Raw genomic sequence first — 42416 nt, 5'->3', positions numbered from 1 at the left:
AAACTCCGAATACCGAGAAGTGCGAGCATGGGAGACACACGGCGGGTGCTAACGTCCGTCGTGGAAAGGGAAACAACCCAGACCGCCAGCTAAGGTCCCAAAATCATGGCTCAGTGGGAAACGATGTGGGAAGGCAGAGACAGCCAGGAGGTTGGCTTAGAAGCAGCCATCCTTTAAAGAAAGCGTAATAGCTCACTGGTCGAGTCGGCCTGCGCGGAAGATTTAACGGGGCTAAAGCCATGTACCGAAGCTGCGGACCTGCTTTGCAGGTGGTAGAGGAGCGTTCTGTAAGCCTGTGAAGGTGTGCCGAGAGGCATGCTGGAGGTATCAGAAGTGCGAATGCTGACATGAGTAACGATAAGATGGGTGAAAAACCCATCCGCCGAAAGCCCAAGGTTTCCTGCGCAACGCTAATCGGCGCAGGGTTAGTCGGCCCCTAAGGCGAGGCAGAAATGCGTAGTCGATGGGAAACAGGTTAATATTCCTGTACCGACTGTTAATGCGATGGGGGGACGGAGAAGGCTAAGTGATCCGGCAGTTGGTGCCCGGTTCAAGTATGTAGGGAGTGTCCTTAGGCAAATCCGGGGACACAATCCTGAGGTACGATGACGAGCCTCCACGGAGGCGAAGTCACTGATGCCCTGCTTCCAGGAAAAGCCTCTAAGCTTCAGTTAACAGTTGACCGTACTCCAAACCGACACAGGTGGGCAGGGTGAGAATCCCAAGGCGCTTGAGAGAACTCGGGTGAAGGAACTAGGCAAAATGGTACCGTAACTTCGGGAGAAGGTACGCCTCGGCTGGTGATGGGACTTGCTCCCTGAGCTGGCTGAGGTCGCAGAGACCAGGCCGCTGCGACTGTTTATTAAAAACACAGCACTCTGCAAACTCGTAAGAGGACGTATAGGGTGTGACGCCTGCCCGGTGCCGGAAGGTTAATTGATGGGGTTAGCTTCGGCGAAGCTCTTGATCGAAGCCCCGGTAAACGGCGGCCGTAACTATAACGGTCCTAAGGTAGCGAAATTCCTTGTCGGGTAAGTTCCGACCTGCACGAATGGCGTAACGATGGCGGCGCTGTCTCCACCCGAGACTCAGTGAAATTGAAATCGCAGTGAAGATGCTGTGTACCCGCGGCTAGACGGAAAGACCCCGTGAACCTTTACTACAGCTTCACACTGAACTTTGAACTTGTTTGTGTAGGATAGGTGGGAGGCTTTGAAGCCGGGACGCCAGTCTCGGTGGAGCCGACCTTGAAATACCACCCTGGCAAGTTTGGAGTTCTAACCCAGGCCTGTAATCCAGGTCGGGGACCGTGTGTGGTGGGTAGTTTGACTGGGGCGGTCTCCTCCCAAAGAGTAACGGAGGAGTGCGAAGGTACCCTCAGCGCGGTCGGAAATCGCGCGACGAGTGCAAAGGCATAAGGGTGCTTAACTGCGAGACAGACACGTCGAGCAGGTGCGAAAGCAGGTCTTAGTGATCCGGTGGTTCTGTATGGAAGGGCCATCGCTCAACGGATAAAAGGTACTCCGGGGATAACAGGCTGATACTGCCCAAGAGTCCATATCGACGGCAGTGTTTGGCACCTCGATGTCGGCTCATCACATCCTGGGGCTGAAGCAGGTCCCAAGGGTATGGCTGTTCGCCATTTAAAGTGGTACGCGAGCTGGGTTTAGAACGTCGTGAGACAGTTCGGTCCCTATCTGCCGTGGGCGTCGGAGATTTGACAGGATCTGTCCTTAGTACGAGAGGACCGGGATGGACGCACCTCTGGTGTTCCGGTTGTCACGCCAGTGGCACTGCCGGGTAGCTAAGTGCGGAAGGGATAACCGCTGAAAGCATCTAAGCGGGAAACCCACCTGAAGATGAGATCTCCCTGGACCCTTGAGGTCCCTGTAGGGCCGTTGAAGACTACAACGTTGATAGGCTGGGTGTGGAAGCGCGGTAACGCGTGTAGCTAACCAGTACTAATTGCCCGTGCGGCTTGACCATATAACACCCAAAGTGTTGGTGGTCTCGTCTGACACATCACGAAGTACACAAGCCTAGAATGCATTCCGAATTCAGATGATGCGGCAGCAGCCGTGTAATCTGGCCAGTTTGTCTGGCGGCAATAGCGAGTAGGAACCACCCGATCCCATCCCGAACTCGGAAGTGAAACTGCTCTGCGCCGATGGTAGTGTGGGGTCTCCCCATGTGAGAGTAGGTCACCGCCAGGCATTAATCCGAAGGCCCGGTCCCCTTTTGGGGGGCCGGGTTTTTTTATGCGCGAAATTCTGCAGGCAGACTTTAGAACAGTGGGTTGCGCAGTTGAGGATGCAAGCGGATGCGGTTGGACGACGTCCGCAGATAGAGGAGGGATGCATGGCGCGAAAACGGACCGATGGGGGGCTGGTATTGGTAGGGCTGGTCCTACTGGGAATTGGCCTCTACGCGATCTTCGGTGGCGAAGTGGCATTCACGCCGATTGCGCCGCGGGAAGGCGCTGGTTTTGGCGGTTTCTGGGCGGTGTTGATTGGGGTCGCGTTCGTACTGGGTGGGCTTTATTTCCTGCGCGAGTCCAGACGGTAACGGCGCCGCAAGGAGGGGACGTACATCCGTTCAAATGGCGGCGGTGGTGCGCCAAGAAAACCCGTCGTCCTGAGTCGCGATATCGATGTCGTCCCTTTGGCACCCGAGGCCTGCCGCGAGTGCATCGCAGGCGAGTGACTCACGATTGTTGTCGCTCGACAGGTGCATGCCGATCACGTGCCTCAGTCGAGAGCGGTCCATGCGCTGAAGAAGCTCGGTGGCCGCGTGGTTCGGGAGATGGCCGTAGCCTCCGCCGATTCGTCGCTTCAGGGACGGCGGATAACGCCCGGCCTGAAGGAGTTCAGGGTCGTGGTTGCATTCGAGCAACAGTGCGTGGGCGCCGTCCGCCATGTCGACCATGTGGGGTGAAATATGTCCGGCATCGGTCATCAGGACCAGGCGGTGGTCGCCATTGGAAATGGCGAACTGCGTGGGCTCGCGACAGTCGTGGGGGACGGTAAATGGGTGCACCCACGCCGCCTCGATCTCCACAGGGGTATCCGCTTGGACCTCCTGGATGCTGGCGAAGCGGTCGTCGCGGGCCGCGAGGCGCGTCCCGGGGCTGGTATACACCGTCAGACCATAGCGCCGCGAAAGGGGCGCCGCGGCTCCGATGTGGTCGGTGTGCTCGTGGGTAACGAGCACGGCGGTGAGATCGTTCGGGCTGAGGTCGATGCGAGCGAGGCGCCGCTCCAGTTCCTGGACCGAGAAGCCGCAGTCCACCAACAGCCGAGTTTCCCCGATCTCGACGACCAGGGCATTGCCCGAGCTGCCGCTGCCGAGGGAGCAGAAGCGGATCATCTCGCCTGTCGCGCTACCGTACGCTTAGCGCAGAATCTGTTGTTCAATGCGCTCCAGGACGAACTCGGCGTCGCGACGGCTGAGTGATTCGCCGTCAATATCGCGGGCTTCTATGCGCAGGTCGCCGTCACCGGTCTCGCTTAGGCGGATCTGGTAGCGTTCGTTCTCGCGACGATCACCACCGCGGCCGAAGATTCGGCTGAAGAAGCCGCCGCGTTCGCCTTCGCCGACCATGTCGGGTCGGTAGGTAACTTCGAACGTACGCGTATTGCGATCCTGTTCATCGACCAGGAGTCCGGCGCGGTCGAGGTAGGTGCCCATTTGTGACCACAGGCGGTCCATTTCGCCAGCGGTCACCAGTACCGGTTGGCCTTCGTGTTCGGTTTGATGCAGCTCGGTGGGGCGGTCCGCGATCGTTTCGGCGACCCGAGTCCCGCCTTCAGGGATCTCGCCGGTCGTCAGGAACACCCGCAAACGGTTCAGCATCTCGGCTTCGAGCTCGGGGTCCGCAGGGCGCACGGCCCAGCGCCAGGTTTCGCCCTCGGGCTCTTCCGATGCGCCCCGGTGAGCGATGTAGATCGCCGACCGACCGTTGTCGCGTTCCAGGCGCAGGCGATACTTGTCCCGCGTGTTGGCGTCGTAGACGTTGCCGAGCGCCCGCGCGAAGATATTCTGGCTCCCACGGAGCGGGATGCCCGCGCGGTCTTCGGCCCACTCGGTCTCCATGATGCCGACCTGTGGTTCGTTGCGCTCCAGGCGGAGGTTCTGGCTGTCCCAGAATGCGGTCAGCTGGTCCCACAGTTCTTCCGGAGGCGTTTCAACGCTGAGCCAGCGGACGCTCCCTTCGCGCCGCATCTCGACCTCGGTGGATTCCGGGAGAACGCGTGCATCACTGCGCACGGCGGGCGCGGTATCCGTTGGCTGGCGCTGTTGCTGCCGCGCCGCGGAATCCTGCTGCATCTCGCGGGCGCTCACGCGCTCGCCCGGCGCATCCGGGATGCGATAAGCACGTTCGCTGTCGGGGGCAATGAGGTCCGGCGGGACCTCAAGATTCTCCATCTGCCGGCTCATTTCATATTCGGGGCCGCTCTGGCGGTCGCCCGAAGTAGAGCACCCGGCGATTGCCAGGCCCGTGGCCAGGGCAAGGGCGGCGTGCGTCGCGCGGCGATGAAGCTTGGCAGACTGTTTCATGTCAGGGATCAGACCTCTATGCCAGCCTGGCGCATGGCGTCCAGGACCGGCGCATGGAAGGGTTCGGACAACGGTGTCAGCGGCAGGCGAATACCTGCCTCCATGAGCCCCATGCGATGCAGGGCCCATTTGACGGGGATCGGGTTCGCCTCAAGGAACAGGGACGAGTGCAGGCCGTCCAGATGGCGATTGATCTCGCGCGCCTCGTCAGCGCGCCCTTCGCGTACGGCACGACACATGGCGGCCATCATCCGCGGCGCGACGTTGGCCGTCACGGAGATGATCCCGTGGCCGCCGGCGAGCAGGAAAGCCAGCCCGTTGCCGTCATCCCCGCTGTAGAGATCCATGCGATTGCCGACCCGGGCGACCAGCTCGGCGGTACGCTCGTTGTTGGCGGTGGCCTCCTTGATTCCGATGATGTTCGGGATGTCGGCCAGCCGTTCCACTGTTTCCGGCAGCAGGTCAACCGCCGTGCGGCCGGGTACGTTGTACAGGATCTGCGGGATGTCCACCGCCTCGGCAATGGCCTTGTGGTGCAAATACAGGCCTTCCTGAGTCGGTTTGTTGTAGTAGGGCGATACCAACAAGCAGGCGTCCGCGCCGGCTTCTTTGGCGCAACGGGTCAGCGCGATAGCCTCGCGCGTGGAATTCGCACCGGTACCCGCGATCACCGGCAGGCGCCCGTTGACGGTCTTCACCGTATGGGCGATGGCTTCGCAGTGTTCGTCGAAATCGAGGGTCGCGGATTCGCCGGTGGTGCCGACGGCGACGATGGCATCAGTGCCGGCCTCGATGTGGAATTCCAGGAGCCGATCCAGGGCCGGCCAGTCCAGGCTGCCGTCCGCGTGCATCGGGGTCGCCAGTGCGACCATGCTGCCTTGAAACATCGACTCCTCCAACAACGGGAATGGTGCAGTCTAACGGGCGGGTGACAAGGCATTCAAGATTCCCTTGGCCGGGGTGCTACGGACCTCGCATGAAGGATGTGCCAGGTGGGCCCCTTTGCCTCGCTTTCGCCGTTGGCGCCACCGGGGCAAGGTGGTATGTTGCGAGCCATCATGCCTGTTGCCGCTTTCACGCAGAGAACCCCCGAGTGGTCCCCCGTTCCTGGCCGCGGGTGGAGCCGGCAGGTCCCGCATGGCTGAAGTCGCCGGCGCCGGAGCGCACACCCACCTGATCCTCAACCTGATCGGGCCGGATCAGCCCGGCCTGGTATCCAGCGTGACTCGCGTGATCGTCGATACTGGCTGCAACCTCGAATCCAGCCGCATTACGGTTGTCGGTGGCTACTGTTGCATGGCCCTTAGCACCAGTGGCAACTGGAAGACCCTGGGCACCCTGGAGTCCCGTCTGGAACGCCTCGAGGCCGAGATGGGCCTGGTGGTGGTGGCGCGGCGCGGTCCGCTGGACGAGCGCGCCGCGGCCGCCATGCCCTATGCCGTAGACGCAGTGGCGCTGGATGCGCCCGGGCTGCTGAATGCGCTTGCGGATTTTTTTACCAGCCGCGGCGTGAACCTGCGCGATGTCCAAACCCGCGTCTACATTGCCCAGCAGACCGGTGCCCACATGTTCGCGGCCAACATGATCGTAGATATCCCCGCAGGGCAGCACTTGGCCAGCCTGCGAGGCGAATTCATGGACTTTTGTGACGAACTGAACGTGGACGGCGTGCTGGATCCGATCAAGGCCTGACGAGCCCAGGGCGTACGTCGTTCAAGACACTCGAATGCAACGGAGAAACGCGTGATGAGTATCGCAATCGACCAGCCCGTACCCGAAGACCTGCGTGTACCGGCCACTGGTGACCAGACGCTGGGCCCGGCCGATTTCCGCGGCAAGATCGTGGTCCTGTACTTCTATCCCAAGGACAGCACCCCGGGCTGCACCAATGAAAGTCGTGACTTTGCGGCCAACAAGGCTGCCTTCGACGCCGCCGGTGCCGTGATCCTGGGGATCTCGCGCGACAGCGTGAAAAGCCACGAGAATTTCCGTAGCAAGCAGGAGCTCCCGTTCGACTTGTTGAGCGATGCCGATGAGCAGCTCTGTGAAGCGTTCGACGTGATCAAGATGAAAAACATGTATGGCAAGCAGGTGCGCGGCATCGAGCGCTCCACCTTTCTGATTGATGCCGACGGGGTCCTGCGCCAAGAATGGCGCAAGGTGAAGGTCTCGGGGCATGTCGACGAGGTGCTGGAGGCGGTGCGCGAAATGGCAGGCAGTTAGACCCGCAGTCTTCGATTCATCCCGGCCCAGGAGGCGCCATGAGCGCAGCACCCGCAGACCCGAAACGCCTGTTCGTGCTGGATACCAACGTGCTGATGCACGACCCGACTGCGCTGTTCCGCTTCAAGGAACATGACATCTTCCTGCCCATGGTCGTGCTCGAGGAACTCGACCGTGGCAAGAAAGGGGTCTCCGAGGTGGCCCGTAACGTGCGGCAGGTGTCGCGCTTCATCGACGAGCTGATGAGCGACGCGACCCATGAGCAGATCGCCGCCGGGTTGCCGTTGCAGGCCGAGTCCCTGAGCGAGTCCACCTTTGCCCCCTCTGGGCGGTTGTTCTTTCAGACCCGCAACCTCGCCTCAAGCCTGCCGGATTCGCTGCCGGGCACGACACCTGACAACGACATCCTGGCCACCGCCCAGGCTCTGAAGACCGAATGGCCCGGTATTCCGGTCACCCTGGTCTCCAAAGACATCAACCTGCGCATCAAGGCCGCGGTCATCGGTCTGCATGCGGAGGACTACTACAACGACCAGGTGCTGGACGACGTCAGCCTGCTGTTTTCCGGCATGACCGAGCTGCCCGCGGACTTCTGGGACACCCACGGCCAGACGATGGATTCCTGGCAGGAGTCCGGCCGTACCTACTACCGCGTGACCGGGCCTTTGGTCTCCGAGTGGCAGCCCAACCAGTTCGTCTACCGCGAGGGCGAGAACCCGCTGTCCGCGATCGTGCTGGAGATCGACCAGCCGAACGAGTCGGCGGTCATCGAGCTGGTGGACGACTACATGACCCCGCGCCACAGCGTCTGGGGCATCAACGCCCGAAACCGCGAGCAGAACTACGCCCTGAACCTTCTGATGGACCCGGAGGTGGACTTCGTATCCCTGCTGGGCGCCGCGGGTACCGGCAAGACCCTGTTGGCCCTGGCCGCGGGGTTGGCACAGACGCTGGAGGACAACACCTACAAGGAAATCATCATGACCCGGGTCACGGTCCCGGTGGGCGAAGACATCGGCTTCCTGCCCGGGACCGAGGAAGAGAAGATGACGCCGTGGATGGGCGCGCTGATGGACAACCTGGAGGTGCTGGCCAAGTCCGAGGGCGCGGGCGACTGGGGTCGGGCGGCCACCAACGACGTCCTGACCAGCCGCATCAAGATCCGCTCGCTGAACTTCATGCGTGGGCGTACCTTCCTGAACCGCTACATCATCCTGGACGAGGCACAGAACCTGACCTCCAAGCAGATGAAGACGCTGATCACCCGCGCGGGTCCGGGGACCAAAGTCGTCGCGCTGGGCAATATCGCGCAGATCGATACCCCGTATCTGACCGAGACCTCATCCGGGCTGACCTACGTGGTGGATCGCTTCCGCAACTGGACCCACAGCGGCCATATCACGCTCACGCGCGGCGAGCGTTCGCGCCTGGCGGACTACGCCTCGAATCACCTGTAGACGGCGGGAAGACAAGCCTGGGGGCGGCAACGGAGCGGTAAACGGGCACCATCATTGCGAGGCCCCGCAGGGGCCGCGGCAACCTCCGGAAGCTGGTGCTGAGCCAGCTATGGAAGCAGATGGTTCCGGACGCAGTTCGCCACGTCGCTTCGCTCCTCGCGATGACGATACGAGTCCGTGTCGTTGCAAGGCCGTGACAGGGGCTGCGGCACTCTCTGGTGGCTGGGTGGCTGGCCCGGTGACGGGATCTGCTGGTTTCGGACGGAGGTTGCCGTGGCCCTTGCGGGGCCTCGCAATGACGGTGCATGTTTTGGCGCCAATGGGTCGGCTCAGCCGTCCTCGCTGTAGCGGACGCAGGCGCGTTCGGTCTCCCACAGGGTCAGTGCGTGCATGCGCAGGCCCGGGCGATTCAGGCGTTCGGCCATCTGGCGATAGAACCACTGTGCGATGTTCTCGGCCGTCGGGTTGACCGTGTCGAACGGGGGGACGTCGTTCAGGTAGCGGTGGTCCAGCTGCCCGGCGATCTCGCGGGCGGCGCTCTTGACCACCTTGAAGTCCACTGCCATGCCAGCGTCGTCCAGGGTCTCGGCCTCGACCTCGGCCTCCACCTTCCAGTTGTGACCATGCATATTCGCGCACTGCCCCGGGTAGTCGCGCAGGGTGTGCGCGGAGGCGAAGTCGGTCAGGACGCGAAGGGTGTAACGGGCACTCATGTTCTTTTCCGGGCGAGCGGCCGTTGGCGGCCGGGTTCTATTAGCCCGCGAAGCCTAGCCGGCCGCTGCCGTCCGCGCAATTCTCCTGCCCAAAGGCGTGGCGAATCGCGGTCAGTACGCCCTCGGTATCGAGGCCGCAATCCGCCAGGATCTGTTCGCGCGAGCCGTGTTCGGTGAAGCTGTCCGGGATGCCCAGTACCAGGCAGTGCCGGTTCAGGCCCTCGGCGGAGAGCCACTCCAGGACCGCGCTGCCGGCGCCGCCGGCGCGCGCGTGATCCTCCAGTGTGACGAAGCCCTGGTGGCTGGCGGCCAGTTGACCAAGGAGATCCGTATCCAGCGGCTTGATGAAACGCATGTTGACCACCGTCGCGTCCAGCGCCTCGCCGGCCGCCAGGGCCGTGTCCAGTAGTGCACCAAAGCTGAGGATCGCCAGGCCCTGCCCCTTGCGCACGACCTCGGCGCGTCCGATCGGCAGGGTCTCCAGATTGGTGCTGCCGCCTTCCGGCAGTTCACCGGGCCCGCCGCCACGCGGATAGCGCACCGCCGCCGGGCCGTCGTGGGCGTAACCGGTGGACAGCATCTGGCGGCATTCGCTCTCGTTGGCGGGTGCCATCAGCAGCATATTGGGGACGGCGCGCAGCAAGGCGGTATCGAAGGTGCCGGCGTGGGTGGGGCCGTCGGCACCGACGATCCCGGCGCGATCCACCGCGAACAGCACCGGCAGGTTCTGCAGGGCGACATCGTGGATAACCTGGTCCATTGCCCGTTGCAGGAAGGTGGAGTAGATCGCGACCACCGGCTTTTGCCGCTCGCAGGCCATGCCCGCCGCCAGGGTCACCGCGTGTTGCTCGGCAATGCCGACATCGAAGTAACGCTGCGGGAACTGTTCCGAGAACGCCACCAGTCCCGAGCCCTCACGCATCGCCGGGGTGATCGCCAACAGACGTTCGTCCGCCGCGGCCTGGTCGCACAGCCACTGGCTGAAGATATCGGTGTAGCTGGGGGTCTTGGGGCCCGACGGGGCCAGGCCGTTTTCCGGCTCGAACTTGGACACCCCGTGATAGCGGCAGGGGTCTTCCTCCGCCGGCGCGTAGCCCTGACCCTTGCGCGTGACCACGTGTAGTAGTTGCGGCCCCTGGGTCTCGCGCAGGTTCTTCAGGATGGACACCAGGCCGTTCACGTCGTGGCCGTCCACCGGCCCGAAGTAGCGAAAGCCCAGTTCCTCGAACAGGGTGCCGGGCACGAACATGCCCTTCATGTGTTCCTCGGCACGCTGGGCGAAGGCCTTCATCGGTGGCACGAACTCGAGCATGCGCTTGGAACCTTCGCGCATCGAGCTGTACAGCGGGCCCGACAGCAGCCGGGTGAAATACTGGTTGAGCGCGCCGACATTGGGCGAGATCGACATGTCGTTGTCGTTGAGGATGACCAGCAGGTTGCAGTCGAGATCGCCAATGTGGTTCAGCGCCTCGAAGGCCATGCCTGCGGTCATCGCGCCATCGCCAATCACCGCCACGTGCCGGCGATCGAGACCGGCGTGTTTCGCCGCCAGGGCCATGCCGGCCGCGGCGCTGATCGAGGTGCTGGAGTGCCCGGCGCCAAAGGCGTCGAACTCACTCTCCGCACGTTTGGGGAAGCCGGCCAGGCCACCATACTGGCGCAGGGTGGCCATGCCCGCGCGGCGTCCGGTCAGGATCTTGTGCGCATAGGCCTGATGCCCGACATCCCACACGATACGGTCATCGGGCGTGTTAAAGGCGTAGTGCAGCGCGATCGCGAGTTCGACCGTGCCGAGATTGGCTGCCAGGTGCCCGCCAGTGCGGGAGACGCTCTCGATCAGAAACTGGCGCAACTCGTCGGCGACCCCGGAAAGATCCGAGGCCGGATGTTCCCGCAGGTCAGCGGGCCATTCGATTGCATCCAGCAGAGGGGTAGGCGTCATCAAGGCGACCGTGTTCAGTTCATGCGGTCGACGATGTAGCGCGCGAGGAAGCGAAGCAAGTCCGCCTCCTGTCCGAAGGGTTGCAGTTCGTCCAGGGCCTCGTCGACGAGTGCGACCGCACGCTCGCGCGACGCCTCCAGCCCCTGCAGCGAGGGGAAGGTCGGTTTCTGCAGGCGCGCATCGGCGCCACAGGCCTTGCCCAGGACCTCGGGATCGCCCTCTACGTCGAGGACATCGTCGCGGATCTGGAAGGCCAGACCGATGCACTCGGCGTAGCGTGTCAGCCGCTCCAGCGTATCGGGTTCGGGGCTGCCGGCCCGCGCGCCCAGGCGCACCGAGGCGCGGATCAGGGCGCCGGTCTTCAACCGATGCATGCGCTCCAGTTCCGCCAGATCGATCGGTTGTCCGCAGGCCCCCAGATCGATCGCCTGGCCACCGGCCATGCCGTGCAGCCCAGCCGCCGTGGCCAGCTCGCGAGCCGCGTGCAGGCCGCTCGCGCTGGGCAGGTCGGAGACGCCACCGATGAGGACGTCGAAGGCCAGGGCCTGGAGGGCGTCGCCGGCGAGGATGGCGGTCGCCTCGTCGAAGGCCTTGTGACAGGTCGGGCGGCCGCGGCGCAGGTCGTCATCGTCCATTGCCGGCAGGTCGTCGTGGATCAGCGAGTAGACGTGGATCATCTCTACCGCGGCGGCCATGGCATCCAGCGCGGCTTCCGGGGCGCCGGTGGTGCGCCCGGCGGCGTAGACCAGCACCGGCCGCAGGCGCTTGCCGCCGGAAAGCGTGGCATAGCGCATCGCGTCGATCAGGCGCGCGTCGGGGGCCCCATCGACGGTCAGATGGCGGTCGAGGACGGACTCGATGCGGTGCTGGTAGTCGGTCAGGGCCTGGGTGGGATCGGCGGAGATCAACGGCAACTCGCTAGAACGGGACATCGGGGTCCGTGGTGTCGGACGTGCCCGGCGAGCGGGGAACGTTCGCGGTGGCGTTGTGGTCACTCTCGGCAGAGGCGCCGGGTGAGGTCTCCGCAGTGAGGGCTTCCATCCGGCGCTGGGCATCGTCCAGGGCTTGCTGGCAGCGATTGACCAGTTCCATGCCGCGCTGGAATTCGCCCAGGGACTGCTCCAGGCCCAGTTCGCCGGATTCCATCCGCGCGACCAGGGCCTCCAGGGCCTCCAGGCTGGCTTCGAATTCCGCCGGGCTGTCGGCGCTGGGCGAGTCGGTCATGATGGATTACCGGGTCGAAAAGGTGAGAAAGTATCCGATCCGCCGCGGCGAGGAAAGACGTGTCACCCGGCAGCTCTTGATTATAGGGCCGACACCCCCATGATGGGCAGGGCTTCCGGTTGACACTGAATCGGGCGCGGACTAGAGTTTTTAAACGGTTTAGACCGAGTCTAAACAGCCGTCTGCACAGGCATTCCTGTGGTTGTGTAGCACCCATAAGAGAGAAGGAGAGCACCATGGATCTGAAAGGCAGCAAGACCGAAGAAGCCCTGAAAGAGGCCTTTGCCGGCGAATCGATGGCCAATCGCCGGTACCTGTACTTCGCTTCCAAGGCGGACGTCGAAGGCTACAACGACGTGGCCACCGTGTTCCGTTCCACCGCGGAAGGTGAAACCGGCCACGCCCACGGCCACCTCGAGTACCTCGAGAGCTGCGGCGACCCCGCCACCGGCCTGGAGTTCGGCCCCACCTCCGCCAACCTGAAGACCGCCGTCGCCGGCGAGACCCACGAGTACACCGACATGTACCCGGGCATGGCCAAGACCGCCCGCGACGAAGGCTTCGACGAAGTCGCCGACTGGTTCGAAACCCTGGCCAAGGCGGAGCGTTCCCACGCCAACCGCTTCCAGAAGGCGCTGGACCAGCTGGACGACTGATCGTCTCCTGCCTGGGAAGTATGCGGGGCCGGTACGCCGGCCCCGTTTTCCGGGAGATACGGAACAGCCTGTGGCGCGGCTGACTGCGGGTCGCCTCGCATGCTGTTCCGTGTTTCCCTCGAAGCATCGTACTGATACGGCCACCGGAGGGATGCATGTCTGCGCCGACGCACCAACGTGAAGGAAGTCTCGAAGCCCCGACCCGTCATCCGCTCGACTGGAAGAACCCCGAGTTCTACAACGAGGAATCGCTGTTCGCCGAGCTCGAACGGGTCTACGACATCTGTCACGGCTGTCGGCGTTGCGTCAGTCTCTGCAACTCCTTCCCCACGCTGTTCGACCTGGTCGATGAATCCGAGACCTTCGAGGTCGACGGGGTCGACAAGAAGGACTACTGGAAGGTCGTCGATCACTGCTACCTGTGTGATCTGTGCTACCTGACCAAATGCCCCTACGTGCCGCCGCACGAGTGGAACGTGGACTTCCCACACCTGATGCTGCGCGCCAAGGCTGTGCGCTACCAGAGCGAGGGCGCGAAGGCCTCGCACAAGCTGATGTCCAGCACCGACACGGTCGGAAAGCTGGCGGGTATCCCCGTGGTGGCTGGCGCAGTCAATGCCGCCAACAAGAACGGTGCCGTGCGCAAGATGCTCGACAAGACCATGGGCGTGCACCCGGATGCCCCGGTCCCCGAATATCACTCGAAAAAGGGGCGCTCGCGCCTCGCGAAGGCTGCGAAGGGTGTAAGCAACCCCGAGCCGGCCGGCGCCACCCAGGGCAAGGTCGCCCTCTACGCCACCTGCTACGGCAACTACAACGAGCCGCACCTGGTCGAGGACTTGGTCAAGGTCTTCGAGCACAACGGTATCGAGGTCACCCTGGTCGAGAAGGAACAGTGCTGCGGCATGCCCAAGCTGGAGCTGGGCGACCTGAAGTCGGTGGAGGCGTCGAAGGACGCCAACATCCCGGCGATGAAGCGCATGATCGACCAAGGCTACGACATCGTCGCCCCGGTGCCTTCCTGCGTGCTGATGTTCAAGCAGGAACTGCCGCTGATGTTTCCGGACGACGCCGACGTGATCGCGGTACGCGATCGCATCTTTGACCCGTTCGAATACCTGATGGAGCGGCATAAGGACGGCAAGCTGAACACCGACTTCCCCGAGAAGCTCGGCAAGATCGCCTACCACGCCGCTTGCCACCTGCGGGTGCAGAACATGGGGCTCAAGACCCGTGACCTGTTGAAGCTGGTGCCGGATACCGAGATCGACGTGATCGAGCGCTGCTCCGGGCACGACGGTACCTACGGGGTTAAGAGCGAGTTCTACGAGACCGCCAGCAAGATCTGCCGCCCGGTGGTCAGTCGCGTACAGAAGGCCGAGTCGGACCACTATTCGAGCGATTGCCCGATGGCCGGCCACATGATCGAGAACGGGTTACAGGGCAAGGGCGAGGACAAGGCGCCCGAGCATCCGCTGACCCTGCTGCGCCAGGCCTACGGGCTGTAACGGCACCTCACAAGGAACCACTCGCGCCGTAGACGGCGCGGGCGAACGGAGATAGAACATGGCAAGTGACAGCTACCACGAACCGGTCGAGGAACTGAGCGACGAGTCGCGCGAGATGCATCGCGCGATCGTCTCGCTGATGGAAGAGCTCGAGGCGGTGGACTGGTATCAGCAGCGCATCGACGGCTGCAAGGACGAAGAACTCAAGGCGATCCTCGCGCACAACCGCGACGAAGAGATCGAACATGCCGCGATGGTGCTGGAATGGATCCGGCGCCATAACCCGGTGTTCGACCACGAACTGAAAGATAACCTCTGGTCCGACAAGGACTACACCAAGACGGGGCATCACCAGGATCACTGAGGTGTGTCGGTCCGAACGGGCCAATCCGACGAGATGGAGGTACCGAGATGCAGATGGAGGCAAGTGTGGACAAGCTGAGTCGTGAAGACCTGTTTTCGCTGGAGAAGTATCACGAGATGCGGCCACAGTTCCGCAACGAGGTGATGCAGCACAAGCGCAATCGCGTGGTGCAAGTGGGCCCGGCCGTGACCCTGCACTTCGAGGATCGCAAGACCATGCAGTACCAGATCCAGGAGATGCTGCGGGTCGAGAAGATCTTCGACGCCGAGGGCATCCAGGACGAGCTGGATGCCTACAATCCGCTGATCCCGGATGGTTCCAACTGGAAGGCGACCATGATGGTCGAGTACCCGGATGTGGATGAGCGCAAGGTGCAGTTGTCCAAGCTGATCGGGATCGAGCGCAAGACCTACGTGCAGGTCGATGGCCACGACAAGGTCTACCCGATCGCGAACGAGGACCTGGATCGGGAGACCGATGACAAGACCTCCTCGGTGCACTTCCTGCGCTTCGAGCTGACCCCGGAGATGGTCTCCGCCGCGAAATCCGGTGCGGCCATTGCCATGGGGGTGGAGCACGAGAACTACAACCACCGGCTGGATGCCGTCGCCGAGGGCTCCCGTGAGTCGCTGGCGGCCGACCTCGACGCCGTCAACTGACGCCGCGCGTTCGCGCGCACCGCAAAGGCGCCTCCGGGCGCCTTTTTCGTTTCCAGCGCATGCTGGACTGTGGTTGTGGCTTCGTCTGGCCGCCTGCCTCGTGGTGGCTGGTCCCGGTTCGTCATCCGGTGTTTATGTGCCTTCGGTCCGCATACTGCCGAGCGCTGACTCGCCAGCGCGCCCCGAGGTACTTCTTTGCTCGTGCAAAGAAGTACCCAAGAAACACGCCCGACTGCCGCGACCCCGGCCCGCTGCGCGGGCCGGGGTTTCCCTCGCTCCGAGGCTTTTCGCGGGCGGCGCTGAACTCGCTGCGCCTTCGGCTCCGCTCAGACATCCAGCGCCTTGTCTCCCGTGAAAACCCTCTCCACTCGGCGCGACGACAACGGGGGGTCAAGGTCAAGACAACGGCGGTCCATAGGTTCGTGGTAATGGATGAAGGCTAGGTCTTCGAGCATCTGGGCGCGCTCGGCCTGCGGCCATGGCGTGCCGCGCCCGCTAGCGGGCGCCGGGGGCTTTCCGACGGCAGTGCGCATTGTGGTGTCGTGGGGCTGAGATAACTTCTGTCTTGACCTTCGCCTCCCGTATGGAGCCCCTTGCGGAATCCGGGTGCCCTTCTTTGGGTCCTTTCTTGGGCAAGCAAGAAAGGACCTTGCGGCGCGCTGGCGAGTCAGCGCTCGGCAGTATGCGGACCGAAGGCACATAAACACCCGAGGCCGAACCAGGCCTAGCCACCACGAGGCAGGCGGCGAACCGAAAGCACCGCAAAAAACCCGGATGCCGAACAGGGCGGGGCAAGAGAAGGGCGGTTGGGCTGGGCGCTACAGGGCGTCGAGGACTTCGGAGAGGCGCGAGACCGCGACGACTTCCATGCCCTTGATGGGCTTTCGCGGCGCGTTGGCCGCCGGCGCGATCGCCCGGGTGTAGCCGTGCTTGGCCGCCTCGCGCAGGCGCTCCTCGCCATTCGGCACCGGCCGAATCTCGCCGGCCAGCCCGACCTCGCCAAAGGCGAGCATCTCCTGAGGCAGCGGCCGATCGCGAAAGCTCGACAGTGCGGCCGCGAGCATCGGCAGGTCGGCGGCCGTCTCGGTCACGCGCACGCCGCCGACCACATTGATGAAGACATCCTGGTCGAACAGGGCTACCCCCCCGTGCCGGTGAAGCACGGCGAGCAGCATGGTCAGGCGGTTCTGCTCTAGGCCCACGGTGATGCGCCGCGGTTGCGAGGCATGGCTCTCGGCGACCAGGGCCTGAACCTCGACCAGCAGGGGCCGCGTGCCCTCCCGGGTGACCATGACCACACTGCCGGGCACCGGCCCCTGGTGGCGCGAGAGGAAGATCGCGGAGGGGTTGGAGACCGCCTTCAGGCCGTTCTCCAGCATGGCGAACACGCCCAGTTCGTTGACGGCGCCGAAGCGGTTCTTGACCGCGCGCAGCATGCGGTAGCGCCCGTCTGGATCGCCCTCGAAATACAGCACCGTGTCCACCATGTGTTCCAGCACGCGCGGGCCGGCGAGCTGGCCGTCCTTGGTCACGTGGCCGACCAGGATCACGGTGATGCCGCGTTGCTTGGCCATGCGCACGAGCGCTGCGGCACTCTCGCGCACCTGGCCGACGGAGCCGGGCGCGGACTGCAGGGCGGCGGTGTAGAGGGTCTGAATGGAGTCGATCACCAGGACCCGCGGGCGTTCGCGCTCGCAGGTGGCGATCACGTTCTCCACCTGGGTCTCGGTCAACAGGCGCAGGCCATCGACCTCCAGGCCCAGGCGTTGCGCGCGCATGCCGATCTGTTGGGCCGATTCCTCGCCGGTCACGTAGAGCGTTTCACCCACCGGGAGCATGGCCAGCGTCTGCAGCAGCAGGGTGGATTTTCCGATCCCTGGATCGCCACCCAGCAGGACGACCGAGCCGTGGACTAGGCCCCCGCCCAGCGCCCGGTCCAGTTCGGACAGGCCGGTGCCGGTGCGCGGCACTTCGGTCATCTCGACCTCGCCCAGGCGGGTGATGCCCGCAACCTCGCCCGCGTACCCGCCGCGCGGCCCGGCGCTGGTGGTGGGGGTGGCGGCCTCCAGGGTGTTCCAGGCGCCGCAGTCGCCACATTGGCCGGCCCACTTGGGGCTGATTGCGCCGCAGGACTGGCATACGTACTGGGTCTTGCTCTTCGCCATCAGGGGGCCTTCTGTTCCGGGTTTTCCGGCAGATCGGGGGCGACCACGCGCACGGTGCGGATGGTGTTGTTCTTGATCTGGGCGATGTCCATCACCACGCCGTTGATCTTCACGCTCACGGGTGCCTCGGGGATGCTCTCCAGGTGTTCGACGATCAGGCCGCTCAGGGTCTTGGGGCCGTCCTGTGGCAGGTCCAGCCCAAGGGCGCGGTTCAACTCGCGTAGGTGGATGCCGCCGTCAACCATTGCCGAGCCGTCTTCCTGACGCAGGACGTCGTCGCTCATCGCCGGGGAATCGGTGGTGAACTCGCCGACGATCTCCTCCAGCAGGTCTTCCAGCGTGATCAGGCCCTCGATGTCGCCGTACTCGTCCACCACCAGGCCAATGCGCTTCTTCTGTTGCTGGAAGTTGATCAACTGGCGGTTGAGTGCGGTCCCTTCGGGGATAAAGTAGGGCGGCGTCAGCACCTGGCGCAGGTCGTCGGCGTCGAATTCATCGCGCTCCACCAGTGGCAGGACATCGCGGCGGTGGACGAAGCCGACGATGTGGTCCAGCTCGCCCTCGACGACCGGCAGTCGCGTGAAGCTGCCGTGGATCAACTGGTCCTCGACCTCGTTCCAGGGGTCGTTTAGGTCGATCACCACGATCTCGCTGCGGGGGATCATGATGTCCTCGACCGTGGTGCGTTCGAGATCGAGCAGGTTCAGCAGCATGCGCTGGTGATTAGCCGGGATCAGCGCGCCGGCCTCGGAAACCACGCTGCGCAGTTCGTCGGTGTTCAGTGCGGCGCGCTGGCCAGCATTCATGTGCACGCCGAACAGGCGCAGCACGCCATTGGCCATCACGTTGATCATCCAGACCACGGGCCACATCACCTTGATCAGTCCCGAGTAGACCCAGGCGGCGGGGTAGGCCACCCGCTCGCTGTGCAGGGCGGCGAGGGTTTTGGGTGCCGTCTCGGCGAAGATCAGCAGGGTGAGGGTCAGCACACCTGTGGCGATCGCTACGCCGGTGTCACCGAACAGGCGCCAGCCGATGAAGGTGGCGATCTGTGCGATCAGGATGTTGACGAAGTTGTTGCCCAGCAGGATCAGTCCGATCAGGCGGTCCGGCTTGTCCAGCAAGCGAGCGGCGAGCTGGGCACCGCGGTGACCGGTCTGTGCGCGATGGCGCATGCGGTAGCGGTTCAGCGCCATCAATGCCGTTTCCGAGCCGGAGAAGAACGCCGACAGCAGGAACAGCACCACCAGGGCGCCGAACAGGAAAGACAGCGGGATCTCTTGCAACGAGGTGGCCTGCGGTCAGGGGTGGGCGGGCTGGCGGGGTGGCATGGTCGGGATCATTTCAGGCAAGGCGCGTGGGGGTGTCAAGCCGCCCCACTACGCTCAAACACGCCCGAGGATGATCTCCAGTACCAGCTTGGAGCCGAAATAGGCCAGCACCAGCACCACGAAACCACCGGTAGTCCAGGCCAGGGCGCGTGTTCCACGCCAGCCCAGGCGCCAGCGCCCGACCAGCAGAATCGAGAAGATCAGCCAGGCCAGGATCGACAGCGTGGTCTTGTGGACCAGGTGCTGGGCGAACAGGTTGTCCACGAACACCAGGCCGGACAGCAGGCTGAGTCCGAGGAACAGCCAGCCGATGAAGATCATCCGGAACAGCCAGACCTCCATGGAGAACAGGGGTGGCAGGGCGCGCACGAAACCGGATGCGTGGTGGTTATGCAGCGCACGGTGCTGGGCGGCCATGACCGCGGCCTGGGCGGTGGACAGCGCGAGAAAGGCCCAGCCCAGCGCCGAGAACAGGATGTGCAGATCGATCCCGGCCGAGGTGGTATAGCGCGTATCGCCGTCGCACAGCAGGGCGGTCAGAACGGCCAGGGCCGTCAGTGGCAGGATGACCACCCCGAGGATGGCCAGGGGATGCCGCCAGCTGGTGGCCCAAAGCAGGGCGGCGACTAGCCAAAGCGAGGCCGAAAGGGCATTGCCCAGGCACAGGTTGAGCCCGGCATCGGTCAGGACCATCGGCAGCAGAGCACCCAGGTGGGTGATCAGGGCAAGCCCCCACAGGGCCAGCGCCAAGCGCGGCTGGCCGGGTGTCAGCGGCTGTTGGCGCGCTGTAACGATCAGGTAGCCCGCAGTGGCCAGATACAGGGCGACGGCGAGGAGTCCGGTGGCAATGATCATGACGCCGGATTATCGCTGCAACGCTTGCGGATTGCACATGCGAGCGTTGCTGCGGGGCGATTCCCGGTGTCGGAGGGACGCCTCTGCATTCAGGAAGGTGAGAGCGGTATACTATGCGGTCCCGTGATCGGCCAAGATCCGCCGATCATCGACGATTGCTACGAGGACGCGCGATGTTCGACGGCCTTTCCAGCCGCCTGCAGGAGACGATGAAGCGCCTGAAGGGTCAGGCGCGGCTCACCGAGGACAATATCCAGGACGCCCTGCGCGAGGTGCGCATGGCGCTGCTGGAGGCCGACGTGGCGCTCCCGGTGGTGCGCGAGTTCATCAAGGACGTCAAGGAAAAGGCGCTGGGCAAGGAGGTCATCGGCAGCCTGACGCCGGGCCAGGCCCTGATCAAGGTCGTCCATGACGAGCTGGTCGCGACTATGGGTGGCGAAAACGCCACGCTGAACCTGGCTCATCAGCCACCGGCTGTGGTGCTGGTGGCGGGCTTGCAGGGTGCCGGTAAGACCACCAGCATCGGCAAGCTCGCCCGCCTGTTGCGCGAGCGCGAGAAGAAAAAGGTCGCGGTGGTGAGCTGTGACGTCTATCGTCCCGCCGCGATCCAGCAGCTGGAGACCCTGGCCGGCCAGGTCGAGGTCACGTTCTACCCCAGTGATACCAGCCAGAAGCCCGAGGCGATCGCCAGCGACGCGGTGGCGCGCGCGCGCCGCGAGGGGGTCGAGGTCCTGCTGGTCGACACCGCGGGGCGCCTGCATGTCGACGCGGACATGATGGCCGAGGTCAAGGCGCTGCATCAGGCTATTGACCCGATCGAGACGCTGTTCGTGGTTGACTCCATGACCGGTCAGGATGCGGCGAACACCGCCCGCGCCTTTGGTGAGGCGTTGCCTCTGACCGGCGTGGTGCTCACCAAGGCGGATGGCGATGCCCGCGGTGGTGCGGCGTTGTCGGTGCGCCAGATTACCGGCGTTCCGATCAAGTTCATCGGCATGGGCGAGCGCCCGGATGCGCTGGAGCCGTTCCATCCGGAACGCATTGCCTCGCGCATTCTCGGCAAGGGCGATGTGCTGTCGCTGGTGGAAGAGGCCAGCCGGCAGGTTGACCAGGATCAGGCCGAAAAGCTGACCCGCAAGTTGAAGAAGGGTCGCGGGTTCAACCTGAACGACCTGCGTGACCAGCTAACGCAGATGCAGAAGATGGGGGGCATGAGCTCCATGCTCGAGAAGCTCCCCGGCGGCGGCAAGCTCCCGGATGCGGTGAAGAACCAGGCCAATGACAAGGAGATCGGTCGCATGATGGCGGTGATCTCGTCGATGACGGAGCACGAGCGTCGCCACCCGGATGTGATCAAGGGATCGCGCAAGCGGCGCATCGCCGCGGGTTCCGGTACCCAGATTCAGGATGTGAATCGTCTGCTCAAGCAACACACCCAAATGAGCAAGGCGATGAAGAAGTTCTCCAAGGGAGGTGCGTCGAAGATGATGCGGGCCCTGGGGAGCAAGATGGGCGGCATGGGGGGGATGGGTGGCCCCGGCGGCGGGATGCCATTCCGCTAGGGAGACGCTGATTTGATCGCGCGTCCGCGCTCGAGTCGCTTTTGCGTGGGAACAAGGCGCGGTGACTGCCGTGCAGTCACTCTGTACAAGGGAACCGCAACGCTGTGCGCGCACAAAAGCGGCCGAGCCCCTGCTTTCAATGGCTTGTGGGGTTGGTGCCCCCCTGTTTCCCGATCCTGCGTTGCGCCGCTTGCGGGTAGAACCACTACCCGCCGCTGCACGACGCGCCTTGTCTCGGAACACTTTGTCTCGAAAACTGGGGGGCACCAACGCGGACGCGCGATTAAATCAGCGTCTCCCTAGGCCGCCACATAATCAATGCGCGGGCGAACGTTGGCCGTACACGCGCGGGAGACCTGGCTTCTCCCTTGTGTTGTCGGCCGAATTCGTTATAATCGCGCGTTTTCTCGAGAAAACGGACTCACGGGGTTCAACACTACATGGTTACGATTCGCCTGCTACGCCGCGGCGCCAAGAAGCGCCCGTTCTACTCGATCGTGGTTACCGATTCGCGCAAGCGTCGTGACAGCGGTTACAAAGAGCAGATCGGTTTCTTCAACCCGGTCGCCCGCGGTCAGGAAGAACCGCTGCGCATTGACCTGGAGCGCGTGGATTACTGGCTGGGTCACGGCGCCGGCATGTCCGAGCGCGTGAACCACCTGGTCAAGGGTTACCGCAAGCAGCAGTCTGCGGCGGCCTAAGGTCGTCGGGCGACTGTACTGACACTTGGCTGCGGTCATGAACGAGGCGGGTGAGCGCATCCGTGTCGGGCGTGTCTCCGGGGTCTATGGTGTCAAGGGCTGGGTCCGGATTTTTTCCGAGACCGAGCCGCGCGCGGCGATTGCCGAGTTTCCGCAGCTGTGGATGCACTGCGGGAATGAATGGCGCCTGGTCGATATCGAGGGCGGACGTGCCCACGGGCCGGGTGTGGTGATGAAATTTCGCGAGGCCGTGGACCGCGATGCGGCCTACGGGCTGATCGGGTCCGAGCTCGCGATCGAGCGCGACTGGCTGCCGCCGGCCGGGGACGGTGCCTACTACTGGGCCGACCTGCTGGGGATGGCCGTCGAGACGCACGATGGCACCACGCTGGGTACGATCTCGGGTTTCATCGAGACCGGTGCCAACGACGTACTGGTCGTCAAGGGGGATAGGGAACGCCTGATCCCCTGGGTGCGTGAACAGTACGTGCTGGACGTGGACCTGGAGGCTCGCCGCGTGCGGGTCGACTGGGACCCGGAATTCTGAAGCGGCACGGATGCGTTTCGACGTCATCTCGCTGTTCCCGGAACTGGTTGCGGCGGTTGGCGAATCCGGCGTAACCGGACGGGCCGTGGAACGCGGCCAGCTGGAACTGGAATACTGGAATCCGCGCGCCTGGGGCGCCGGCTTCCACCAGGCTGTGGACGACCGGCCGTATGGCGGGGGTCCGGGCATGGTGATGCAGTACGCGCCGCTGGCGTCCGCTCTGGATGCGGCGCGGGCGGATGCCGAAGCACCGCCGTATGTGATCGCGCTGACCCCTCAGGGCCGGCCGATCCGGCAGGCGATGTTGCAGGAGCTGGCCGGACGGCCGCGTGTGGCGCTGGTCTGTGGCCGCTACGAGGGCATCGACGAGCGTTTCATCGAGGCGCAGGTCGATGCGGAGTGGTCGCTGGGCGACTTCGTATTGTCTGGCGGCGAACTCGCGGCCATGGCGGTGATTGACGGTTGTGCCCGTTTGCTGCCCGGCGTGCTGGGGCATGCGGACTCCGCCGGGCAGGACTCGTTTAGTGCCGGGCTGCTGGATTGCCCGCACTACACGCGCCCGGAGACGGTCGCCGGGCGGTCCGTGCCTCCGGTCTTGTTGGGCGGTGACCATGGCGCGATTCGGCGCTGGCGCCGCCGCGAGGCGCTGGGCCGGACCTGGAAACGGCGGCCGGACCTGCTGGCCCGGCTGGAACTCGGGGCCGAAGATGCGGCCCTGTTGGACGAATACCGTGTGAGTGGCCATGCCGGCGGCTCGCGCACCGAAAGCGATGATTGAGGTCGAGCAATGAATAACGTCATTCAGGAACTGGAAGCCGCACAGATGAAGTCGGATGTGCCCGACTTCGGGCCCGGCGATACCTTGGTGGTTCAGGTCAAGGTCCGCGAAGGGGACCGTGAGCGTCTGCAGGCCTTCGAGGGTGCGGTGATCGGGGTCCGCAACCGCGGCCTCAACTCCGCCTTTACCCTACGCAAAGTCTCCTACGGCAACGGCGTGGAGCGGACCTTCCAGACCCACAGCCCACAGATCGCGGAGATCAAGGTGAAACGTCGCGGTAAGGTGCGTCGCTCCAAGCTGTACTACCTGCGTGATCGTACCGGCAAGGCGGCCCGCATCAAGGAAGATATCAAGGCCGCGAAATAATGCGACAGGGCGGGGCGCGGTCGATGGCCGGGTCCCCGTCGCCCCTCGCATTTCGCTACCTGATGTCGGCTGGATCGACGCCTCAGAGCCAGCGCTGTCTCCTCCCTGGAGTCGCGCTGGCTTTTGTGTGGCTGGAGTCCGCCAGGGGCGAGCTACTGGCTTGTGAATGGCAGGACCCGGACGAGCCTGATGAGCTGACCATGCTGGTGGATATCCCGGGCGCCGACTTGCAGGCCCCCCGGTTTGAGCCGGGTGCTTACTGCCGCGATGCGTCCGCCTGGCGACCGACATCCGCGGTCCCGCCCGGCAGTGCCCATTCCCGGCGGGTCTGGGCGGCGTTGTCGAAGATCCCGGTTGGGGAGGTGCGCACCTACGCCGAGATTGCGGCCCAGGTCGGCTCCGCCCCGCGTGCGGTGGGGCAGGCCTGCCGTGCCAATCCCTGGCCGTTGTTTATTCCCTGCCATCGTGTGGTGTCCTCACGCTTTCGTGCCTCGCGTGATGTGGGAGGTTATGCCGGCGACCAGGTGGGCGAGTTGGCGCAGGTGAAACGCCTGCTGCTCGTGCATGAGGGCGTCCTCAGCCGCGACTGAGCGCAACTTTCTAACGGCTAGTACCAGACCGTTATTTTCCCTCTCCTTGATTCTTTGCGACCGCCGGGCGTGGTCGATCTTGGGGCACCCAATTTTCCAAGTGCCGACATGGCTGGACGTGTCTCTGGGCAATTCCCTCACCGCATCAGCCAGTTGCTCCCGCATTCCGTGCGTTTCGACGCCTGAATGAAACCTGAAAAAAGTTCGTAAAACCGGGAATAGAATTAGGGCCACCTCCGTCTGCCTCTCGGTGTTGATGCCCAAGAACCTTTGAAAAACAGACTGTTAGTAAACGCTAATATAGTCTTTTGTGTTGACAGCACGGACTCGGGTTCAGCACTCTGCTACACAGGTCCGGGCCAGATCAGTCCCGGGCTCAATCGAAAAAAACCCGTGTGATGGAGGTTTCCATGTTCAAGAAAGCATTGCTTGCGTTGCCCGTAGCAATGGCTGTTGGGGCTGCGGCTCAGGCCGGTGAATGGCAGGACCCCAACGATGTCCTGCAGGGACTGCTGGAGGCGCAGCCTGACTCCAGGTACCTGCACCAGAGTGAAATGAACATCATGATGATGCCGGATAACCCCGCCCTCTGGCTGATCGACGAAGGCGAAGAACTGTTCTACGCCGAGCGCGGCCCGAACAACGTCTCGCTGGAAGGCTGCGACTTTGGTAAGGGTCCGGGCGTGCTGGAAGGCGCCTACGTAGAACTGCCGCGCTACTTCGAAGACACCGGGAAGGTGATGGACTTCGAACACCGCCTGGTGCACTGCATGAAGGAACTGCAGGGCTTCACCAGCGATGACTCCGAAGTCGGCCAGCGTCATGGCAGCGGCTCGGACATCATGCGTCTGACCACTTACATTGCGCACCAGTCCTCCGGCATGGCATGGAATCCGCCGCTGGATCACCCGGAAGAGCAGGCCATGCGTGACGCTGGCGAGAAGCTGTTCTTCCGTCGTGGTGGTGCGATGGACTTTAACTGCGCCTCCTGCCATGGCGATACCGGTAAACAGATCCGCGCCTCTGTGCTCCCCGAGATGCGCAATTCGCAGGAATGGACCAAGGCGGTCTCCTGGCCCGCCCACCGCGCTGGACAGGACAACGTGCGTAGCCAGAACCACCGTATTCGCGGTTGCGTATGGCAGATGCGTCACGCCGGTATCCTGCCGGATTCCCCGGTGAACACCGCCCTGATTTCCTACTGGAATGACGCGGCGCGTGGCGAACCGGCCATCCTGCCCGACCTGAAGCGGTAACCTACGGACGCAATAGGAGACACCAAGTATGTTTAAAAAGAATGCTGTTGCGGCCGGTATGGCCGCGTTCGCATCCGTCGCCCTGGCCGCAGGCTGTGCCGTCGCAGACGGAAGCAAAGGTTCGGACGTCGACATTACCGCGATGAGCGCGGAGGAACTTGCCGAGCACCTCATCTTCGAAACGAATAGTTTCCGAGATCAGGAGATGCAGGAAGGCGGCAACTGGTCCGATCGCATGACCCAGGACGAGTTGCAAAAGGCCTGTTCCTTCGACAACACCCGCGAAGACCTCGATGGCGAAACCGCCGGTCAGGTCGTGGCCATGGCGCGTGCGGGCTACGAAGCCCCGGAGAGTATCGAGCTGGGTGACTGGCGCAAGGGTGCCGAGCTGGCGGATTCCGGCTTCGGCTATCGCATGGGCCACAACAACGATGACCACGGTCAGCGCGAGCAGGGTGGCAACTGCTACAACTGCCACGTGTTTGATCCGCGCGTATCCACCCAGGGTACGATCGGGCCGAGCCTGGAAAACTATGGCGCCCAGCGTGGCACCAGCGAAGCCGTTCTGCGGTATGTGCACGAGGTGATTTCCAATCCTCACCAGTACTTCCCGTGCACACAGATGCCGCGGTTCAACTCCGACCGTCACCAGCTCCTGACCGACGAGCAGATCAGCCACATCATGGCTTATCTGCTGGATCCGGAGTCTCCGGTGAACAACCAGTAAGCACTTAGCTGGTTTAGGGGCAGCCTTCCTGGGCTGCCTTTTTTTGAGGCTCCGCAGGATGGCCTGCGGGGCCTCTTTCCACCGACCCTCCCCAGGGTCCCCTGCGATAAGAGTCGTGGGTTGTCCGCCGGGGTCCCGCGCTCCATTGGGCTTGGAGAACCACAGGCCACGGTTGATGAACGTCCGGGCGACATGTTCGGAAAGAAGCGGCAGCAGCCGACGCAAGAGGAGATTTCAGGGATGCTCAACAAGAAGAGACTTGGGGCAGGCTTGGCCATTCTGGCTTCCGCCGTTCTGGTTACGGGTTGCGACGGACTGGGCGATGGATGGGACCGATTGACCGGCTGGATGGGTGATTCCGACCGTGAGGTCGACATAACGGCGATGAGCGCCGAAGAATTAGCAGACCACCTCGTGCTGGAGACGGATAGTTACCGTTTCGAGCAGGAGGCACAGGAAGGAGGGACGGCTCGCGACCGCATGACGCAAGACGGCATTCAGGCCGCTTGCTCGTTCGAGGGCGCGCCGGATTCCGATACCGCGGGCGAGGTAATCGCCATGGCCCGCGAAAGCTATCAGGAACCCCCAGGTGGCCCGCGACTAGGTAACTGGCGCCGCGGCGCCGAGCTGGCACGGTCCGGCTTTGGGTACCGACTCGGCCACAACAACGATGACCACAGTCAGCGCGAGGTGGGCGGCAACTGTTATGCCTGTCACCAGATGGATCCGTCCGAAGAGCTCTACGGCACGCTGGGCCCAAGTCTCGCGGGCTATGGTTCGACGCGAGGTTCGGATAGTGCGGTGGTGAATTACGTACACCAGGTGGTGTCGAACCCTCACCAGTATTTCCCGTGCACGATCATGCCCCGGTTCGGGCGCAATAACTTCCTGGACGAGGAACAGATCGCGCATATCATGGCGTATCTGCTGGACCCGGATTCCCCGGTTAACCAGTAAACCGTTCACACGGTCGAGGGCGGTCCAGATGGGCTACCCTTCTTCAGCCACCACGGGTCCGTTCGTGGTGGCTTTTTGTTTCTGAGGGTTCATGTCCAGATATCAACACGACGTTCACGCCGGCAACTTTGCCGACGTACACAAGCACCTGGTGCTGTGGCAGGTCCTGGACTCGTTGCGGGGTCGCGACAAACCCTTTGTCGCGATCGATTTGCATGCTGGCGCCGGGGGCTACAGCCTGAGCAGTGCGCGGGCCCGGCAGACGGACGAGGCCGCATCGGGGATTGGCCGGCTGTGGTCGTGTGCCGGATCGTTGCCGCCCATCGTTGAGGAGTATTTGTCGGCCCTGCGGGATTTGCAGCCGAATCCGCCGCACCTGGCCGAATACTTCGGTTCACCGTTGTTGATTCAGGCACGTCTGCGGGAGCGAGATCAGCTCATTGCCTGCGAGCAGAATCCGGAAACGCAGGCGCGCCTAAAGGGCCGATTGACCGAGGACGCTCGCTGCCACGTGCACCGGCGCGATGCCCGCGAGGCCGCGACTGCGCTCTTCCCTCCGGAGCCGCGGCGCGGCCTCGTTCTGCTGGATCCACCCTACCAGCGCAAGATGGAATACCGCGAGGTGGTGGCGATGGTCCAGTCCATTCGCCAGCGCTGGAATACCGGAACGATCCTCATCTGGTACCCGGTCGTCGCCGGGCGTCCGGATCACGCGATGCGCGAACAGCTGCGCGCCGAGCTGGACGATCCCTGGTTAATCAGCGAACTGCGTATCGCCCCGGACCCGGAACGCCATCGCGGGCTGGCTGGCTCGGGAATGCTGGTGCTGCGGCCACCGTGGCAATTGGAGACCCTCCTTGCGGAAACGCTGTTGCCGGTCTGGCGGCTGCTCGACCCCGAGGGAGCAGGGGGGCTGTATCAGGCGGGTGCCCTTGAAAATGGAGCGGGCGACCCTACCTTGCGTCGTGTCGAGACCATTTTAGGGAAGAGCAGGCCATGAGCGAGACCCAGACCGACCCGAAAACCGAGACCCGCCGCTTCGAGACCGAGGTCAGCCAGCTCCTGCAGCTGATGATTCACTCGCTGTACTCGAATCGCGAGATCTTTCTGCGCGAGCTGATCTCCAACGGCGCCGATGCCTGCGACAAGCTGCGCTTCGAGGCCCTGGCCCAGCCCGACGCGATTCCGCAGCCGGCCGAGCTGGCGATCGATGTCGAGGTCGACACGGACGCACGCAGCGTAACCGTGCGCGACAACGGGATCGGCATGTCGCGTGACGAAGTCGTTGAACACATCGGCACCATCGCGCGTTCCGGCACCAAGGCATTCCTCGAAAAATTGACGGGCGATCAGAAAAAGGACTCGCAGCTCATCGGCCAGTTCGGGGTTGGCTTCTACTCGTCGTTTATCGTCGCGGACCATGTGCGCCTGGAGACACGTCGCGCCGGTAGCGAAGCCGACGCAGGCACGCGCTGGGAATCGCGCGGTGATGGCGAATACACCATTACGCCGTGCGAGCGTGCCGCGCCCGGTACCGAGATCACCCTGACGTTGAAGGAAGACGCCGACGAGTTCCTGGAGGCGGTCCGTCTGCGCCACATCATCGGTCGCTATTCCGATCATGTGGCCTTCCCCATCCGCATGCGCAAGCAGGACGACGAGGGTAACCCCACGGATGACTGGGAGACGGTGAACCGCGCCAGCGCCCTGTGGACGCGGTCGAAGAGCGAGGTCAGCGACGAGGAATACCGCGAGTTCTACAAGCATGTCGCACACGACTTCGATGACCCGACTGCCTGGACCCACAACCACGTGGAAGGGCGGCAGGAATACACCACACTTTTTTATATCCCGAAGCGCGCGCCGTTCGACCTGTGGGATCGCGATGCCCGCCACGGGGTGAAGCTCTACGTGAAGCGTGTGTTCATCATGGATGATGCGGAGAAGCTCCTGCCCAACTACCTGCGTTTCGTGCGCGGGGTGGTGGACTCGGCCGACCTGCCGCTGAACGTCTCGCGTGAGATCCTGCAGGACAACCGCCTGGTCGACTCGATCCGCTCGGGCTCGGTGAAAAAGATCCTCGGCCTGATGCAGTCGATTGCCGACAATGAGCCGGAGAAATACACCGAAATCTGGCAGAACTTCGGGCGCGTGCTGAAGGAGGGCCCCGGCGAGGACTACGCCAACCAGGAGGCGATCGCCAAGTTGCTGCGCTTCGCCAGCACCCAAAACAGCGATGACACCCAGAATGTCGCCCTGGCGGATTACATCGCGCGCATGAAGGAGGGGCAGGAGGCGATCTATCTGATCACCGCCGACAATGCCTCGGCCGCACGCAACAGCCCGCACCTGGAAGTCTTCCGCAAGCACGGGATCGAGGTTCTGTTGCTATCGGATCGGGTGGACGAGTGGTTGCTCTCCCACCTGCGCGAGTTCGACGGCAAGCCGTTGAAGAACGTCGCCAAGGGTGACCTGGACCTCGACAAGATCATCGGCGAGGACGCCGAGCAGAAGAACGAGACCGGGGAATCGGCTGCTGACGAGGACCTGGCCGATCTGCCCGAGCGCCTGCAGCAGGCCCTGGGCGATCGTGTCGACAGCGTGCGCGCGTCGCGGCGGCTGGTGGAATCCCCGGCCTGCATTGTGCTCGGCGAGCACGAGATGGCGCTGTACCTGCAGGAGTTGCTCAAGCAGGCCGGCCAGGACACCTTCTCAAGCAAGCCCGTCCTGGAGGTCAACCCGGGGCATCCGCTGGTGGAGCGCCTGAAAGCGGCCGAGGGCGATGATTTCAACGACCTTGCCTCGTTGCTGTTCGATCAGTCCCTGCTGGCTGAGGGTGGGCAGCTGGAAGATCCGAGCGGCTTCGTGGCCCGCCTGAACCGGCTTTTGCTGCAAAACGCCGCCTGACAAGCGACATCCCTCCGTCGGTGCGCGGTTGAAACCGCGTGCGCGGCGGGGCAGACCTGACGTGGGGTCACGTTCCGCGTTACCCTTGTATGTTCATGTATTAAGAGGGCGAAGCCCATGCAAGTCGCGCAAAACGCCGTGGTGGCCATCCACTACACCCTGACCAACGACGCTGGCGAGAAGATCGACAGCTCCGAAGGCCGCGAGCCGTTGGCCTACCTGCACGGGAATGGTCAGCTCGTCCCGGGTCTGGAGCGAGAGCTCGAAGGCAAGGCCGCGGGTGACAAGGTCCAGGCCAAGGTTGCCCCGGCAGAAGGCTATGGCGAGAAGATCGATGCCATGGTCCAGGAAATCCCGATGGATGCGTTCCAGGGGGTCGAATCCGTGGAGCCGGGGATGCAGTTCCAGGCGCAGACCGAGAATGGCCCGCTGACTGTCACCGTGACCAAGGTTGAGGGCGACACCGCGACGGTAGATGGCAACCATCCGCTGGCCGGCGAGACCCTGAACTTCGACGTCGAGATCGTCGAAGTCCGCGAGGCCTCCGCCGAAGAGCTGGAGCACGGCCACGCCCATGGCGAAGGCGGTCACCAGCACTAGGACGGGTTGTGGGCGGGCATGCCGCCTGCCACGCCGTTCTTCCAGGCCCCGCTTCTGCGGGGCCTTTTTATTGTCGGAACGAGAGTTCGTATAGGCCTAAGAGTGCTAATGGTGTTGCAAACCATTCTCAATCACCGTATCGTCCTTTCCCAACATACGAGTCAGGTTGAGGAAGGCGATGATCGTCTGCATCTGCAAGTCTGTACGCGAACGGGACATCCGGGAACTGGTCGATTCCAGTCAGGAAGGTCTCCGCATGCGGGATCTACGTGAGCGCTTGGGCGTGAGCTCGGAATGCGGCAAGTGCGCCCGGCGTGCGCATTGCCTGTTGAAGGGGTGCGCGAACGAGGCGGCTCGGCACAATCGAGAGGATGCCCCTGGTGGTCATCTCGCGGTCAGTCTTGACCCTGCGTCACTGCCCGAGTCGGCGGTGGGGTTGTAAGCTAGGGCGCTTGCGCACGGGTTACGTGCGGCGGGTAGGGCCGCTTGCTCCCGGGCGTCAGTTGCCCAATCCATCGAGAAACTCGTAAAGACTATCCAGCTACAGCGCTGCTCTCCACGTGAGCGCGTGGATGTCCGCTCTGGCGCGACACTGGGTGCAATTGTTGAGTGCTTTCGGAGTTAATACATGAATTTCGAAGAATGGGTCCCATCGGAGCGTCTGGCAGGGTTTCTGGACGCCGGCGGGCCTGTCGTACTGATTTTGTTGGGCGCGTCCGTGGTCGCGTTGGCCTTTGTGTTGGTCAAGGTCTGGCAGCTATGGCGATTGCAAGTAACCAACGTGCGCCCGGCCGAGGAAGCGCTGGAGCGCTTTCACCAGGGCGATATCGAAGGCGCGATTCAGTGCGCGGACGCCTCGCCGAATCCGGCCGCGGGAGCCGTGTCCCTAGGCATCCGAGGGCTCCACAACGGGGTGCCAGAGGCCGTCGTGCGCGAGGAAGTCGTGCGTTATGGCAATGGCATGATCCAGTCTCTGCGCCAGGGTTTGCGACCCCTCGAGGTGATCGGCGCACTGGCGCCTCTGCTGGGTCTTCTGGGGACAGTTATGGGCATGATTCGGGCATTTCAGGCATTGGAAGAGGCCGGCAGCCAGGTGGATCCCGCAGTGCTTTCCGGGGGTATATGGGAGGCGTTGCTGACCACGGCGGTTGGACTTGCGGTGGCGATCCCGGTGGTCGCGGCCCTCAACTGGCTGGAGACCCGCGTCGAGCGCGTGGCCCATCGCATGGATGATGCGGTCACCCGGCTGTTCACGGGCGGGCTTTATCCCTCGGTCGGCTCGTCCGCGTCGGCTCGCAAACCCTCGGCCAAGGATGCCGGAGAGGGCAGCCAGCCCCGAACGGCCGATGCTGGACACTAATCGTCCCCGCCGGCGTAACTTGATCAGCCTGACTCCGCTGATCGACGTCGTCTTCATCCTGCTCATCTTCTTCATGCTGGCCTCGAGCTTTCTGGATTGGCGTGCAGTGCAGCTTGAGGCCCCCGCCGAGGCTGGGGGGGCTGGCTCGATGGAGGGCGCGATGCTGGTCGAGATCCGCCCGGAAGGCTTGCGGATGGGTGGCCAGGTGATCGCGGAGGGTGAGCTAGGTGACCAGATTCGAGCGCGCGTGCGGGAAGACGCCGATACGCGTGTGCTGGTAATGCCTGCAGCCGGCGTGAGCATGCAGGACACGGTCAATGTGCTGGAAGGACTCTCCGCCGTTGGTGCGCGCAATCTCTCCGTGATTCGGGATGGGCGCCCATGATCGGACAACGCCGCCACTTTCATGTCGCGCATCGCCCGCGCAACGATGACGAGAGCATCCTGCCGCTGATCAACATCGTCTTCCTGCTGTTGATTTTTTTCATGGTGGCCGGTCAGTTGAGCGCGATCGATCCGTTCGAGGTCGAGCCGGTGGAATCGGCGGTTGATGGTCAGCCTGGGCCGGATCAGTTCATGGTCATTGTCGGTACCGATGGCCGTCTTGCGGTTAATCAGGACGAGACCGACCTCGACGGCATGATGGCCCTGGTGCGCGAACATCTGGAACGTCATGGCGAATCGGCGCGCGTGAGGGTCAAGGCGGATGGGCGTGCGGAGGCGGTTGAGGTGGTGGGCGTACTGGAGCGCCTGCGCGAGGTCGGGGTCGAGCGGATTGACCTGCTGACGGTGCCGGAGGCCTGATGCAGCCCACGTTCCGACATTGGGTGGCCGCCCTCGTGCTGGCCGTCGCGCTGCACATGCTGGTTGCTGCGGCATTGCTGCTGCGCGAGCCACCCGCGGGCGCCGAGGATGCCGGTGTAGGCGGCCTGGAGATCTCCATGGCTGCGGCTGGGGGTGCTCCCGAGGTCATGCCCGCAGAGGCGGCGGAAACCGCTGAAGAAGCCGAACCGGTGGAGCCGGAGGTGCCCGAGGCGGTGGAGGCCGAGCCCGTGGAACCGGAAACGGCCGAGCCGGTAGAGCCGGAACAACAGCCGGTGGAAGAGGCCGAGGTCGTCGAACCCGAACCCGAACCCGAACCCGAACCCGAACCCGAACCCGAACCCGAACCCGAACCCGAACCCGAACCCGAACCCGAGCCCGAGCCCGAGCCCGAGCCCGAGCCCGAGCCCGAGCCTGAGCCTGAGCCTGAGCCTGAACCCGCGTCGGAATCCAGCGAGGATCGTGACCCGACGGATGATGCCTCCGAGACGGCTGAGACCGATGCGCCCGACGAGGAAGCCGGCTCGCCGGGCTCCGGCGCTGCACCCTCGGACTCCGACGCGGCAGGAGGGGGACAGCCGGGTGCCGACGCGGACTATCTAGCGGAGCTCCAGGCATGGGTTGAACAGCACAAGCGCTATCCGCGTCAGGCTCAGCGCCGCAGAGAGGAAGGCACCGCGTCGGTGTGGCTGCGTCTCGATGGCGAGGGAAACGTGATGGAGTATCGGATCGAGGAGAGTTCGGGTAGTCGAGTCCTGGACCGTGCGGTCGAGGACATGGTGGAGCGTGCCGATCCGTTCCCTGCCCCGAGTGCCATTGACCGGAACGAATTCGAGATCGTGGTGCCCGTAACCTTTTCCATTCGCTGACGATCAGATGAGCGACCTACTGGCCTCTGGCATGGGGTCGAGTAGTCCGGCCCAGTGGAGTCAGCCCGAGTCGAAGATGAGGAGTGTCCAATGTATCCGTCAAGAAAGACCATCAGCATGTGGCTTCTGGGCGTTGTTGTGCTCGCGCTTTCGGGAAACGCGACGGCCGAGGGGGACCCCGCAATCGGCGTGCAACTGAATAAGCTCGAAGTCGATGGTGACGACTGTCGGGCGCATCTGGTGTTGGAGAATGGTCTTGGCGAGGCCTTGGAGTCGTTCCAGCTGGATATGGTGGTGTTCGACGAGGATGGGATTATTCAGCGGCGCACGGTGGTCGAGATGGCACCGTTGCGGGCGGGAAGTATTTCGGTAAGGGCTTTCCGGATGACGGACACGAGCTGTGACAGCGTTGGCCGCATCCTGATCAACGACATCAATGTTTGTGAAGGTTCGGAAGGGGCGATCGACGGCTGCGCCGATTATGTTCAGGTCGAGAGCCTTGCGGACGTACCTTTGGTTCGTTGACCCCTCTGTCCCAATAAAATTCAATAACCGGGTTGCGAATCGTTCGCATTAGCGATATTGTTTCTCATCGTTGAGGGTGTCTTGTATCCCGACCAGGTCAATCGGGGTATTGCAGTGGGCTCGGACGGTGTTTCGTGACCCATTAGTACCAAGTGTTCATCCGAGTATGACCAAAGACCTTTTCAGGAGAGTCGTGATGCAAGGCGATAAAGAAGTCATCCGGTATCTCAACCAGGCCCTAAGGGGCGAGTTGACTGCCATTAACCAATATTTCCTCCATTCCCGCATGTTCAAGGACTGGGGGCTGGAAAAGCTGGCCGCGGCCGAATACGAAGAATCGATCGATGAAATGAAGCATGCGGACGAGTTGATCAACCGCATCCTGTTTCTCGAAGGTCTGCCCAATTTGCAGGATCTGGGCACCCTGAATATTGGGGAGAACACTCGCGAGATTCTCGAGGCCGACCTGGCGCTCGAGCATGAGGGGGCCCCTGTCTATCGCGAGGCGATCGCTCATTGCGAGAAGGTTCGGGACTACGTGACCCGGGATTTGCTCCAGAAAATCCTCGACAGCGAGGAAAGCCATATCGACTGGCTAGAGACCCAGCTGCAACTGATCGACCGAATTGGTTTGCAGAACTACGAGCAGAGCCAGGCGAGTTCCGTGTCGTAATCAACCGCAACGGCCATCCCCTCGCGTCGGGGGTGGCCTGGAGGCAGCAATGAGTTCCAGTGGACCAGATTTTGGGTCGAACGTGGACGAGCCGACGCGGACTTCAGCTGCCGTCCATGGTGGTTGTTCGAGGCCGCGCGAGGTTTGTTCCAGTGAGTTGTTGCAGGAGTCAGACCGGCTGTTCATTCACCACGAGGGGCAGTGTTACACGCTCCGTATGACCTCCAGCCGAAAACTAATTTTGACCAAATAAAACAAGTAACGCATGGCAAGCCAGCCAGCCCTTTAGGGTATGCCAGCCAGCCTCCCGGATGCGGCTCCATACAGAGACCGCCGCTACCTACCAACCTCAGGGAGACTGATGATGAACCACAAACGTGTGCTGGCTATTGCGATTGGGACGGTATTGGGCGCGCCATTGGCGCACGCCCAAGAGGGCTCCGCCACCGGCGGGACTGAACGGCTTTCGCCTGTCGTCATAACGGCCGGCGGTTTCGAGCAGGACCTGCAGCAGGCCCCCGCCAGCATTTCTGTCGTGACCCGCGAGGAGCTGGAACGCAAAGAGGTCACCAATCTCGCGGATGCGCTGCGCGGGGTCGAGGGGGTGAACGTGCGCTCCCTGGATGCACGTAGTGGCAAGACCGGCAATCAGACGATCAGTTTGCGCGGTCTGCCCGAGGAATACACCCTGGTGCTGATCGACGGGGTGCGCCAGAACGTCTCCGGCACCGTGGCGCCAAACGCCTTTACCGATGCCTCCAGTGTGTTCATGCCGCCGGTCGCCGCGATCGAGCGTATCGAGGTCATTCGTGGCCCGATGTCGACCCTGTATGGCTCGGATGCGATTGGCGGGGTGGTCAATATCATTACCCGTCAGCCAACGGACGAGTGGGAGGGGGCGGCCTCGCTGGGACACACCTTCCAGTCCGACTCGGACTTTGGGGGATATTCCACGCTGGAGGGGTATCTGGCGGGCCCGCTGGTCGATGAGCGGCTTTCGATGCAGCTCTATACCCGGTTGTACGAACGTGCGGCCTCCAGCATCGATATCCCCGGGACCGAGTCCAGCCTGACCGATAACCGCACGATGGGGCAGAACCCCACCAGTGCCAATGTCGAGACGTTTGGTGGGCGGCTGATCTTTACGCCCAACGCTCAGGACGAGTTCTCGCTGCGGTTGGACACTACGCGCCAGACCTATGACAACTCGCGCGGCCAGCTCGGCCGGCTGACCGGAACGGGCGACTCGCGGGATAACTTCCTGCGTGGCTATTCCCGCGAGCTCGAATTCCAGCGCGACCAGATTCGCCTGGGGCATCGTGGTGACTACGACTTTGGTACCTGGGAAACCACGCTGACCCAGGACAGTGTCGAGACCAAGGGCCGTACCATCAACCAGGGGGCCGTGCCCGATGCCTCCCGCGAGGGTGGCCCACGCAAGCTGCAGCTCGACACCACAATCGTGGACTCCAAGCTGGTCACCGACTTCGACGATCACATCGTCACGGTGGGCGGGCAGTACCTGCGCCCCAAACTGGAAGACGGCCTCTTGCCTGACACCCTGTCGACGTGGCAGTACAGCCTGTTTGTAGAGGACGAGTGGTTCATGACCGACCGCTTCGCTCTGACCGGCGGCCTGCGTTTCGATGACAACGAGCACTTCAGCAGTCAGATCACCCCAAGGTTGTACGGTGTGTTCAATGCGACGGATACGGTGACCCTTAAGGGTGGGGTCGGTCAGGGCTTTCGTGCCCCGTACATTGAGCAGATCACGGACGGTGTGATTGGCTATGGCGATGGTGGCTCCACCCCGCTGTTCGGTAACCCTGACCTCGAGCCCGAACGCAGTACCAATGTCGAGTTCACTGTCGCCTATGACAATTATCAGGACTTCTCCGCCGAGGCGACCGTGTTCCGCAACGAGCTCAAGGACAAGATCGAGCGTGGGACCGGTGCCAACGAAGGTATCGATGTGAATATCGGAGAGTCCGTCGTGCGCGGGATCGAGCTTGCTGGACGTTATCAGTTCGCGCCGGACTGGGCGTTCTCGGCGAACTACACCTGGACCGACAGCGAGGTGAAAAAGGGTGGCACCGCCGCCAGTGCTGTGGGTGACCCGTTGGCGAGCGTCCCCGAGCACATGCTGAACGCGCGTCTCGACTGGCAGGCCACCCCGCGGGTAGCGGGCTTTGCCGAGGCCGAATACCGCAGCAGTGCATTCCGTCCGCGCAATTACCATGAACCGCAGGATGGCGGTAGCGCGCAAGGCGCCTACGACGCGCTCGGCGACTTCCGTGGCTTCACGATGGTGAACGTGGGTGCCGCATACCGAATCACGGAGAACGTGAGCCTGAACGCGACGATCTACAACCTGCTGGACAAGGACTTCAAGGACTACCGGTCCTATGCACGCGAGGACACGGGCGAGACCACGTTCAGCAATGTCTACAACAACATTTATGAGCCACGGCGTCTGTTTGTGTCGCTGAACGCGCGGTTCTGATGACTCCAGATCGATCGTTCAATGAGTTGCCCCAAGGGCATCGCTCACCGCTGTGAAAGATTGATACCAATCACAGTTTGCCGGGGCGGGTGGCGGATAGGCCGATCATTCTTGTATTCCGATGGTCCCAAGCTGCGAGTCCATCAACAGGCGATCCTCGACAGGGGCTGTCGACTGGGCTATTTACGTGAAGGATCCATTTACCGGTAAAGGAGCGAACCGATGCTCAATAAATCTCGACTGACGATCTTCCTGATGGCGTTGTTGTTGGCGTTGGGGGGTGCAAGCCTCGCTGGCTGCGACAACCAAGGCCCGGCCGAAGAGGCGGGCGAAGATATCGATGACGCCATGGACGATGCGGGTGACTCGATGGAAGATGCGGGTGAAGAGATGGAAGACACCTTCAGCGACTGATAGGTCTCTCCCAGAAAAGCCCCGGCACGCAACGCGTGTCGGGGCTTTTTTTACGCTTCTGGGCGGGGCTCAGAGGTTATCGTCACCCTCGGGTTCCAGGGAGCCGCCCTGTTCGTCCATGCCGTCGTCTGTTGGGGGTTGTTGCTGCATCCCGCCTTCTTCTGGCGGCTGCTGCATGTCGCCTTCCGGAGGCGGGGCGCTCTGCATACCGCCTTCACCACCCTCGGGCTGTTCCTGCATCTGTTGTTCCTCGAACTCTTCCATGCCCATGTCGCCATCGGAACAGCCCATCAGGAATACGAAGGGGGCAATGGCCATGGCGGCCAGGATCTTGGTGGAATGCTTCATGGAAACTCCTGTCCATTTGGGTAAAGGTGAACGGTATAAAGGCGTTCACTCCTCGGGACAGAACAAACGGCGCCAGAGTTTCCGGTACTTCGTCACAGTTTTTTCGGAGACGCCCGCTGTTCGTGCGACGCATCACGCCTCGGCGTGCGGTTTGTCGACGCCCTTGGGATGCCTCGCTAAAGTGAAGTCGGACAATTTCGGACCGGACATGATGGCGCAACCTTCCTCAATCGATTCCTTGCTTGATCAGGCGCGAGATGCCTGGACCCAGGGTCAACATGACACCGCGATGACGCTTTGGCGTCAGGGCGCAGAGGGCGGTGACCCCCAGTGCGCCTATAACCTGGGGGTACTGCTGGATGAGGGCCAGTTTCTCCCGCGCGATGCGGTGGAGGCTGCTCAGTGGTACCAGCGTGCGGCCGAGGAAGGCTTTCCGGATGCGGCCTTCAACCTGGCCGTGCTGTTCGAGCAGGGCGATGGTGTACCTGCGAATCCCAACGAGGCGGCGCGCTGGTTCCATATCGCGGCGGAACGCGGCAATGCCCAGGCGATGTTCAACCTCGGTGTTAAATACGACGAAGGACAAGGCCTGCCACAGGACTCCGAACAGGCCGCGCAGTGGTACCTGGTCGCGGCCGAGGCGGGTGAAGGCCGGGGCGCGGCCAACCTCGGGCGTTTGTTCGCGATGGGCGAGGGCGTTGAGCGTTCCGATGTCTCGGCGTTCAAGTGGTATGCCATTGCCGCCGAGATGGGCGTGGCCAGTGCCGCCCGCCACCGTGAGCGCGTCGCCCGCGAATTGAGCCCCGATGAACGTATGCACGCGGGCGAGCGCGCCCAGGAATGGCTGCACAACCAGGCACAGGCAAAGCCGCCCGCACCGCGTCTGCAGTAGCCGCCACTCAAGCCAGATGGTCAAACGCCTCGGACGAGGCTACAAGGGCTATGCCCCGCTACGGAAACACTCAAGGTGTTCGCGCAGATCGTCGCGGCGCGCCTCGCGATGACGGGGTTGTTCGGCGCCGAGGGGTGTTCGGCATTGCGGCGACGGGGATGTGGCCCGGGCCCGGGATTCAGGGCGATGCGCCACACACCTCCCAATGCCCTTCTTCGTGCCTTCGTGAGCTTCGTGGTGAACAAGCCCTTGACCTTGATCAGCCGAGGATTAGATCACCACGTTCAGTTCGCGGCGGGGCTCTTCCGTGGGGCCGGCCAGGCTGACGGCTAGCTCGACACGGCGGCGCAGGGCTTCGACCCCGCCGCCGCCCAGCACCCCACCATCGGAGGGTGCGGCCGGCTCGTCGCCGTTGCGGAAGGCTTCGATCTGGGCCGCGACGCGGGCGCGCGAGGCCATTTCTTGTTCCGAGCGGGGCGGGAAACTCAGGCCCTGGTCTTGTTCGGCATCCCCGCCGCGGTTTTCTTCCTGTTCGGCGCGATCCTCGATCGGCCGCCGGGCCTCGCCGGCCTCGGGGTCGTTCAGTGGGCGCTCGAATTCTGCCGGGGTGGACAGCTGCCCCAGGCCCAGCCGATCGCTGCCGGTCGGGCGCGTGCCGATCGGTACCGCAGCTGAGGGGTTGCTAACCGGGACTTCCATCGTATGCCTCGACGAGCCTCCTGGTGGGGGGTTAGGCGCGCACGTCCAAAAGCGAGCCGATCATGCGGTCTTCGGCCTGCAGGGTCTTCACCGAGGCCTCGACCTGGTTTTGGCTCGCGATCATGCCAACCTGGGCGCCTGTGCTTTCACGGCTGCCGGCCTGTTCGGTCGCAACCGTATGGGCCTGTTGGCGCAGGCTGGTCACACCATTCTGGATGCCCTTCAGGGCGGCGCTGCCGTCGATCATGGATCCATACTCGCTTGTGCGTCGCTCGAATCGTATGACCCGATTATAGATCAATTAGTTGCATTTCACCTGCGGCGAAGGGCGGGGCGCCTCAGGTGCGTCGGAGGCAGGACTCCAGGTGCTCGCGAACGGCTGCGCGCGCATGCGCCTGGCGAGCCTGCCATTCGTCGAGGCGTTGGCGGCGGGCCTCATGGTCGATGCCTTCGTCCAGGCGCGCCAGCACTTCGGCGGCCACCGCCTCGGGGTCTTCGCCGCGCGCCACCAGCCCAGTGTGCTCGGCGGCCATACGCAGGCGAGTGGCTGCATCCGGATGCCGCTCATGGGCCGCCGGGCCACAGATTACGGCGCTGCCGCAGGCGAGTGGAAGACCCAGGTCTGGCGGCGTCTCGCTGGCGGCCAGGGTCCCGCCGGGCAGCGTGATATCGGCGCAGGTGTAGGCTGCGCGCAGGGTCTCGGGGTCTTCGATGTAGTACACCCGGTTCTTGCGCGGGACGAAGGAGGTCATGAAGCGGTTGTGACGGATGATCGGCAGTGAGTACTTGATTGCATCGCGATACACCGGTTCGTGCCGTTCGGGGTCGGCGGGAGCGAGCAACAGGATGGCCGCCGTCTTGCGCAGCACCGCGAACAGCACGGCGAAGGCGAATGCCTCCTCACCCGGCCCGGTGTTCGGGGCCAGCAGGATGGGATGGCCCTTCTCGTGGTATTCGCGGAAGCGTTCGCAAAAGGCGTCATCTCCCCCCGGGGCTGCGGGAAGGTCCACGGCGCCGGCAATTGGGTCCCCAATCACCTGGGCGATGTCAGTGGGCGTTGCACCCGCACGCGTCGTGAACACCGCGCTCCATTCGGCGCCCTCGGGGCCCGGCCCCTCGGCGTTGATCCAGATGCAGGGTGCCTGGATCGACATCAGGACGTGCCCCAGGGCGGCGATGTCCTGACTCCCCAGGACCAGCACGGCGCGGGGGCTCAGTCGTGCGAGGCGGGAGGCTGCCAGGTCTGGGGTCATGGCCAAGGCCGGGAGACTGGCCACCAGGCCCTCGACCTCGCGGTCATGGCCGCAATCGGTGGCGCCCAGGGCCACGGGGCCGACCTGGTTTGCCAGCTCGTGCAGCCAGTCGGTGGCTGCTTGCAGGGTGGCCCCTGGCGCCAGGATCAGAATGCGCCCACGGCTGTCGTCGGGGACGGAGCGGGCGGTGATCCAGGCTGACAAACGTGCGAACATGGCGGGCTGTTATCCGGTGGGCAGTAAGCGGCGCATTATACGAGGCGGTGTGCCGCGCCCGCCATGTCCGGGCTTTACGTCTTCAAGGGGAATCGCGCGATGCACTTACGCTGGATCATCGGGTTGGTGGCGATGGCGGTCATTATGGCTCTTGCGATGTGGGTCTATTCCAATCCGGGCGGGACGCGCACCCAGCAGTTCTCCGATCTGCCCTGGCAGATCGAGGTCGGTGATCGCCAGCGCACGCGGGTCATGGGGATCGTCCTTGGCGAGACCACGATGGCCGATATGATGGGCCGTCTGCCGGTGCCGGATATCCGCCTGTTCGTGGATGCCGACGGCTCGCGCTCGGTGGAGGCCTACTACTCGAACGCGCGTATCCCGCCGTTCGAGGCCAACCTGATCCTGCGCCCAGACCTGGACGAGGCGGCGCTGGACCGGATCGAGTCGGAGACGACCTCCGTGCGTCCGATGCCCAGCGGCGCCCGTCGCTACGGCCTCAGTGATGATGCCCTGACGTCGCTCGGCAATGTGCCGGTCGTCGAGATGAGCTACATCCCGCGAGCGCATTGGACTGAGGATGTGATCACCCAGCGTTTCGGCGAGCCGCGCGAACGCATGCGTATCGATTCCGATCACAGCTACTGGCTTTACCCCGAGTACGGGCTGGCCATTCTGGTCCCGCGGCGCGGCCGTGTGTTGATGCATTACGTCACCCAGGCACGCTGGGGGCAGACGGTAGAGCGCCTGCACGATGAGGGCCGTCGCCGTCTGGGCGAGGATCACGGGGATCATGAGTGAGCAACGCGCCCCGGGCCCGGACCGGCCATTCTGGGAGCGTCCCCTCGACACGCTGACGCATGCCGAGTGGGAGGCGCTCTGCGATGGTTGCGGGCGTTGTTGCCTGCATAAGTTGGAGGACGAGGACTCGGGCGAGCTGGCCTTCACCTGGCTGGCCTGTGATCTGCTGGATTGCGAAAGTGGCTACTGCTCGAACTACGAAAACCGCCGTGAGTTCGTACCGGATTGCATCCAGCTCACCCTCGAAGACCTGTCGCAGTACAACTGGCTACCGCCGACCTGCGCCTACCGGCTGCGCTTCGAGGGCAAGCCACTGCCCGCATGGCATCCCCTTCTCAGCGGCGATCCGGACAGCGTGCGCGCGGCGAGGGTCTCGGTGGCCGGTCGCGTGATCGG

46 protein-coding genes, 2 rRNA genes and 1 pseudogene (2 of these 49 cut by a window edge) are annotated in these 42416 nt (G+C 63.5%); 35 read left to right on the top strand and 14 right to left on the bottom strand.

The window, feature by feature from the left end:
• From F462_RS04165 to F462_RS04155, 3 genes are all read left to right on the top strand, one after another.
• Positions 1–1986, top strand: a 23S ribosomal RNA gene (locus F462_RS04165) (it extends 893 nt beyond the left edge of the window).
• Positions 1987–2097: 111 nt separating this feature from the next.
• Positions 2098–2213 (top strand): 5S ribosomal RNA (gene rrf / locus F462_RS04160).
• Positions 2214–2358: 145 nt separating this feature from the next.
• Positions 2359–2565 (top strand): hypothetical protein, encoded by a 207-nt coding sequence (locus tag F462_RS04155; RefSeq protein WP_038051870.1) that lies wholly within the window; start codon positions 2359–2361, stop codon positions 2563–2565.
• Between the two features lie 30 nt (positions 2566–2595).
• Here F462_RS04155 and F462_RS04150 read toward each other — a convergent pair whose 3' ends face one another.
• From F462_RS04150 to dapA, 3 genes are read right to left on the bottom strand one after another with little or no spacing between them, the layout of a single operon-like run.
• The gene (locus F462_RS04150) at positions 2596–3366 is read right to left on the bottom strand and encodes an MBL fold metallo-hydrolase (protein ID WP_038051868.1); all 771 of its coding nucleotides are present in this window, start codon (positions 3364–3366) and stop codon (positions 2596–2598) included.
• Positions 3367–3390: 24 nt separating this feature from the next.
• Entirely contained in the window at positions 3391–4557 is a 1167-nt protein-coding gene (gene bamC, locus F462_RS04145) for an outer membrane protein assembly factor BamC (RefSeq protein WP_038051867.1), read from the bottom strand.
• Positions 4558–4565: 8 nt separating this feature from the next.
• Entirely contained in the window at positions 4566–5444 is an 879-nt protein-coding gene (dapA, locus tag F462_RS04140; protein WP_038051866.1) for a 4-hydroxy-tetrahydrodipicolinate synthase, read from the bottom strand.
• Positions 5445–5694: 250 nt separating this feature from the next.
• Here dapA and F462_RS04135 point away from each other — a divergent pair, with 250 nt between their 5' ends.
• The 3 genes from F462_RS04135 to F462_RS04125 are packed head-to-tail and all read left to right on the top strand — an operon-like array spanning position 5695 to position 8237.
• On the top strand, positions 5695–6249 hold the full coding sequence (locus tag F462_RS04135) for a glycine cleavage system transcriptional repressor (protein WP_038051865.1): 555 nt from the start codon (positions 5695–5697) through the stop codon (positions 6247–6249).
• A gap of 54 nt (positions 6250–6303) precedes the next feature.
• A complete protein-coding gene (locus tag F462_RS04130) occupies positions 6304–6780 on the top strand; it encodes a peroxiredoxin (RefSeq protein ID WP_038051864.1) in 477 nt (158 codons plus the stop codon).
• Positions 6781–6818: 38 nt separating this feature from the next.
• Entirely contained in the window at positions 6819–8237 is a 1419-nt protein-coding gene (locus F462_RS04125; protein ID WP_038051863.1) for a PhoH family protein, read from the top strand.
• Between the two features lie 329 nt (positions 8238–8566).
• Here F462_RS04125 and queD read toward each other — a convergent pair whose 3' ends face one another.
• The 4 genes from queD to F462_RS04105 are packed head-to-tail and all read right to left on the bottom strand — an operon-like array spanning position 8567 to position 12116.
• Positions 8567–8950 (bottom strand): 6-carboxytetrahydropterin synthase QueD, encoded by a 384-nt coding sequence (queD, locus tag F462_RS04120; protein ID WP_038051860.1) that lies wholly within the window; start codon positions 8948–8950, stop codon positions 8567–8569.
• 40 nt (positions 8951–8990) lie between these two features.
• Positions 8991–10892 (bottom strand): 1-deoxy-D-xylulose-5-phosphate synthase, encoded by a 1902-nt coding sequence (gene dxs, locus F462_RS04115; protein ID WP_038051858.1) that lies wholly within the window; start codon positions 10890–10892, stop codon positions 8991–8993.
• 14 nt (positions 10893–10906) lie between these two features.
• Entirely contained in the window at positions 10907–11824 is a 918-nt protein-coding gene (gene ispA / locus F462_RS04110; protein ID WP_208854128.1) for a (2E,6E)-farnesyl diphosphate synthase, read from the bottom strand.
• The gene (locus F462_RS04105) at positions 11811–12116 is read right to left on the bottom strand and encodes an exodeoxyribonuclease VII small subunit (protein WP_038051853.1); all 306 of its coding nucleotides are present in this window, start codon (positions 12114–12116) and stop codon (positions 11811–11813) included. Before F462_RS04105 ends, ispA begins: the two co-directional genes overlap by 14 nt.
• A 236-nt stretch (positions 12117–12352) precedes the next feature.
• On the opposite strand from F462_RS04105, the gene F462_RS04100 reads away from it, so the two are divergent.
• The 4 genes from F462_RS04100 to F462_RS04085 all read left to right on the top strand — a co-directional run bounded on the left by F462_RS04100 (position 12353) and on the right by F462_RS04085 (position 15303).
• A complete protein-coding gene (locus tag F462_RS04100) occupies positions 12353–12772 on the top strand; it encodes a rubrerythrin family protein (protein ID WP_018145308.1) in 420 nt (139 codons plus the stop codon).
• A 155-nt stretch (positions 12773–12927) separates the two neighbouring features.
• Entirely contained in the window at positions 12928–14280 is a 1353-nt protein-coding gene (locus tag F462_RS04095; protein WP_038051851.1) for a heterodisulfide reductase-related iron-sulfur binding cluster, read from the top strand.
• 58 nt (positions 14281–14338) lie between these two features.
• Entirely contained in the window at positions 14339–14644 is a 306-nt protein-coding gene (locus tag F462_RS04090) for an encapsulin-associated ferritin-like protein (protein ID WP_038051849.1), read from the top strand.
• A gap of 47 nt (positions 14645–14691) precedes the next feature.
• Entirely contained in the window at positions 14692–15303 is a 612-nt protein-coding gene (locus F462_RS04085; protein ID WP_038051846.1) for a DUF3501 family protein, read from the top strand.
• A gap of 818 nt (positions 15304–16121) precedes the next feature.
• Here the strand turns inward: F462_RS04085 and radA are convergent.
• The 3 genes from radA to F462_RS04065 form a co-directional block, all read right to left on the bottom strand.
• Entirely contained in the window at positions 16122–17468 is a 1347-nt protein-coding gene (gene radA, locus F462_RS04075; RefSeq protein WP_038051842.1) for a DNA repair protein RadA, read from the bottom strand.
• Positions 17468–18754: an HlyC/CorC family transporter gene (locus tag F462_RS04070; protein WP_018142066.1), complete on the bottom strand. Its 1287-nt coding sequence runs from the start codon at positions 18752–18754 to the stop codon at positions 17468–17470. Before F462_RS04070 ends, radA begins: the two co-directional genes overlap by 1 nt.
• Before the next feature lie 99 nt (positions 18755–18853).
• A complete protein-coding gene (locus F462_RS04065; protein WP_018142065.1) occupies positions 18854–19654 on the bottom strand; it encodes a cytochrome C assembly family protein in 801 nt (266 codons plus the stop codon).
• Between the two features lie 173 nt (positions 19655–19827).
• Between F462_RS04065 and ffh the strand changes: the two genes are divergently transcribed.
• The 22 genes and pseudogenes from ffh to F462_RS03965 all read left to right on the top strand — a co-directional run bounded on the left by ffh (position 19828) and on the right by F462_RS03965 (position 37811).
• Positions 19828–21216 carry a signal recognition particle protein gene (gene ffh, locus F462_RS04060; protein ID WP_018142064.1) on the top strand — a complete coding sequence of 463 codons (1389 nt, stop codon included), beginning with the start codon at positions 19828–19830 and terminating at the stop codon, positions 21214–21216.
• Positions 21217–21656: 440 nt separating this feature from the next.
• Positions 21657–21917 carry a 30S ribosomal protein S16 gene (gene rpsP / locus F462_RS04055; protein ID WP_018142063.1) on the top strand — a complete coding sequence of 87 codons (261 nt, stop codon included), beginning with the start codon at positions 21657–21659 and terminating at the stop codon, positions 21915–21917.
• 37 nt (positions 21918–21954) lie between these two features.
• Positions 21955–22464, top strand: coding sequence for a ribosome maturation factor RimM (rimM, locus tag F462_RS04050; protein WP_038051839.1), 510 nt, complete (start codon positions 21955–21957; stop codon positions 22462–22464).
• A 10-nt stretch (positions 22465–22474) separates the two neighbouring features.
• Positions 22475–23242: a tRNA (guanosine(37)-N1)-methyltransferase TrmD gene (gene trmD, locus F462_RS04045; protein ID WP_038051836.1), complete on the top strand. Its 768-nt coding sequence runs from the start codon at positions 22475–22477 to the stop codon at positions 23240–23242.
• Positions 23243–23251: 9 nt separating this feature from the next.
• Positions 23252–23608: a 50S ribosomal protein L19 gene (gene rplS, locus F462_RS04040; protein ID WP_038051833.1), complete on the top strand. Its 357-nt coding sequence runs from the start codon at positions 23252–23254 to the stop codon at positions 23606–23608.
• A gap of 23 nt (positions 23609–23631) precedes the next feature.
• Complete coding sequence (locus F462_RS04035) at positions 23632–24198, top strand: methylated-DNA--[protein]-cysteine S-methyltransferase (RefSeq protein ID WP_208854127.1); 567 nt, start codon at positions 23632–23634, stop codon at positions 24196–24198.
• A 446-nt stretch (positions 24199–24644) separates the two neighbouring features.
• Positions 24645–25454, top strand: a complete 810-nt coding sequence (gene soxA, locus F462_RS04030; protein ID WP_038054802.1) for a sulfur oxidation c-type cytochrome SoxA — start codon at positions 24645–24647, stop codon at positions 25452–25454.
• A gap of 28 nt (positions 25455–25482) precedes the next feature.
• Complete coding sequence (gene soxX / locus F462_RS04025) at positions 25483–26181, top strand: sulfur oxidation c-type cytochrome SoxX (protein ID WP_038051827.1); 699 nt, start codon at positions 25483–25485, stop codon at positions 26179–26181.
• A gap of 240 nt (positions 26182–26421) precedes the next feature.
• The gene (soxX, locus tag F462_RS04020; protein WP_038051824.1) at positions 26422–27138 is read left to right on the top strand and encodes a sulfur oxidation c-type cytochrome SoxX; all 717 of its coding nucleotides are present in this window, start codon (positions 26422–26424) and stop codon (positions 27136–27138) included.
• Positions 27139–27229: 91 nt separating this feature from the next.
• A complete protein-coding gene (locus tag F462_RS04015) occupies positions 27230–28138 on the top strand; it encodes a 23S rRNA (adenine(2030)-N(6))-methyltransferase RlmJ (RefSeq protein ID WP_038051821.1) in 909 nt (302 codons plus the stop codon).
• A complete protein-coding gene (htpG, locus tag F462_RS04010; protein ID WP_038051817.1) occupies positions 28135–30045 on the top strand; it encodes a molecular chaperone HtpG in 1911 nt (636 codons plus the stop codon). The genes F462_RS04015 and htpG overlap by 4 nt, the downstream gene beginning before the upstream one ends.
• Positions 30046–30162: 117 nt before the next feature.
• Complete coding sequence (locus tag F462_RS04005) at positions 30163–30645, top strand: FKBP-type peptidyl-prolyl cis-trans isomerase (protein ID WP_018142053.1); 483 nt, start codon at positions 30163–30165, stop codon at positions 30643–30645.
• Positions 30646–30823: 178 nt separating this feature from the next.
• Positions 30824–31087 carry a (2Fe-2S)-binding protein gene (locus F462_RS13220; protein WP_081911358.1) on the top strand — a complete coding sequence of 88 codons (264 nt, stop codon included), beginning with the start codon at positions 30824–30826 and terminating at the stop codon, positions 31085–31087.
• Positions 31088–31273: 186 nt separating this feature from the next.
• Positions 31274–32005, top strand: a complete 732-nt coding sequence (locus tag F462_RS04000; protein ID WP_018142052.1) for a MotA/TolQ/ExbB proton channel family protein — start codon at positions 31274–31276, stop codon at positions 32003–32005.
• Positions 31992–32390 carry an ExbD/TolR family protein gene (locus F462_RS03995; protein ID WP_018142051.1) on the top strand — a complete coding sequence of 133 codons (399 nt, stop codon included), beginning with the start codon at positions 31992–31994 and terminating at the stop codon, positions 32388–32390. The genes F462_RS04000 and F462_RS03995 overlap by 14 nt, the downstream gene beginning before the upstream one ends.
• A complete protein-coding gene (locus F462_RS03990; RefSeq protein WP_038051814.1) occupies positions 32387–32809 on the top strand; it encodes an ExbD/TolR family protein in 423 nt (140 codons plus the stop codon). The genes F462_RS03995 and F462_RS03990 overlap by 4 nt, the downstream gene beginning before the upstream one ends.
• Positions 32809–33696 carry an energy transducer TonB gene (locus F462_RS03985; RefSeq protein ID WP_038051811.1) on the top strand — a complete coding sequence of 296 codons (888 nt, stop codon included), beginning with the start codon at positions 32809–32811 and terminating at the stop codon, positions 33694–33696. Before F462_RS03990 ends, F462_RS03985 begins: the two co-directional genes overlap by 1 nt.
• 117 nt (positions 33697–33813) lie before the next feature.
• On the top strand, positions 33814–34221 hold the full coding sequence (locus tag F462_RS03980) for a hypothetical protein (RefSeq protein WP_038054801.1): 408 nt from the start codon (positions 33814–33816) through the stop codon (positions 34219–34221).
• Positions 34222–34417: 196 nt separating this feature from the next.
• Positions 34418–34894 carry a bacterioferritin gene (gene bfr, locus F462_RS03975; RefSeq protein WP_038051808.1) on the top strand — a complete coding sequence of 159 codons (477 nt, stop codon included), beginning with the start codon at positions 34418–34420 and terminating at the stop codon, positions 34892–34894.
• A 133-nt stretch (positions 34895–35027) separates the two neighbouring features.
• Positions 35028–35147: pseudogene (gene hemP, locus F462_RS13950) on the top strand (hemin uptake protein HemP); the annotation flags it as partial.
• A gap of 111 nt (positions 35148–35258) precedes the next feature.
• A complete protein-coding gene (locus F462_RS03970) occupies positions 35259–37397 on the top strand; it encodes a TonB-dependent receptor domain-containing protein (protein WP_038051805.1) in 2139 nt (712 codons plus the stop codon).
• 222 nt (positions 37398–37619) lie between these two features.
• Positions 37620–37811 (top strand): hypothetical protein, encoded by a 192-nt coding sequence (locus F462_RS03965; protein WP_018142043.1) that lies wholly within the window; start codon positions 37620–37622, stop codon positions 37809–37811.
• Positions 37812–37880: 69 nt separating this feature from the next.
• Here the strand turns inward: F462_RS03965 and F462_RS03960 are convergent, their stop codons facing one another.
• Positions 37881–38159 carry a hypothetical protein gene (locus F462_RS03960; RefSeq protein ID WP_018874390.1) on the bottom strand — a complete coding sequence of 93 codons (279 nt, stop codon included), beginning with the start codon at positions 38157–38159 and terminating at the stop codon, positions 37881–37883.
• Positions 38160–38370: 211 nt separating this feature from the next.
• On the opposite strand from F462_RS03960, the gene F462_RS03955 reads away from it, so the two are divergent.
• Complete coding sequence (locus F462_RS03955; protein ID WP_038054800.1) at positions 38371–39051, top strand: tetratricopeptide repeat protein; 681 nt, start codon at positions 38371–38373, stop codon at positions 39049–39051.
• Between the two features lie 270 nt (positions 39052–39321).
• Here the strand turns inward: F462_RS03955 and F462_RS03950 are convergent, their stop codons facing one another.
• The 3 genes from F462_RS03950 to F462_RS03940 form a co-directional block, all read right to left on the bottom strand.
• The gene (locus F462_RS03950) at positions 39322–39750 is read right to left on the bottom strand and encodes a hypothetical protein (protein ID WP_018142040.1); all 429 of its coding nucleotides are present in this window, start codon (positions 39748–39750) and stop codon (positions 39322–39324) included.
• A 31-nt stretch (positions 39751–39781) separates the two neighbouring features.
• Complete coding sequence (locus F462_RS03945) at positions 39782–39997, bottom strand: hypothetical protein (protein ID WP_018142039.1); 216 nt, start codon at positions 39995–39997, stop codon at positions 39782–39784.
• Between the two features lie 91 nt (positions 39998–40088).
• A complete protein-coding gene (locus F462_RS03940; RefSeq protein ID WP_018142038.1) occupies positions 40089–41219 on the bottom strand; it encodes a hypothetical protein in 1131 nt (376 codons plus the stop codon).
• A gap of 99 nt (positions 41220–41318) precedes the next feature.
• Here F462_RS03940 and F462_RS03935 point away from each other — a divergent pair, with 99 nt between their 5' ends.
• Together F462_RS03935 and F462_RS03930 are read left to right on the top strand one after the other, a co-directional pair.
• Positions 41319–42020, top strand: coding sequence for a hypothetical protein (locus F462_RS03935; RefSeq protein WP_026181680.1), 702 nt, complete (start codon positions 41319–41321; stop codon positions 42018–42020).
• Positions 42013–42416, top strand: the 5' portion of a protein-coding gene (locus F462_RS03930) for a YcgN family cysteine cluster protein (RefSeq protein ID WP_038051802.1). It continues 112 nt past the right edge of the window; 404 of the gene's 516 nt are visible here — the first part of the coding sequence; the start codon lies at positions 42013–42015; the stop codon falls past the right edge of the window. The genes F462_RS03935 and F462_RS03930 overlap by 8 nt, the downstream gene beginning before the upstream one ends.

It is taken from the genome of Thioalkalivibrio sp. ALJ1 (assembly GCF_000745395.1).
Classification (GTDB): Bacteria; Pseudomonadota; Gammaproteobacteria; order Ectothiorhodospirales; family Ectothiorhodospiraceae; genus Thioalkalivibrio.
This window is presented reverse-complemented; position numbering and strand designations above follow the sequence as displayed.

Bases quoted from the DNA above. Each gene is read 5' to 3' on its own strand.
- F462_RS04155 (WP_038051870.1), top strand. From the start codon at position 2,359: ATGGCGCGAAAACGGACCGATGGGGGGCTGGTATTGGTAGGGCTGGTC.
- F462_RS04150 (WP_038051868.1), bottom strand. From the start codon at position 3,366: ATGATCCGCTTCTGCTCCCTCGGCAGCGGCAGCTCGGGCAATGCCCTG.
- bamC (WP_038051867.1), bottom strand. From the start codon at position 4,557: ATGAAACAGTCTGCCAAGCTTCATCGCCGCGCGACGCACGCCGCCCTT.
- dapA (WP_038051866.1), bottom strand. From the start codon at position 5,444: ATGTTTCAAGGCAGCATGGTCGCACTGGCGACCCCGATGCACGCGGAC.
- F462_RS04135 (WP_038051865.1), top strand. From the start codon at position 5,695: ATGGCTGAAGTCGCCGGCGCCGGAGCGCACACCCACCTGATCCTCAAC.
- F462_RS04130 (WP_038051864.1), top strand. From the start codon at position 6,304: ATGAGTATCGCAATCGACCAGCCCGTACCCGAAGACCTGCGTGTACCG.
- F462_RS04125 (WP_038051863.1), top strand. From the start codon at position 6,819: ATGAGCGCAGCACCCGCAGACCCGAAACGCCTGTTCGTGCTGGATACC.
- queD (WP_038051860.1), bottom strand. From the start codon at position 8,950: ATGAGTGCCCGTTACACCCTTCGCGTCCTGACCGACTTCGCCTCCGCG.
- dxs (WP_038051858.1), bottom strand. From the start codon at position 10,892: ATGACGCCTACCCCTCTGCTGGATGCAATCGAATGGCCCGCTGACCTG.
- ispA (WP_208854128.1), bottom strand. From the start codon at position 11,824: ATGTCCCGTTCTAGCGAGTTGCCGTTGATCTCCGCCGATCCCACCCAG.
- F462_RS04105 (WP_038051853.1), bottom strand. From the start codon at position 12,116: ATGACCGACTCGCCCAGCGCCGACAGCCCGGCGGAATTCGAAGCCAGC.
- F462_RS04100 (WP_018145308.1), top strand. From the start codon at position 12,353: ATGGATCTGAAAGGCAGCAAGACCGAAGAAGCCCTGAAAGAGGCCTTT.
- F462_RS04095 (WP_038051851.1), top strand. From the start codon at position 12,928: ATGTCTGCGCCGACGCACCAACGTGAAGGAAGTCTCGAAGCCCCGACC.
- F462_RS04090 (WP_038051849.1), top strand. From the start codon at position 14,339: ATGGCAAGTGACAGCTACCACGAACCGGTCGAGGAACTGAGCGACGAG.
- F462_RS04085 (WP_038051846.1), top strand. From the start codon at position 14,692: ATGCAGATGGAGGCAAGTGTGGACAAGCTGAGTCGTGAAGACCTGTTT.
- radA (WP_038051842.1), bottom strand. From the start codon at position 17,468: ATGGCGAAGAGCAAGACCCAGTACGTATGCCAGTCCTGCGGCGCAATC.
- F462_RS04065 (WP_018142065.1), bottom strand. From the start codon at position 19,654: ATGATCATTGCCACCGGACTCCTCGCCGTCGCCCTGTATCTGGCCACT.
- ffh (WP_018142064.1), top strand. From the start codon at position 19,828: ATGTTCGACGGCCTTTCCAGCCGCCTGCAGGAGACGATGAAGCGCCTG.
- rpsP (WP_018142063.1), top strand. From the start codon at position 21,657: ATGGTTACGATTCGCCTGCTACGCCGCGGCGCCAAGAAGCGCCCGTTC.
- rimM (WP_038051839.1), top strand. From the start codon at position 21,955: ATGAACGAGGCGGGTGAGCGCATCCGTGTCGGGCGTGTCTCCGGGGTC.
- trmD (WP_038051836.1), top strand. From the start codon at position 22,475: ATGCGTTTCGACGTCATCTCGCTGTTCCCGGAACTGGTTGCGGCGGTT.
- rplS (WP_038051833.1), top strand. From the start codon at position 23,252: ATGAATAACGTCATTCAGGAACTGGAAGCCGCACAGATGAAGTCGGAT.
- F462_RS04035 (WP_208854127.1), top strand. From the start codon at position 23,632: ATGGCCGGGTCCCCGTCGCCCCTCGCATTTCGCTACCTGATGTCGGCT.
- soxA (WP_038054802.1), top strand. From the start codon at position 24,645: ATGGCTGTTGGGGCTGCGGCTCAGGCCGGTGAATGGCAGGACCCCAAC.
- soxX (WP_038051827.1), top strand. From the start codon at position 25,483: ATGTTTAAAAAGAATGCTGTTGCGGCCGGTATGGCCGCGTTCGCATCC.
- soxX (WP_038051824.1), top strand. From the start codon at position 26,422: ATGCTCAACAAGAAGAGACTTGGGGCAGGCTTGGCCATTCTGGCTTCC.
- F462_RS04015 (WP_038051821.1), top strand. From the start codon at position 27,230: ATGTCCAGATATCAACACGACGTTCACGCCGGCAACTTTGCCGACGTA.
- htpG (WP_038051817.1), top strand. From the start codon at position 28,135: ATGAGCGAGACCCAGACCGACCCGAAAACCGAGACCCGCCGCTTCGAG.
- F462_RS04005 (WP_018142053.1), top strand. From the start codon at position 30,163: ATGCAAGTCGCGCAAAACGCCGTGGTGGCCATCCACTACACCCTGACC.
- F462_RS13220 (WP_081911358.1), top strand. From the start codon at position 30,824: ATGATCGTCTGCATCTGCAAGTCTGTACGCGAACGGGACATCCGGGAA.
- F462_RS04000 (WP_018142052.1), top strand. From the start codon at position 31,274: ATGAATTTCGAAGAATGGGTCCCATCGGAGCGTCTGGCAGGGTTTCTG.
- F462_RS03995 (WP_018142051.1), top strand. From the start codon at position 31,992: ATGCTGGACACTAATCGTCCCCGCCGGCGTAACTTGATCAGCCTGACT.
- F462_RS03990 (WP_038051814.1), top strand. From the start codon at position 32,387: ATGATCGGACAACGCCGCCACTTTCATGTCGCGCATCGCCCGCGCAAC.
- F462_RS03985 (WP_038051811.1), top strand. From the start codon at position 32,809: ATGCAGCCCACGTTCCGACATTGGGTGGCCGCCCTCGTGCTGGCCGTC.
- F462_RS03980 (WP_038054801.1), top strand. From the start codon at position 33,814: ATGTGGCTTCTGGGCGTTGTTGTGCTCGCGCTTTCGGGAAACGCGACG.
- bfr (WP_038051808.1), top strand. From the start codon at position 34,418: ATGCAAGGCGATAAAGAAGTCATCCGGTATCTCAACCAGGCCCTAAGG.
- F462_RS03970 (WP_038051805.1), top strand. From the start codon at position 35,259: ATGAACCACAAACGTGTGCTGGCTATTGCGATTGGGACGGTATTGGGC.
- F462_RS03965 (WP_018142043.1), top strand. From the start codon at position 37,620: ATGCTCAATAAATCTCGACTGACGATCTTCCTGATGGCGTTGTTGTTG.
- F462_RS03960 (WP_018874390.1), bottom strand. From the start codon at position 38,159: ATGAAGCATTCCACCAAGATCCTGGCCGCCATGGCCATTGCCCCCTTC.
- F462_RS03955 (WP_038054800.1), top strand. From the start codon at position 38,371: ATGGCGCAACCTTCCTCAATCGATTCCTTGCTTGATCAGGCGCGAGAT.
- F462_RS03950 (WP_018142040.1), bottom strand. From the start codon at position 39,750: ATGGAAGTCCCGGTTAGCAACCCCTCAGCTGCGGTACCGATCGGCACG.
- F462_RS03945 (WP_018142039.1), bottom strand. From the start codon at position 39,997: ATGATCGACGGCAGCGCCGCCCTGAAGGGCATCCAGAATGGTGTGACC.
- F462_RS03940 (WP_018142038.1), bottom strand. From the start codon at position 41,219: ATGTTCGCACGTTTGTCAGCCTGGATCACCGCCCGCTCCGTCCCCGAC.
- F462_RS03935 (WP_026181680.1), top strand. From the start codon at position 41,319: ATGCACTTACGCTGGATCATCGGGTTGGTGGCGATGGCGGTCATTATG.